General features: G+C 37.6%; 42 protein-coding genes and 3 pseudogenes. 37 read left to right on the forward strand and 8 right to left on the reverse strand.

The window, feature by feature from the left end; all coding sequences use genetic code 11:
• From ACFRAK_RS23595 to ACFRAK_RS23605, 3 genes are all read left to right on the forward strand, one after another.
• Positions 1-418 (forward strand): hypothetical protein (locus ACFRAK_RS23595; RefSeq protein ID WP_394572612.1); only part of this gene is annotated, 418 nt, incomplete at its 5' end.
• Positions 419-938: 520 nt separating this feature from the next.
• Positions 939-2,669 (forward strand): phospho-sugar mutase, encoded by a 1,731-nt coding sequence (locus tag ACFRAK_RS23600; protein WP_394572613.1) that lies wholly within the window; start codon positions 939-941, stop codon positions 2,667-2,669.
• Positions 2,670-3,820: 1,151 nt separating this feature from the next.
• Positions 3,821-4,207 carry a DUF192 domain-containing protein gene (locus ACFRAK_RS23605; protein WP_387598818.1) on the forward strand — a complete coding sequence of 129 codons (387 nt, stop codon included), beginning with the start codon at positions 3,821-3,823 and terminating at the stop codon, positions 4,205-4,207.
• Positions 4,208-4,408: 201 nt separating this feature from the next.
• Here the strand turns inward: ACFRAK_RS23605 and ACFRAK_RS23610 are convergent, their stop codons facing one another.
• Positions 4,409-5,599: an MFS transporter gene (locus tag ACFRAK_RS23610; RefSeq protein WP_394572614.1), complete on the reverse strand. Its 1,191-nt coding sequence runs from the start codon at positions 5,597-5,599 to the stop codon at positions 4,409-4,411.
• Between the two features lie 618 nt (positions 5,600-6,217).
• Between ACFRAK_RS23610 and ACFRAK_RS23615 the strand changes: the two genes are divergently transcribed.
• From ACFRAK_RS23615 to speD, 14 genes are all read left to right on the forward strand, one after another.
• The gene (locus ACFRAK_RS23615; protein WP_387708307.1) at positions 6,218-6,400 is read left to right on the forward strand and encodes a hypothetical protein; all 183 of its coding nucleotides are present in this window, start codon (positions 6,218-6,220) and stop codon (positions 6,398-6,400) included.
• Positions 6,401-6,513: 113 nt separating this feature from the next.
• On the forward strand, positions 6,514-6,645 hold the full coding sequence (locus ACFRAK_RS23620; RefSeq protein WP_387598808.1) for a DUF6254 family protein: 132 nt from the start codon (positions 6,514-6,516) through the stop codon (positions 6,643-6,645).
• Positions 6,646-6,849: 204 nt separating this feature from the next.
• Positions 6,850-7,248, forward strand: a complete 399-nt coding sequence (locus tag ACFRAK_RS23625; RefSeq protein WP_387598805.1) for a hypothetical protein — start codon at positions 6,850-6,852, stop codon at positions 7,246-7,248.
• Between the two features lie 284 nt (positions 7,249-7,532).
• On the forward strand, positions 7,533-8,216 hold the full coding sequence (locus ACFRAK_RS23630; RefSeq protein ID WP_394572615.1) for a C40 family peptidase: 684 nt from the start codon (positions 7,533-7,535) through the stop codon (positions 8,214-8,216).
• 661 nt (positions 8,217-8,877) lie between these two features.
• Positions 8,878-10,323 carry an alkaline phosphatase PhoX gene (locus ACFRAK_RS23635; RefSeq protein WP_394572616.1) on the forward strand — a complete coding sequence of 482 codons (1,446 nt, stop codon included), beginning with the start codon at positions 8,878-8,880 and terminating at the stop codon, positions 10,321-10,323.
• A 55-nt stretch (positions 10,324-10,378) separates the two neighbouring features.
• The gene (gene tatA / locus ACFRAK_RS23640) at positions 10,379-10,606 is read left to right on the forward strand and encodes a twin-arginine translocase TatA/TatE family subunit (protein ID WP_387598796.1); all 228 of its coding nucleotides are present in this window, start codon (positions 10,379-10,381) and stop codon (positions 10,604-10,606) included.
• A 48-nt stretch (positions 10,607-10,654) separates the two neighbouring features.
• Positions 10,655-11,668: a bifunctional metallophosphatase/5'-nucleotidase gene (locus ACFRAK_RS23645; protein ID WP_394572617.1), complete on the forward strand. Its 1,014-nt coding sequence runs from the start codon at positions 10,655-10,657 to the stop codon at positions 11,666-11,668.
• Positions 11,669-12,535: 867 nt separating this feature from the next.
• Positions 12,536-12,763: a hypothetical protein gene (locus ACFRAK_RS23650; RefSeq protein WP_387598790.1), complete on the forward strand. Its 228-nt coding sequence runs from the start codon at positions 12,536-12,538 to the stop codon at positions 12,761-12,763.
• 947 nt (positions 12,764-13,710) lie between these two features.
• A complete protein-coding gene (locus tag ACFRAK_RS23655) occupies positions 13,711-14,886 on the forward strand; it encodes an acyl-CoA dehydrogenase family protein (protein ID WP_394572618.1) in 1,176 nt (391 codons plus the stop codon).
• A 205-nt stretch (positions 14,887-15,091) separates the two neighbouring features.
• Positions 15,092-16,246 (forward strand): betaine/proline/choline family ABC transporter ATP-binding protein, encoded by a 1,155-nt coding sequence (locus ACFRAK_RS23660; protein WP_387598785.1) that lies wholly within the window; start codon positions 15,092-15,094, stop codon positions 16,244-16,246.
• Between the two features lie 12 nt (positions 16,247-16,258).
• Positions 16,259-16,912, forward strand: a complete 654-nt coding sequence (locus ACFRAK_RS23665; RefSeq protein ID WP_394572619.1) for an ABC transporter permease — start codon at positions 16,259-16,261, stop codon at positions 16,910-16,912.
• 11 nt (positions 16,913-16,923) lie between these two features.
• Positions 16,924-17,841, forward strand: a complete 918-nt coding sequence (locus ACFRAK_RS23670) for an osmoprotectant ABC transporter substrate-binding protein (RefSeq protein WP_387707650.1) — start codon at positions 16,924-16,926, stop codon at positions 17,839-17,841.
• 17 nt (positions 17,842-17,858) lie between these two features.
• Complete coding sequence (locus ACFRAK_RS23675; RefSeq protein ID WP_394572620.1) at positions 17,859-18,521, forward strand: ABC transporter permease; 663 nt, start codon at positions 17,859-17,861, stop codon at positions 18,519-18,521.
• Positions 18,522-18,681: 160 nt separating this feature from the next.
• Positions 18,682-19,518, forward strand: a complete 837-nt coding sequence (gene speD / locus ACFRAK_RS23680) for an adenosylmethionine decarboxylase (protein ID WP_394572621.1) — start codon at positions 18,682-18,684, stop codon at positions 19,516-19,518.
• Between the two features lie 24 nt (positions 19,519-19,542).
• On the opposite strand, the gene ACFRAK_RS23685 is transcribed toward speD, so the two are convergent.
• Entirely contained in the window at positions 19,543-20,568 is a 1,026-nt protein-coding gene (locus ACFRAK_RS23685) for a YeiH family protein (RefSeq protein WP_394572629.1), read from the reverse strand.
• 134 nt (positions 20,569-20,702) lie between these two features.
• On the opposite strand from ACFRAK_RS23685, the gene ACFRAK_RS23690 reads away from it, so the two are divergent.
• The 11 genes and pseudogenes from ACFRAK_RS23690 (at position 20,703) to ACFRAK_RS23740 (ending at position 36,810) form a co-directional block, all read left to right on the forward strand.
• Positions 20,703-21,593 carry a selenium metabolism-associated LysR family transcriptional regulator gene (locus ACFRAK_RS23690; protein ID WP_387598773.1) on the forward strand — a complete coding sequence of 297 codons (891 nt, stop codon included), beginning with the start codon at positions 20,703-20,705 and terminating at the stop codon, positions 21,591-21,593.
• A gap of 243 nt (positions 21,594-21,836) precedes the next feature.
• Positions 21,837-22,748 (forward strand): hypothetical protein, encoded by a 912-nt coding sequence (locus ACFRAK_RS23695; RefSeq protein WP_387598770.1) that lies wholly within the window; start codon positions 21,837-21,839, stop codon positions 22,746-22,748.
• 498 nt (positions 22,749-23,246) lie between these two features.
• The gene (locus ACFRAK_RS23700) at positions 23,247-23,873 is read left to right on the forward strand and encodes a metal-dependent hydrolase (protein WP_387598767.1); all 627 of its coding nucleotides are present in this window, start codon (positions 23,247-23,249) and stop codon (positions 23,871-23,873) included.
• Positions 23,874-24,078: 205 nt separating this feature from the next.
• Complete coding sequence (locus ACFRAK_RS23705) at positions 24,079-24,522, forward strand: C40 family peptidase (protein WP_387598764.1); 444 nt, start codon at positions 24,079-24,081, stop codon at positions 24,520-24,522.
• Between the two features lie 629 nt (positions 24,523-25,151).
• Entirely contained in the window at positions 25,152-27,281 is a 2,130-nt protein-coding gene (locus ACFRAK_RS23710; protein WP_387598761.1) for an ATP-dependent Clp protease ATP-binding subunit, read from the forward strand.
• 366 nt (positions 27,282-27,647) lie between these two features.
• Positions 27,648-29,531, forward strand: a pseudogene (pulA, locus tag ACFRAK_RS23715) (type I pullulanase); the annotation flags it as partial.
• A 182-nt stretch (positions 29,532-29,713) separates the two neighbouring features.
• On the forward strand, positions 29,714-32,677 hold the full coding sequence (gene fdhF, locus ACFRAK_RS23720) for a formate dehydrogenase subunit alpha (protein WP_394572622.1): 2,964 nt from the start codon (positions 29,714-29,716) through the stop codon (positions 32,675-32,677).
• A pseudogene (locus ACFRAK_RS23725) lies at positions 32,670-33,191 on the forward strand (helical membrane plugin domain-containing protein); the annotation flags it as partial. The gene fdhF and the pseudogene ACFRAK_RS23725, both read left to right, overlap by 8 nt.
• A 794-nt stretch (positions 33,192-33,985) precedes the next feature.
• Positions 33,986-34,489 carry a PCYCGC motif-containing (lipo)protein gene (locus ACFRAK_RS23730; protein ID WP_387598752.1) on the forward strand — a complete coding sequence of 168 codons (504 nt, stop codon included), beginning with the start codon at positions 33,986-33,988 and terminating at the stop codon, positions 34,487-34,489.
• A 179-nt stretch (positions 34,490-34,668) separates the two neighbouring features.
• Positions 34,669-35,640, forward strand: coding sequence for a UV DNA damage repair endonuclease UvsE (gene uvsE / locus ACFRAK_RS23735; protein WP_387598749.1), 972 nt, complete (start codon positions 34,669-34,671; stop codon positions 35,638-35,640).
• A 597-nt stretch (positions 35,641-36,237) separates the two neighbouring features.
• The gene (locus tag ACFRAK_RS23740) at positions 36,238-36,810 is read left to right on the forward strand and encodes a tyrosine-type recombinase/integrase (RefSeq protein WP_249595880.1); all 573 of its coding nucleotides are present in this window, start codon (positions 36,238-36,240) and stop codon (positions 36,808-36,810) included.
• A 766-nt stretch (positions 36,811-37,576) separates the two neighbouring features.
• On the opposite strand, the gene ACFRAK_RS23745 is transcribed toward ACFRAK_RS23740, so the two are convergent.
• A complete protein-coding gene (locus ACFRAK_RS23745) occupies positions 37,577-37,768 on the reverse strand; it encodes a hypothetical protein (RefSeq protein WP_387598747.1) in 192 nt (63 codons plus the stop codon).
• A 1,277-nt stretch (positions 37,769-39,045) separates the two neighbouring features.
• Between ACFRAK_RS23745 and ytaF the strand changes: the two genes are divergently transcribed.
• The 8 genes from ytaF (at position 39,046) to glaH (ending at position 46,724) form a co-directional block, all read left to right on the forward strand.
• Positions 39,046-39,675: a sporulation membrane protein YtaF gene (gene ytaF / locus ACFRAK_RS23750; RefSeq protein WP_394572623.1), complete on the forward strand. Its 630-nt coding sequence runs from the start codon at positions 39,046-39,048 to the stop codon at positions 39,673-39,675.
• Positions 39,676-39,833: 158 nt separating this feature from the next.
• Positions 39,834-40,484, forward strand: a complete 651-nt coding sequence (locus ACFRAK_RS23755; RefSeq protein WP_394572624.1) for a helix-turn-helix domain-containing protein — start codon at positions 39,834-39,836, stop codon at positions 40,482-40,484.
• 39 nt (positions 40,485-40,523) lie between these two features.
• Positions 40,524-41,480, forward strand: coding sequence for an LCP family protein (locus ACFRAK_RS23760; RefSeq protein ID WP_394572625.1), 957 nt, complete (start codon positions 40,524-40,526; stop codon positions 41,478-41,480).
• A 149-nt stretch (positions 41,481-41,629) separates the two neighbouring features.
• Positions 41,630-42,211, forward strand: coding sequence for an undecaprenyl-diphosphatase (locus tag ACFRAK_RS23765; protein WP_387598731.1), 582 nt, complete (start codon positions 41,630-41,632; stop codon positions 42,209-42,211).
• A gap of 970 nt (positions 42,212-43,181) precedes the next feature.
• Complete coding sequence (locus ACFRAK_RS23770) at positions 43,182-43,856, forward strand: GntR family transcriptional regulator (RefSeq protein ID WP_394572626.1); 675 nt, start codon at positions 43,182-43,184, stop codon at positions 43,854-43,856.
• Between the two features lie 14 nt (positions 43,857-43,870).
• Positions 43,871-45,088 carry an L-2-hydroxyglutarate oxidase gene (lhgO, locus tag ACFRAK_RS23775; RefSeq protein ID WP_387598725.1) on the forward strand — a complete coding sequence of 406 codons (1,218 nt, stop codon included), beginning with the start codon at positions 43,871-43,873 and terminating at the stop codon, positions 45,086-45,088.
• Between the two features lie 29 nt (positions 45,089-45,117).
• On the forward strand, positions 45,118-45,459 hold the full coding sequence (locus ACFRAK_RS23780) for a DUF3870 domain-containing protein (RefSeq protein WP_098373302.1): 342 nt from the start codon (positions 45,118-45,120) through the stop codon (positions 45,457-45,459).
• A 326-nt stretch (positions 45,460-45,785) separates the two neighbouring features.
• Positions 45,786-46,724 carry a glutarate dioxygenase GlaH gene (gene glaH, locus ACFRAK_RS23785; protein WP_394572627.1) on the forward strand — a complete coding sequence of 313 codons (939 nt, stop codon included), beginning with the start codon at positions 45,786-45,788 and terminating at the stop codon, positions 46,722-46,724.
• 23 nt (positions 46,725-46,747) lie between these two features.
• On the opposite strand, the gene ACFRAK_RS23790 is transcribed toward glaH, so the two are convergent.
• The 4 genes and pseudogenes from ACFRAK_RS23790 to ACFRAK_RS23805 form a co-directional block, all read right to left on the reverse strand.
• Positions 46,748-47,014: a hypothetical protein gene (locus ACFRAK_RS23790; protein ID WP_387708856.1), complete on the reverse strand. Its 267-nt coding sequence runs from the start codon at positions 47,012-47,014 to the stop codon at positions 46,748-46,750.
• Positions 47,015-47,126: 112 nt separating this feature from the next.
• Complete coding sequence (locus tag ACFRAK_RS23795; protein ID WP_394572630.1) at positions 47,127-47,210, reverse strand: hypothetical protein; 84 nt, start codon at positions 47,208-47,210, stop codon at positions 47,127-47,129.
• Positions 47,191-47,496, reverse strand: a pseudogene (locus tag ACFRAK_RS23800) (anthrax toxin lethal factor-related metalloendopeptidase); the annotation flags it as partial. The pseudogene ACFRAK_RS23800 and the gene ACFRAK_RS23795, both read right to left, overlap by 20 nt.
• Positions 47,497-47,662: 166 nt before the next feature.
• On the reverse strand, positions 47,663-48,715 hold the full coding sequence (locus ACFRAK_RS23805; protein WP_387708786.1) for a hypothetical protein: 1,053 nt from the start codon (positions 48,713-48,715) through the stop codon (positions 47,663-47,665).
• A gap of 227 nt (positions 48,716-48,942) precedes the next feature.
• Here ACFRAK_RS23805 and ACFRAK_RS23810 point away from each other — a divergent pair, with 227 nt between their 5' ends.
• The gene (locus ACFRAK_RS23810) at positions 48,943-49,512 is read left to right on the forward strand and encodes a recombinase family protein (RefSeq protein ID WP_394572631.1); all 570 of its coding nucleotides are present in this window, start codon (positions 48,943-48,945) and stop codon (positions 49,510-49,512) included.
• A 97-nt stretch (positions 49,513-49,609) separates the two neighbouring features.
• Here ACFRAK_RS23810 and ACFRAK_RS23815 read toward each other — a convergent pair whose 3' ends face one another.
• Positions 49,610-50,149 carry a hypothetical protein gene (locus ACFRAK_RS23815; RefSeq protein WP_394572628.1) on the reverse strand — a complete coding sequence of 180 codons (540 nt, stop codon included), beginning with the start codon at positions 50,147-50,149 and terminating at the stop codon, positions 49,610-49,612.
• Positions 50,150-50,412: the final 263 nt, after the last annotated feature.

Here is a 50,412-nt window from a genome sequence, read left to right on the forward strand (position 1 = left end):
ACAAGAACAAGGAGAAGAAAAAGGAAACGGAAAAGTAAAAGGAAAAGGAAAAGAACAAGAACAAGGAGAAGAAAAAGGAAACGGAAAAGGAAAAGAACACGGAAAAGAACAAGAACAAGGAGAAGAAAAAGGAAACGGAAAAGGAAAAGGACACGGAAAAGAACAAGAACAAGGAGAAGAAAAAGGAAACGGAAAAGGAAAAGGAAACGGAAAAGAACAAGAACAAGGAGAAGAAAGAGGAAAAGAAAGAGGAAAAGAAAGAGGAAAAGAACAAGAACAAGAACAAGAACAAGGAAAAGGAAAAGGAAAAGGAAAAGGAAAAGAAAAAGAACAAGAAAAAGAAAAAATGAATCAAGTAAGTAAAACTAAAAAAAAGTTACGAGAAAACAAGGCTGGATGCCCAATAGTTGTTAGATAAAGGGAGTGCCATGGGTTATATTGAGGATTTACGAAGCTTGTAGGGAAATGCAAGTGATTTTAATATGGGCAATAGCATTAATATTCAATCCACTTGTACAGATTTCATTACAATTTCGAACAGATACAAAAGTATAGAGATTACCACCAAAAGATATGGATTCTGATATTATAAAAGAAATTTGTGATTTTTCCAGATTTCGCAACTGGATTTTTGCGAAACCAGCCGTATTTTCGCTCTTCTTAAAAAAGCAGTAATGAAGCATAAATGACCTCTTTCCAAAGTATTGGTTGGGAATATGAATAAATCGTAACCAACAGCTTTGGAGGGAGGAGATTTGCCGATTCTACAACTCGTTGCAAAAGAGGTACTAAAGGAAGATAAAAAAATGATATCGGAATGGATGCTATAGGAACGATGGCTTTTTAGATTTCATACTCAATTGGTCTCCAACAATATGTATAAGATCAAGGAGTAAAGAAATGTCAAACAACGCAAAGTTGGAAGGAGCTGTATTTTAATGAGCTGGAAGCATTCGTATACTATTTGGACAAGTTACCCCCATTTAAATCATGAAATGCGTTTATTGCTTGAAGAAATGAAGGATGATGAAATAGTACTTGAAGACGCCTTTTATAAAAATTTGGAATTTGGGACGGGTGGTATGCGAGGGGAAATGGGTCCAGGTACTAATAGGATGAACATTTATACAGTGCGAAAAGCGACTAAAGGACTTGCTGAGTATATTCAATCGTTTGGAAACGAGGCAAAATCGAGAGGAGTCGTAATTGCTTACGATTCAAGACATAAGTCTCCCGAATTTGCATTGGAAGCAGCCAGGACTTTGGCAACAATGGGAATTAAAGCTTATTTATTTGATGAATTACGTCCTACCCCCCAGCTCTCTTTTTCCGTACGTAAGCTGGGTGCATTTGCCGGTATCGTCATTACAGCAAGCCATAATCCCCCTGAATATAATGGGTATAAAGTGTACGGATCAGACGGGGCACAGCTACCTCCTGAAGCGGCGGATCAAGTCATTAATTACGTGAACGCGATTGAAAGTGAGCTTTCCATTGTAGTTGAGGAAGAAGAAATCCTAGAGGACAGAGGACTCATTCAAATCATCGGGGAGGAGCTGGATACTGCTTATAATGAGCAATTGCTCACTATTCCGGAAAATCCAACGTTAGCAGATGAGATCGATGTAAAGCTCGTGTTTACACCGCTTCATGGTACAGCCAATCAATCAGTAAAACGTGCTTTGCATGATTTAGGATATCGAAATGTCCATATTGTTAAAGAACAGGAAATGCCCGATGCTAACTTTCCTACCGTTAAAGTCCCTAATCCAGAGGAACATGCTGCTTTTGAATTGGCCATTGAGCTTGGAAACCGCGTCGACGCTGATTTATTGATTGCCACCGACCCGGATTCGGATAGGCTCGGTATTAGCGTGAAAAATAATGCTGGAGAGTATGTCGTATTAACAGGCAACCAAACCGGCGCTCTCTTTTTGGATTATTTAATTTCACAAAAACAAAAGAAAGGGACTCTTGCTGGAAATGGAGTCGTATTAAAGACCATCGTGACTTCAGAAATAGGAAGGGCGATTTCGGAGCAAAATGGTTTAAAAACAGTAGATGTTTTAACTGGATTTAAATTCATTGCTGAAAAAATCAATGAATACCACACAAGTGGAGAACATTCTTTCCTGTTTGGCTATGAAGAAAGCTATGGATATCTAATCAAAGATTTTGCTCGAGATAAGGATGCCATACAGGCTACCATTCTGGCAGTGGATGTCTGTGCCTATTACAAAAAGCAAGGCAAAACGATGTATGAAGGTTTAATGGATGTGTTCGATAAATATGGATATTACTTGGAAGGTTTGCAATCGTTAACTTTAAAAGGGATTGAAGGTGCAAGACAAATTGAAGCGATTCTAAATGAATTCCGTGAAAATCCACCAGATCGAATTTCTGATCTTCAAGTATTGGTTCAAGAGGATTATCTAAGCAGGAAAAAATACATGTTTGCGTCAAATAGGGAAGAGGCAATCAAGCTCCCAAAATCGAACGTATTAAAATACTTTCTTGAAGATGGCACATGGATATGTTTACGACCTTCGGGAACAGAGCCTAAAATTAAATTTTATTTCGGTGTTAAAGGCAGCTCGATGAAGGAAGCGAAAGGGAAATTATCCATCGTTATGAAAGACTTTATGAGAAGTATCAATGAAATGCTTTAAAGATGGACTCTCATTCAGAGGGTCTCCTTAAAAAACTGGGGTTCGCATTCATTAAGTAAAGAAATGCGGACCCCTTTTTGTCTATCATTAGATTAGTACTGCATTCTAAATCTAGCACCACAGCCTTCCGGAGTCATAATTACCCTACTGGAAATCAAGATTCCCGGTAGGTCGTCCTTAGGCCTTCGGCGTTGAATAGGGTCCATATCCCAACATGGGTTGGGTTTGAGGTTGTGCGTGGTAGGGTATAAGGGGCTGATGTTGATATTTATCACTATTCGACACTAATTGGAATATTGAGCATATAATATACTATTCCAATCCAATTCTCCAAATCCCCCTATTTAGTAGCCTTGCTGATACCGTATGACGTTACGTAGTACAGTTGTACAGGCCCAAGGGTGGGCCTTATGAAAGGTGCTGAATGGGAGGGTTTTTAAAAGGTTCCTTATTTGCGCTTTTGGTGAGACCATCCCCGAAGAGATAAGTCAAATAAGAAAATAACCTTTAAAGAAGAAGTCATAAAACATAAAACGAGAACATTTAACATCATACATAAAATCGACATTCAAACAAAAGAAACTCCTCATATTTAACTCTGTCATATTATTGTTATAAAGATATATTTTAAGCGTGCATACCCCGACTGGTTCCTTCCTGGAGACTTGCCGAAATTACTAATGTTTCTTACCGAGTGGTGATGCACATTGCCCTTTTTACTCTCTACGGAGCCTAATTTGATATTTGATCAAGCACCTTTTTAATATAAATAGTAATCCACTCAGCATCCAAGACTTCTATTTTTAGATCAGGGACTCCTTTCATGTGCCGAGCGTAAACAACTAAAAATTCCTTTTCGCAAGCTTTAATTAAGTTCATGAAAGGCTTCTAAAACTACGGCTGTGCTTTATATTATTGCTGTGATGATTGAAAACAGCGCATTAAACGTAAAATCATGAAATAAGTATTAGAAGTGAAACGGTTCTTTGTTAATTATTTTTTTCATCTTCTATTCGTTTTATCTCCAACTTTCTTCCTTTTTATTATTAGGGAATAGACGTTTTTTCAAAAAAAAAATTTCAATCTAATGAACTTTTTTTAAGACCTTAAATTTCTTTCCTGCTTATAAAAATATTCGAAGGTGAGTGAACATGAAAAATATATTAAAAAGAAAAATGATAAAAATAATTAGTGGAAACAAGGAAAGTAGATTAACCGTTCAAGTTGCTGATACTCAAAGAAAAAGAGAAATGGGCTTAATGTTTGTTGGGAAATTACCCGAAAATGAAGGGATGTTATTTGTGTTTTCAGAAGAAGTATATGGTGGATTTTGGATGAAAAACACATTAATTCCTTTATCAATTGCTTTTCTTGACCCAGCTGGGGAAATTCTAAAAATACTTGATATGGAGCCTTGTAAAGAGTATATATGCCCTACCTATGATCCAGAAATAGTATATCATTATGCAATTGAAGTGAATCTTGGATGGTTTGAAAAGAACCATATTAAAGTAGGGGATTATGTTAAGCTTGGTTGAATCATATTTTTTAAAATAATATCATTCAATCGAATACGGTTAAGAGCATGTTTTGGATCAATCTTTTTTCAAAACATGCTCTATCAAGATATTTTGTATTAATTTGATGCCACTTTGCGTCAAAACCACAATAACACTTCTCGTTTATTATGCCCTTGCACGTACCAGAGGATGCATACCAAGGCGCAGATAACTTCTCTCTTATGCTAGTTTTTTTTGTTTTTGGTCTAAGCGATGACTTAGGAAAGTTAGAAGACTTGCAAAGATAGCAACCAACCCACCTACCAATGTAACATTCATCAAATTTCCCTGATGGTAAACAACTCCGCCTAATGCAGAACCAACGGCTATACCGACATTGCTTGCTACTGGCATCAGTGAAGCAGCTAGTCCTGTAGCTTTTGGTTGATAAATGCCAGCTAGATCTATCAAATAAAGCTGGGTAGATGTTGTTAAAAGGATCGCCATTAATGACATTAAGCTAATATTAACCAATCCAAAGATTAAGTTATTTGTGGTCCAATATAAACTGACTAGAACAATCGCTTGAACGAGAAAAACAAACCGGAGACGTCCGATAGCATTGTGGCTGGCAATTTTACCAGCAAGAATGTTGCTGAAAATGGAAATAAACCCGTAGCCAAACAAGATTAGACTGATTGAACTACTTGGTGCTTCCATTCCTTTCAGGATCGGAACAAGATACGTATAAACGGCATACGTTGCACCAAATCCAAGAGACGGAATGAAAAAAGCCATTAAGATTCTTGGGTGTGTTAACAAAGAAAATTGCTCACGCATTGAACTGCGAAATGTACTGTGCATAGTAGGCAAAATCAAGAAAGATGCCAAAAACGCAATTCCACCGAGAAAAGTCGTTAAAAGAAAGGTCGCATTCCAGTCGTACCAATCAGCGATCACAGTGCCTATTGGTACTCCAATTACATTTGCAAGAGTAAAACCACCGAAAACAAATGATATAGCTAGTCCACGTTTCGCGATTGGCATGGTTTCACTTGCTACAATCATGGCAAGTGAAATTAAAACTCCTGTTACGATCGCTGTCATCATCCGAAGAGCAAGCAGCATGATGAAGTTCGCCGATATTACGCACAAAGCATTCAGGATAATGAACGAACCTATCAAAAACAACATCCATTTACGTTTTGGAAAATGGCTTGTTGCCGACATCACGAGTGGTGTCGCAATGGCAAAGGTAATGGCAAACGCAGAAACGAGTGTACCTGCTTTTGCATTTGTAATATTTAGACTCGAGGAAATATCGGTTAAGATCCCGATGATAACAAATTCGCTTGTCCCGAGAACAAATGTTAATAAAGTAAGTGTTAAGATGAGTAACCAATGTCGCTTGGATAATTCTGTGTCGTGCATAAATACCTCTTTTCTTAGATGAATGTAAATGTGTCACAGGGGAGATAAACAATTTAACTATCATATCATAAAAAATATCTTTGAGGAAAACCCTTGCTTGGTTATCGTTTATTATTTCTTGCTAAAAGGCTTGTACCTGAATCATTCACTTATTTTACCGTAACCTGTTTTGTAATAGGACAAAATATTATAATTCAAATCATAAGATCTTGATGGTAATGAAAAAAAGTAAAAAACTCAAACGGGAACGATGGAAAAGAAAGTTAAGGATAATTAGAAGAGGAAAGCTGTCAAAAATACCTTGGTAGGAGGCCATGTAAGATTTGATGCTAAAGTCCATAATACTTACTTTAAACATCAAGGATGGAAGGATGATAAATGTGAAGTGTATTGTCATTAATGGTTAATCCAATTCGAGAAATTCTGGTGCTAAGCTAATTTCAAACACCTTTTAAAAACGGAATTAGGTATGTAACCTATAAAATAACCGAACCGGAACTTATTATTCACTTTGTTTTTTACCCGAATTACATGAAAGTTTCATGTTACTATCGGTATTAATTCGGGGTATATTTCTTCTTTCTGATCTCATACTAAAGATAAGAAGGAGGGGTATCCATGGCAAAACGGACAAAGAAAAATGATGCAGACCAAAAGAACAAACAAGGATACAATTCAAGCAAAACAGATTCTGAATTCTCTAAAGAATTTGGCAGTGCAAACGCTAATCAAGCACATAAAAATAAAGCAAAAAAAGAAAAAGCATCTAAAAATCAAGGTGAGTGGAAAGGCATGCATTAATTAATACTTGCCAGACCCCGACTCAAGATAAGTGAAGACTGCACAGGGTCAATGGCTGGAGGCTTTTCATGCTTCTAACGGTTTACTGAACTTTATGTAAAGGGGCAATTTAGATGACTCAATCTAAGCGACAAGAAGAACGCCAATGGAAAGATCGTAAACAATCGCAGAATCCACATGGTAAGGTTAAATCATTTGAACAATTAGCTGAAGGCATGGGCAAAAATGAAACTGAAACTAAGTAAAACGGCTTAACAATCAGAGGCTAGCCCAAAGGCGCAGAGCCCAACATAATAGTGGGGTCACTTCCTTGGGGGGGACCCCCTTCTTGTCGTTTTTAAAAATGTAATCTTTATGAAAAAGCATAATGTCTTCGTAGTGGACAACATTAAACATTTTATGGTAATTGATATATTTTTTGGTTAAAATGGTTTAGAGGTGATTTTGTTTTGGAATACACAAGTTTGTTCATCATGCTGGCAATTATCTTTTTAATAGTAATGACCAATAGTTTTTTATTTTGGTGGATAAAAACTACAATAGTAGCTTATTATTCTGTAATTTCTTATATCTTTATAAAAACTAAAAACAAAATTGATAGACAATATGAGAATATCCTCCCTGTACCAGATACATATTGGGATAAAAATTCAGGCTGGGTTGACACGATGGCTGGATATTATTTCTGGCCTTTGGCAGTAATTCTCCTTTTTATTTATTACAAATGGTATAGAAGTGTACAAAGCAAAACAGCTAAAGGATTGATTGTTGTTAGCTTCATTCCATCAACTGCCATTTTTTTATTTATTACTTTTTTATTCGGGTTTGGCTACGGGTACAGACCATAAGGATAGTGCTTGTTTATTACATAGTTTGTGTCAACTTTCAATAGGTCTTAAGCAAGTAACGAGTGTGTTTGCGACATAATAAGGCTGTCATTTGGCGGCCTAAGGTATGATTAATAAATCAAATTCAAAATAAGAAAGAAAAAGAATGCTAGGGGTATTTTGGGTATTTTGTATTTTTTACACACTTTATGTATAAAATTGTAATCATAATGTAAAATTAGGTAAATATGTTTGTCACTTAAAGCTGATAAAATTAAAAAAAAAGGATTTTATCGGGGGAGAAAATGAAAAAAATTATAGCATCTTTTTTAGTGTCAGGATTGTTACTATCAAATCCGTTGGTTAGTAATGCTGCATTGGGCGATCGGACGTTAAAAAGTGGAATGACCCATACCGAAGTAAAACAATTACAAGAGGTATTAAAGAAAAAAGAATATTTTAAGAGTAAGAATACAACTACATATTTTGGCACGGTTACTAAAAGTGCAGTTGTAAGGTTCCAAAAAAATAAAGGTTTAAAAGCTGATGGTATTGTAGGTCCGAATACATATAAAGCATTGGGTGTAAAAAAGCAGACATCCACCGTAGCTAATGTGAATAAAGCAAGCAATAAATCTTCTGCGATAATGAAAGAAGCAAAAAAACATTTGAATGTACGGTATGTATGGGGGGGAACTACGCCTAAAGGTTTTGATTGCAGCGGATTTCTAAAATACGTTTTCGAAAAAAGCGCAGATGTCACTTTACCAAGAACGGTATCTGAAATTTATAAAAAGGGGACAAAGGTTTCCAAACTACAAGCTGGAGATTTGGTCTTTTACGAGACTTATAAAACTGGCGCCTCACATGCTGGTATTTATATAGGGGGTAATCAATTCATCCACAGCTCATCATCAAATGGCGTTAGCATTACCTCCATGGATAATAGCTATTGGAAAAAAAGATATTTAGGAGCAAAAAGAATGTAATAGAGAAAGTTGCCAGTCCTTTTTTTGAGGCTGGCTTTTATTTTTTTAAATTGCTCTACAAGTAGATTATGCTACCGAGAAGTCCTATGTGAACTTTTTCAATCAAATAAGGATGCTAGCATTAAACCCCACAATCCATACTATGCATCAAGTAATGTGGACCAAGTCCTCCAAATGTTCAATAAGATTTTTCATTGTTATCATGGGGGGATCTATCATCTTAAATTGAAAAATAAAAAGACGAGTTGTCTCGCTACCCATTCCTTATGAAACTGTTGATTTATGTTCTAATGTTGATCATGACTTTAACCGATTCCTCTTTTCAATTATTTACTAGAAAAAACGGGTTAACAAGTTTTCATCTTGGATTATTTACAAACTTTTAAAAAGCTTTAATAATCTGCATCAATCTTTTTATGACAAAATCCTCATTATTTTCTCGACTTTGAATCCATGCCATCAATTTCCTCTTATGCATGTTGTAAATGTGGTAATAACCTCCACTTTTTGTGTATTAACCGTGACTTTTAGCTTGTTTTTCAGGCAAAGATATAAAATCACAAACAATTAACAGAACATTTAAAAAGGTTTGTTAATTTCGAGGGGGGAGTTTGCTTTAAGGAATATAGCATCCCTCAAAAAATTTTTGGAGGTAATGTTAATGATATCTAGCAATAGCGGTTTAAACAGACGTAATTTCTTAAAAGTTGGTGGAATGAGCACTTTAGCATTAACACTTGGTTCAACTGGGGTATTTTCACTTGCGGGAACTACAAAAGGGTTTGCAGTGGAATCTAGCAATCCAACAAGCGGTTTTGGTGGATATGGCCCGCTAGTAAAGGATCCAAATGGAATTCTTGATCTTCCAAGGGGATTTCATTACACAATGCTTTCTCGAACTGGTGATGTCATGCCTAATGGTGACCTTGTCCCTTCTGCTCACGATGGAATGGCTGCATATAAAGGAGAGAAGGGGACAACCATACTTGTAAGAAACCATGAAAATGGGACAAATTCTGATTACCCTGTAAATGGAAAAAAACCGTGGAGTTCTGGTGCTGCGGGTGGCACAACCACATTAATCGTTGGACAAAATAATAAAGTCATTGATCAGTATGTATCGAGTTCAGGTACAATCCGTAACTGTGCAGGTGGAGCTACGACTTGGGGTACCTGGTTAACAATGGAGGAAACCCGTGATATGGGACATGGCTTTGTATTTGAAGTAAATCCGCTTGATCCTGAAAACGAAATATCAAGTACACCAATCCGTGATATGGGTTATTTCTCTCACGAAGCTGGGCATGTTGACCCTTCAACAGGGATTTGGTATTTAACGGAAGACGCAAGTCCAAGCTTCTTGTATCGTTTTACACCACATGACCGTAGTCAAAAACTAGGTTCTCTTCAAAAGGGCGGTACACTTGAAGCAGCAGCGATTGATGAATTACCAGCTGCAGCTGCAAGTCAATTTAGTACTAGACAAAAATTCGGGATTGTTTGGAAAAAATTAAACCCTGAAATCGCACAGCAAGACGCTAAGGAAAAAGGCTGTATTCAGTTTAGCCGCTTAGAAGGGGCTTATTTTTCTGAAGGCACTTTATGGTTTGATGATACAAGTGCAGGTTCAGCGCGTCTTGGCCGTGTTTATCGCTACACGCCAGCGACAAACACTTTAGAACTATTCTATGAGTCTACGGATAAAAATGATTTAGAAGCACCAGATAACATTACAATCACTCCTTGGGGAGATCTATGGATCGCCGAAGATGGTGGCGGTAATGATCGTATTGTCGGATTGACTCCTGAAGGACATATTTATACTTTCGCTGAAAATATGATGAACGGTTCTGAATTTGCTGGCCCTACATTTTCTCCGGATGGAAATACTTTCTTTGTAAATATGCAAACACCAGGTATCACCTTTGCGATTTGGGGACCATTTGCACGCAGAAATTCTACCCGTAGAAGAGCTATGAACCAGGCCCTGCCGCCAGCAAGTCTTGCTCCTGTTGTTTCGGATAAACTTACTGCAGTTGCAGATGAACAAGGCATGTCTATATTGGAAGCAGCGGCTTTAGAGCGCCATGGTATGCCAATTTTATAATTTATCATCGCATTTTGATTACGAACAAACCATCATGGTTTAGGAGGTGAGAAGATTGTTATCTAGTATCGGCGTTCCCGGCCTAATTCTCATTCTAGTCATTGCGTTAATCATTTTTGGTCCTTCTAAATTACCGGAAATCGGAAGTGCTTTCGGGAAAACTTTAAATGAATTTAAAAAAGCAACAAATGATTTGATCAGCAATGACAAAGAAGCAAAAACTAACTCTGAAGAAAAAACGAAACTAGTTGCACTTGATAAAACCGAAAAGACTGGAAACTAAATAACTTGTGTCTACAATTTAATAGAGTAATTGCTTGGAGGAAATAGGATGAATAAAATGGGAATGAAGTTATTGACGGGCTGCTTTTCGCTGGCGATGGTTGCTGCTTTTGTCGGAAAGCCCTTAACAGCAGTTGCGGAGGAAAAGCTCAAGGAGGGAGAGAAGTTTGAACTCACCATTCTCCAGACGAATGACTTTCATGGTCATTTGGATGACATCGTCACGCTGGTTGATGGAACCATTCATCACAATTCAATTGCGAAGTATGCCACCATCATTGAAAATGTGCGCAATGAAGAGAAGAATCTGCTTCTGGTCGATGGCGGGGATATCTTCCTGCGCGGCGAGTTTCAGGCGGGTCAAGGAGAGTTGGAAACGTCGCTTTTGAAAGCTTTGGACTATGATGCAATGGTTCTCGGAAACAACGATTTCCGCGTTTACCCTGCCGGAGAGGGCACACAGGAAAGCCGTTATGAACAGTTAAAGAATTATCACCGCAACATGAATTTCCCCATCCTTACTGGTAATGTCATTGACCGGGAAACAGGAAAGTACATTCAGAATGTCAAGCCTTGGAAGAGTTTTTCTTTCAATGGCGTTAAAGTCGGCATGATCGGCCTTACTTCGATGAAGCCGGAAATTCGAGGTTGGAATGATGTTGCAGACTTCGATTTCATCGAACCGGTAGAAGCGTTGAATGAGTTGCTTCCTGAAGTGAGTGAAAAGTCCGACATTAATATAGTCCTTTCGCATGCTGGAAACACTGAAGACCACAAGTTGGCTCAGGTTCCAGGAGTTTCAGCGGTAATCGGCGCAGATACACACAAGGTCACCGAAACGCCCGAATACGAATTCAATGGAGAGGTGATGGTGCCAATTACTCAAGCCGGCGGAGAACAAGAACATTATTTGGGACGCTTGGATTTGACTTTTGAAGTTGTTGACGGGAAAATGACGTTGGTTGAATCCGATGGATTCCTCTACGACGTCACAAATGTCCGAGCCGATCCGGAGATACAAGAGATTATAGATGAATATCGTTCAGAGTTGAATGCACGATAATCCAAATGAAGTCTTCATAATGCTTTGTCGTTTCTTTAGTAATTATGCAGTATGAATGCAAGAGGTTGTGCAGAAAGTCGGTGAAAACTAACGACTGCCGGCCTTTTTTTGCGCATTACCGCCCTTTTCACGGAGAACGTCGAACTTAGTGTAGATTTTATCTGAGTCGTTTAGCTTAATTCCGCTCCTTTTTTATAAAAAGGAGGGATAGATAACTAAGCATTTGTTATGCCATTGAGATTGCGAAGGATTTGTACTTAACTACGATGAATAATTTATTGATATCCATAAACAACCAATAATATTTTGCCCGCTGATGGTCATAATAAATAAAGAATAAGGGGCTAGTGATTTACGTGTGATTCATATCATATAGTAAATGAGGTGTCAGTTAAAGACGTTTAACTTAACTACTGGAAGCTTCATTAAAAATCGTTTCGAGCAAGGAGATGGTTCGCTTGCACGTAAAAGCAGAAAACTCATTCAATAATTGTCAATTATGCTTTGAAAGTTGATAAAACTTTTAAGATATAGGGGATGGTTGCTTTGGATGGTAAACTCTAGTCAGATACCGGTATTTACTCTATTGTAGATGAGGTGTTTATCGCAGAGAATTTATGCTGATTCGAAATGAAGCAAACCCCTTTTTCAGACAGGGTGCAACATTCAGTTGCATCCTGTTTTTATGTGTGTTCTTTCCTTGTTATCACTAGCGTGAGCATTTTATTTAAATCCTATTTACTTACCGTTACGGTATAAAGTAAAAAAAGAACCCAAAAAGGAAAAGCATAAAGGTAACAAGATGATAAAAATTTAATACACTATTATCGGAGAAGACCTAAATCAAACAAAAAGGATGGGATCCTGATGGTTGATGAAAATAAGCAAAAAAACAAACGGGAACAATGGAAAAAGAAAGTCATGGATAACCTGAAGAGGGAAACGGTCAAAAATATCATAGCAATAACGGGAGACCTAGCAAGATTAGATGCTAAAGTCAATAATACTTACACTGTATACATCAAAGATGGAAGGATGATAAAGCAACCTAAAAACGGGAAGTGTGTTGTCATTAATGGAAAAGTCCAAGATTAAAATTTGTGAAGGAATAGAGAATATATATTATAGAGGCGGAGGTATATAGCGGTCGGATTACAGTAAATGGTGCATGGCCATAACAAAGTTCATAGTGCAAAGGTGCAAGGAAAGATTTCAGGAGCCTTTTATGAGCTCTAATTTGATAAGATTTGGTACATTTGAGATGTACGGCCGAGCAAATCGTACTTGAAACCCACATACAGGGGAAGAAATACAAATTACTGATCCAAAAGTTTACTGCTTCTAAACATCTGATAAGGTAAAGATGCGGTTTAATGAAAAAGTAGTATAGCGTAAAAAAATACTCTGGATGAGATATACTCCAGAGTACTTTTTTATGTAAAGTTTAGGTTATATACTTTCGCACCTGTTTTTACATAGTTTAGTGCTATGGGTAAATGTAAAACACTTATATCAGTAGCCAGGGCAAAACGTACGGGTGCGTGGGACATGATTTCATGAAGAAAACTTTCCGCCCCCTACTTGTAGAAACATGTTGTAGGTTTGTTGAAATTAGATATCGTATAACAAGCGAAGCTATGAAACTACAGGGAGGGACAGGGGTACTGGTTAATAAGCGGAGGAGAAACAAAGGTTTTGACATCCTATAGCTGGTTTATTACTTTAACAGCCTGTTAAAGCCCCCATTTTAATAGGAAATAAAAAAGAATTTTTGCTAAATTAATAAAAATATATTCCGAAAATGACCTCGACAGAATAAATGATAAAACCATATTCAAAGCAGTTAAGTAATAAATAAACAAGATTTAAAATGGAAAAAAATAGATTTTTAAAAGGGAATTCAATACTTTTGTTGAACAAGAATATTGTGGGTCATTTTAACCGTTTGATATTTGCGATTGTAACCGTTTACAACGAGATATATAACTTGATCATGTTAGTGGATTATACGTACAAAATCGTTTGAGAATGGAGGTTAACCCATGGTTAGCACGATGGAGATAAATAAGCATGATTCTCGTTCCTTCCTAACGGAAGAACACTTATTATTTAAACAATCACTTCGTGAATTTCTCGCCAAGGAGGCTGTCCCTTTTTATGATCAATGGGAAAAGGAGGGGGAAATACCTTCCTCATTTTGGAAAAAGTTTGGAGATAATGGATTTTTATGTCCGTGGCTTGATGTGGACTTCGGTGGAATAGGAGCAGATTTTGGATATTCAGTTGTGCTGGCAGAGGAATTGGAAATGGTTGGATCAGCGTTAGGAGGAATTTCCATTCATTCTGATGTTGTAGCCCCTTATATTGCCTCATTCGGAACAATAGATCAGAAACAAAGATATTTACCGAAATTCATTACAGGTGAATTGATTTCAGCTTTTGCATGGCTAGAGCCGGGAATGGGTTCGGAATTAAGTGATATCCAAACAACAGCGATTAGGAAAGATGGGTATTATATTGTCAATGGAGCCAAAGAGTTTGTCACAAATGGCTTTAAGGCCGACTTCATGATTGTGGCATGCAAAACTGATCGTAATGCTGTTCATTCCCAGGGCGGGATCAGCTTGCTGATCATTGATAAAGATACACCAGGTTTTTCACGGGGAAGGAAGCTTGGTAAAACAGGACAGGGATGCTTAGACACAGCCGAACTATTTTTCGATGATGCTTCAGTTCCTGTTGGCAACCTCCTTGGGGAGGAAGGGGAGGGTCTCTCATATATCATGCAAAAACTGCAGCAGGAAAGACTAATGTGTGCGATTGGGTCTTTAATGGCGGCGGAAGAAATGCTTCACTTAACGATGGATTTTATAAGAGGACGAAAAGCATTTGATAAGAAAATAAGTAAATATAAAAATGCACAGTTTACCATTGCTGAAATAGCGACAGATATTCATCTGGGAAGAACATTTGTTGATGGTTTGATCTGTAAACATATGACTGGGGCGAATATCATAGCTGAAGTATCGATGGCTAAATATTGGATAACGGAGATGTCTAAGCGAATATCTGAAAAGTGCATGCAATTACATGATGGCTACGGAAATATAGGAGACGATAAAATTGCCCAGCGTCACCGGGATATTCCTTTGACAACTTTCTTTACAGGGACAGATGAAACCGTAAAAACCCTTATTGCTAAAAATATTGGATTTTAATTCATCTTTAATTTTATATATCTTTTAACTACCTCATTTTAATTGAGGTAGTTTTTTTCATTTATTCAAGATAATTCCAATGAACTAGTTTTTTTAAAATAATAGGTTTAACCAGTTTGCTAAATGGGTAGAAGAGACTGTGCAAATGAAAAATTAATATATTTGTAAAATTTGTAATTGTATGCGACTGATGGAGGTGCTTGTTATGTTAAAAATCGAAAATGTATCGAAAATCTATAAGGGAGGAAAGAAAGCCGTAAAAAATATATCATTGGATATTAATAAAGGGGAGTTCATTTGTTTTATTGGTCCGAGTGGATGCGGTAAGACAACGACAATGAAAATGATTAACCGTCTTATCGAACCGTCGGAAGGCAAGATACTTATTAATGATGAAAATATACTGGATAAAGATCCAGTCGAGCTAAGAAGACAGATCGGTTACGTTATCCAGCAAATCGGACTTTTCCCTCACATGACGATTCTTGAAAATATCACCCTCGTTCCAAAGCTTCTCAAGTGGAATGAACAGAAGAAAAAGGAACGCGCACTGGAATTGCTTCAGCTTGTTGATATGGGTCCTGAATACTTGGAAAGGTATCCCTACGAATTGAGCGGCGGGCAGCAACAAAGGATAGGCGTTCTCAGAGCACTAGCTTCAAATCCTCCACTCATTTTAATGGATGAACCTTTTGGCGCCCTAGATCCAATCACCCGCGATGCCCTTCAGGAGGAATTTAAAAATCTACAGCGCACACTTGATAAAACAATTGTTTTTGTTACCCATGATATGGATGAGGCCATTAAACTAGCCGACAGGATCGTCATCTTAAAAGCTGGTGAAATCGTCCAAGTGGGAACACCGGATGAAATCCTCAGAAACCCTGCCAATGAGTTTGTGGAAGAATTCATCGGCAAAGATCGCCTGCTTCAAACAAGACCGAATGTTGAGTTGGTTGAACAGATCATGAGTCGAAACCCAATATCCATTACAGAGGAAAAATCGCTTACAGATGCAATTACGATCATGCGCGAGAAACGGGTAGATTCTTTACTTGTGGTCGATGAGCAAAATGTGTTGAAAGGGTTCGTGGATGTTGAAACGATCAGTGAATATCGTAAAAAGGCTAAATATATCAGTGAAGTAATCAATACTGAAGTCTATTCAGTGAAACAGGATACTTTAATCCGTGATTCCGTTCAGAAGATTTTAAAACGAGGATTCAAATACGTGCCGGTAGTTGACCACAATAAACATTTGGTCGGGATCGTCACCAGGGCTACATTGGTGGACATCGTATATGACAGTATCTGGGGAGAAGAAGAAAATCTAATGGAAGAAATGGCAGAAATGATTTAGGAGGTGAATGAGATGGTAACTTTGCTCGATTTTTTACAAACGAACTGGCAAGAATTGGTTTACAAGGCATGGGAGCACTTATATATATCCTTGATCGCTGTTTTCCTTGGAATAATAATTGCCGTACCACTAGGGATCATGTTGACGCGAATGAAAAGGACCTCTTCAATAATAATTGGAATGGCAAACATTATGCAGACATTGCCGAGCTTAGCGGTTCTAGCCTTTTTCATTCCTTTCCTCGGGGTTGGGAAAACACCCGCAATCATTGCGTTATTTTTCTATTCCGTTTTACCCATTCTCAGAAATACATACACAGGCATTAAAGGCGTAAATGAAAATCTTCTGGAATCCGGACGCGGAATCGGGATGACAAGCTGGGAGAGAATTCGTCTGGTTGAATTCCCGCTTGCACTTTCCGTCATTATGGCTGGCATCCGGACGGCTTCCGTCTATTTAATTGGATGGGCCACCTTAGCTTCCTTTATTGGAGGCGGGGGACTTGGAGATTACATTTTTATCGGTTTGAATTTATACCAAACAGAATATATCATCGCAGGTGCAGTTCCGGTAATCATCATGGCTATCCTGGTGGATTATGTATTCTCGATCATTGAACGAAAAGTCGTACCAAAAGGTTTGAAAGGTATGAAGGAAGCTGCTTGAGGAGGATTACCATGTATAAAAAAATGAGACGTACAATTTTCATGACCCTTTTAGTTTGTTCATTAGTGATCACCGGCTGCTCCTTGCCTGGTTTAGGGTCATCTTCTGAAACTACTGTAAAGATCGGTGCCCAAAGCATGACCGAATCCGAGATCTTGGCGAACATGATCGCTCAACTCCTTGAAAGGAATACGGAAGTTGATACGAAAATCATTAAAAATCTAGGTTCCAATTTCGTTCAGCAAAAGGCGATGGAAACCGGTGACATAGACATAGCCGCAACTCGATATACAGGGACTGATTTAACGAGTGTGCTGGGACAGGACATTGAAAAGGATCCAGTAAAGGCGATGGAAATCGTTCAAAGGGAATTCAAAAAACAATATGGGTTCAAATTTTTTGATTCTTACGGATTCGATAACACTTATGCCTTTACGATTTCAAATGAATTGGCAGAGGAAAAGGGGTATCAGAAAATATCGGATCTGGAAAAGGATGCAGATAATTTAAGGTTAGGTGTAGACAGTGCTTGGCTGAAAAGAAAAGGCGATGGTTATAAAGGGTTCGTCGATACATATGGATTGGAATTTGGGGAAACGTATCCGATGCAGATTGGCTTGGTATACGATGCAGTCAAAAATGGTCAGATGGATATTGTCCTTGCATACTCCTCAGATGGAAGGATTAAGGTTAATGATTTGAAGCTTTTGGAAGATGATAAACAATATTTCCCTCCATATGACTGTTCACCGGTCGTTACCGAAGAATTATTGGAACGATATCCTGAAATTGAAGAAGAGCTAAACAAGTTAATTGGTGAAATCACTACTGAAACCATGCAGGAACTGAACTATGAAGTGGATGGGAACTTGAAGGAACCATCGGTCGTAGCATCGGAATTCCTTAAAGCACATAAATACTTTGAATAAATGGGAGGTGCACACTAATGGAAACCTTGCAACAGCTGGGAACTTATTATTCCCAAAATTGGATGTATGTACTTACTGAATTTTATCGCCACTTTTTAATGTCCGCCTATGGAGTTTTATTTGCAGCAATCGTAGCCATCCCGATAGGCATTTTCATCGCGAAACATAAGAAATTGAGCAATTGGGTATTTTCAATATCGAATGTGATACAAACCACACCAGCATTGGCTATGCTCGCTCTCCTGATGCTAGTAATGGGGTTAGGAACAAATACGGTTATCTTATCATTGTTTTTATATTCCTTACTGCCAATCTTGAGGAACACTTATGTCGGAATTACAAGTATCGATCATGCTTATTTAGAATCTGGCAAGGCAATGGGAATGACTAAGCTCCAGTTACTAAGAATGGTCGAACTGCCATTATCTCTGTCTGTCATCATGGCTGGCTTACGTACAGCGCTTGTCGTTGCAATTGGAGTAACCGCGGTCGGTACATTCGTAGGCGCAGGCGGACTGGGGGATATCATTGTCAGGGGTACGAACGCTTCAAATGGAACGGCAATCATACTTGCAGGAGCAATTCCGACGGCATTGATGGCCATTCTCTCAGATCTGATACTAGGCTGGCTTGAACGAATACTTTCACCGATAAAAAAGAAAAAAACGCATACTGCCTAAATCAAAAGAGCCATTGCATGTTAATGCAATGGCTCTTTCTTGGCCAGAAATGACAATTACCGATTGGAAGTCAGAAGCTCAGACTGGCAGACTTAGTTTTTTATTTCAGAAAAAGGGTAACTATAAGGGTAGTCGTAAAAAAATATAAGGGGAATCAATCATGAAACTTACACCAGAGCAACGTATTGAACTTCATGGCTTTAATAATCTTACGAAATCTTTAAGCTTTAATATGTATGATATATGTTATACAAAAACGAGGGAAGAGAGAGAGGCCTACCTGGATTATATCGATGAACAATATAATGCAGAGCGGCTTTCGAAGATCTTGCACAATGTTTCTGATTTAATAGGGGCACATGTTTTAAATACGGCCAAACAGGATTATGTCCCTCAAGGAGCAAGTGTAACAATACTTGTTTCAGAAGGTCCTGTCGTAGAAGTACCTACAGGAACTTATGAAGAATCACCAGGGCCTTTACCTGATAATGTGGTCATGCAACTGGATAAAAGCCATATTACCGTACATACATATCCTGAATTCCATCCGAATGAAGGCATTAGCACATTCAGGGCCGATATCGATGTCTCTACTTGTGGGGAAATATCACCTCTTAAAGCCCTTAATTATCTCATTCATTCCTTCGATACCGACATTATCACGATCGATTACCGAGTAAGAGGCTTTACGAGAGATAAAGATGGGCGGAAATTGTTCATTGATCACGATATTAATTCCATTCAAAACTATATTCCTGATGAAGTGAAGGGTTTATATGACATGATTGATGTGAATGTATACCAGGAAAATATATTCCATACAAAATGTAAGCTGAAAAGATTCGATATTAATAATTACCTATTCGGCTATACAGAGGAAAAACTGAATACAAAAGATAGGCAAGAAATTATAGAAAGGCTTCGAACGGAGATGGATGAAATTTTTTACGGTGCCAATATTCCGCATCCAATAGAAAAAAACAAGCATGCCGATTAAGGGATGCTTGTTTTAATCGAAAACTTAATTTAAATGGAAAACCTGAACTAATACATACCCCAGACAAGTCAATAATATAGAGCCGATCAGTCCAGCTATAAAAGGTTTACCGCCATATTTCCTAAAGGTTACGAGGTCAATATTCAATCCTAGTCCTGCCATGGCCATAGCCATGAGGATATAGGAAAGCATAACAAGTTTATCGGCTATGGTTTCAGGAACTGCACCTGTAGAATAAAGGGCACTCATTAACAAAAATCCAAAAATAAACCAAGGTATTTGAATGGACTTCCAGGAAAATCTCTTTCCGTTTTCTCTTGCTCGATCTTTCCAATTCATGATGAATCCGATTAAAATGGCAACGGGAATGAGCAGGGCCACCCTTGTCAATTTGACCACGACTGCCAAGTCGACTGCCTCATTTCCCCCTGGCGCCGCTGCAGCGATGACATGAGCGATTTCATGGAGTGTCGCACCCGAGAATATACCATATCCTTGATCGGATAACTCCAATAATGGATATAGGATTGTATAACCGAAAGTGAAGGTTGTACCTAAAACAGCAACCGTCGCCACGGCTATTGCTGTATCTTTTTCTTTTGCTTTTATTTGGGAGGAAATTGCCAAGATGGCAGCAGCGCCACAAATTCCCGTTCCGCAAGCTGTCAATATGCCTAGCTTTTTCTCCACTTTAAAAAGACGGGTCAATCCATAAACTACCAATATAGCAAATCCAAGACAAATGGCACCCACTGCAAATGTTTTCGGACCGGCATTAAATATATCCTTTAGGTTCAGGCGCATTCCCAATAAGATAATGCCCATTCTCAAAAGGACTTTACTTGAATAATTTGTCCCTGCAACGGTGTAAGCTGGGACTCCAATGATCGCTTTCCATACAACACCAATCAGTATCGCAATGACTAACTGTCCCATTATATGAAGGAATGGAAGCTCCGCTAAGTATTTTGCAGCAATGGCGATTATCAAAGTCAATGCTATTCCTTTTGTAAATCCAAGTTTTTTGGTTTCGACGTTTGTTTGTTCCAGTGTGATCACTCCATCTTTGTTGATGCCTTAACTTTAAATCTAAATTAAAAATAAGTGAAATATATTTTTGCTATTTCAAAGATTACCTTTACTTATGATAAAATGAAACACATAAATAAATGAGGGAGGCAGCCATGGATCCGTTAAAAGTATTCGTCACCGTAATCGAACAGAAAAACTTTTCAAGAGCAGGGGACATTCTGAACTTGTCGCAGCCGGGAGTCAGTCTTCACATAAGAAATCTGGAAAATGAGTTAGGGACGAAATTAATTTATCGTTCTCCCAAACAAGTACAAATAACAGAGCCGGGAAAAATTTTGTATAGACATGCTAAGCAAATGCTTGATCATTATGAGACAGCAATAAGAGAAATAAATGAATTTAATAACGTGGTTAGCGGAACGATGAAAATAGGTGCAAGCTTTACGATAGGGGAATACTACCTGCCAAAAGTTTTAGCGGAATTTTCGGCTCAATATCCGATGGTGGACATACAAATCATCATCTCGAATTCAAATGAAGTCATACAAGGAATACGTTCGAATAAGCTTGATATAGGCTTGATTGAAGGTGAAACGAATTATAAGGATATTGATGTCAGACCATTCATGAATGACGAGATGATTGTCGTCGTCCCCCCGGTTCATCCACTTTCACAAATGGATCTCATCGAGGGCGCATTGCTCCAAAACCAAACATGGGTGCTCAGGGAGCAAGGATCGGGAACCCGTACATATTCCGATAAACTTCTGAGTAGCCTGGAGTTAAATATAAAGAAAACGTTTATTTTCACCAGTATCCAAGGAGTGAAGGAAGCGGTGATGGCTGGGCTTGGCATTGCCCTGTTATCTCGATTGACTGTACAAAAAGAACTGAAGTCCAATGAATTGAAAACCTTTCATTTGAAAAATGAGCCCATTATAAGACCTTTTTCAATCGTGAAAAAGTTAGACCTCGAAGCCTCGAAAGCCATGGAACTGTTTTTAAGGAAAGTCGAAGAATTTGCGATAAAGGGGCCGTCCTAAATAAATCACCTTAACTTTTGCTCATCCTTTCATTTTCAATGAAGAGGTTGGGCATTTTTAACGACGAAATATTTTTAATTTTAATGAAAACGTCGAAAGTATTTTGGAATATGTCAATCATTATACGAATTTTACGTATTTTCACACAATTACAATCATATAAATTAAATAGATAGTCTCCAGGAATTTCTAAGGCCCTGTAGACTTTTCCTGATATTAATAATCTTAAAAGGAGAAACCACATTGGCTATAGAGGAGCAGAAAGATAAGCGGATTTCTGTTTTCGACAGGATTATAGGATTCATGCCAAAATTTTATGTGATTGGGACAATTTTAATTTTTGTTTATACGCTCGTTGCAATGGCTGAATTAGGTATCCAAACTTTGAAAAAGCCAGAGGAAGCCGTTGGCCCTGCCACAAATCCCCCAATATCTCAGGGCTTTGAACATACATTGATATCGTTAATCATCGAACCGATCGTTACTTCTGAATTTTATCAAATCATCTTTAACACGTTATTTCTTTACCTTGTTTGGATATTGCTTTTCCTATTAGCACCGATTGCTTTTTACCGTTTAAAACACTTTAAATTTTTTAATATCGAAATTGAAATTGAAAAACAAGATGCAGCCGTTTATGAAGTATTCAGCATAAGCAGTTCAAAAATGAAATTTGCTGCGTATTTAACATCCGAGGAATATCAATTGGAGATATCAGAGGAAATTGCAAACAGCAAGGACTTTAAAACTCCCTTAATCTATACATTGGACTGTGCCGTAGATTTTTATTCCAATCAATTAGGACTTTCATTTACCTACGATATCTATACACTGAACCAGTTCAAAAAAGCAAAGCTGCCTAAATCCATCAAAGCGATGCTTGATAAATCCATTCAAACCGGCGATCCATGCATTTCGAATAAAAGCAATAGTGATAGTGAATATTACAAGAACTTTCTTATCCATTATTTCGAAAACATGGAAGGGAAATTTGTCACTGTTTTAAATAGTTACCAAACTGAATTCGATACATTCGATAAATCACTGCTTAAGATCCTGCAAAACGTTATATACGACTACTATTCACAGTATCACTATATTTACGATGCGAGTGAGAAGCTGGAAAAGAATGAAACGATCTCCCATAATAATTAAAAAAACCACCCTACAAGTGGTTATTTTTTTTGGAAAGGTGATTGTTAATTATATTTTGGACAATTTCATTATTCCCGATGAGCTCAGACGATTTCTTTACGTGTTGTTCCCGAAAATCCATGTTCTTTATTTTCTTGGACTTTTTCCCATTTTTAAAATTATTGAAGGCATTTAAAAAAGCTATCTGAATCACTCCCCTTATAGATTAGTATATTCATATGATGGATAAAATTTCATGAAAAACTACAATTTATAGAAAAATATTTTGCGGTTTTAAGTGATGAAAATTACTTAAAAAAGCTATTAAAGACTTTCTGGAAGAAGTGATTTTAATTTAGAATGAGGGATTTTTAAGCTCAAATTATTGGTTACTAAGGCTATTTTATAAAAAATAAAGAAATTCCCCCAAAAATATTGTATAGTTAGAATACAGAGATTCGAACAAACATTCGTTTCTTGGGAACAGAGATTACTTCTTAGTGGGACAGGAGAGAGACAGTGAACGGTACAGCACACATGGCATTAGGGGCAACAGTTGGATTCTTGACGGCAAACACGCTTCAAACAGATCCAACCACCACTTTATTCTTGGTTGGCATTGGGGGAGTTTCAGGCCTTATGCCCGATATGGATATTGATGGGAAGTTAAGTAATAGGATTACTTTTTCACATAAGTTTATTCGAACGATAGCACAAACGATTGGGATACTAATGATCATTTATAGTCTTTTGGAAGGCTCTGAAACGGAAAAATGGATCGGTGTAGGGGCAGGAATCGGAATCATCATCATTTCCTCTTTCATCAGACAAAGGCATATGTTGACCTTGACTGGATTAGCGGTTTTAGGGGGCGGTTTATCCTTGCAGGAAAGCTGGCTGTGGCTGTTAGGAGTTTATATTATCGTAGCTTCGTTTACACCACATAGAAGTTATACACATTCGATTGCAGGTATCGCTTTCTTTGGCATCATTGCCCATCAATTCGAAGCCTTTATGGGGATTGACGGAATTTTCACTACTTGTTTATTAGGATACATAAGTCATTTAATTGCAGATTTGAAATGTTTACCTTTTAACAAACGTGGGGTAAAGTTATTTCTTCCATTTTTCTCAAAAGAATTTTGACAGTGGTTTCCTTACCACTGTTTTTTCTATGAGGTAGAGTAACTTTAAATTGAAGGGACACTTGATTCGACTTTTTTTTATGTTTTATATGGTCATTCTTCCTGAATCTACTAAATGTAACAAATTTGTAAAGATTCTGTGATGCGAGTGATATACCTTTTCTAGTATATTAAGTTTAGCAAATCACATCAGGGGGTAAAATAATTTGTTTAAGAAAATTGTCGTCGGATTGTCATTGGCTATCATGCTTGTAACCGCATCTTTTGCTGGGAACCCAGTGGAAGCTGCTTCATATCATACAAAAGCGATTAAAGTGGCTAAAAGTGAATTAGGCACAAAATATAAAATGGGAGGCATTTCTTCTTCAGGATTTGATTGCTCCGGTTTAGTGAAGTATTCATATCAAAAGGCTGGTAAGAATTTACCAAGAACCGCTGCTGACATCTATAAAAAAGGAAAGAAAGTTAAAAGTCTGCAAAAAGGTGACTTACTGTTTTTTGCACCAAATAAAGCGAAAAAACCTACACATGTGGCTATATACATAGGAAACAATGAATTCATACACTCATCATCATCTAAAGGAGTTTCATACGCTAAAACCAATAATAGTTATTGGAAGCCAAAGTATATTGGTGCGAAACGAATATAATAGAAGGAACTCAACTTTAATATAAAGAACAAAGAGACTCAATGATGTCTCTGACTGCAGGCAAACTCGAAATAATTTAGTATGCCTGCAGTTTTTTTCTTTAAAAACGTTCAAAGTCCTTCAAGAAATCCCTCCCTTTCCGCCGACTGTCTGCCAAGCCTCATCAAAGCAAACGTCGTGGGATCTTGGCTAGCCAGGTATTCGGAAAAAGTGTCACAGATTTCTTCAATCTAATAGATCAGGATGAGAATAACCCTGGCCCTTGTTGTTTACAAAAAGAGACTTTAATGCAGTCTCTTTTTTTGTTTCAACAATAAGAGTGGATGAGGCATATGGGCCAGGAAATAGGGAATTGATATTTTTGTTAATAGATTAGGTTATGGTTATCCTGAAGTGGGTAATCAATACTATCTGAATGTACTAAGAGGCATACATAGAAACTTTTTATTTGACTGGAGATGGATAGTTTAATATGCTTAGCAAACCAAATCGAAGGGATTTTTTTATCGTAAAAAAATTCCCAGACAAAATTATTGAAAGTCAAAGAAGGTCAAGGTATAATAAAGTCAGAAAGTCAAAGAAGGTCAAAGTTTTATTGTGAATTCATTTTTTAAAAGGAGGAGTACTACATGCTTTGTGAAAAATGTCATGTAAACCAAGCAAATATTCAAGTTCACCTAAATATGAATGGTCAGGAGCATGATGTGAAACTGTGCTCCACTTGTTATAAAGAAGAACGAAACAAACTTGGAGCAGCAATGGGCGGAATGGATACAGGAAAATTCCAATATAATGGATTTCCAAATTCATTCAATCCATTTAATTATAATGATGTACCAAAACCGGATTTAGCTGAACATGGCGAGGACGGAGGATTGCTTGAGGAGTATGGCCGCAATTTGACCGATGCTGCGAAAGCTGGACTTATCGATCCGGTTATCGGAAGAAATGAAGAAATCAAACGCGTCATTGAAGTTCTTAATAGACGCAATAAAAATAATCCCGTTTTAATCGGTGAACCTGGTGTCGGTAAAACAGCCATTGCCGAAGGTCTTGCTTTAGCGATTGTAGAAGGTTCAGTGCCTGTTAAATTACGTAATAAGCTTGTATATATGCTTGATGTAGCGTCCCTTGTTTCGAATACTGGAATTAGAGGGCAATTCGAAGAACGAATGAAGCAATTGATCAGTGAATTGCAGGAAAGAAAAAATGTCATTTTATTCATCGATGAAATTCATCAACTTGTAGGAGCGGGTTCAGCCGAAGGATCAATGGATGCAGGGAATATCTTGAAACCTGCACTTGCACGCGGTGAACTTCAGCTTGTCGGAGCAACAACTTTATCCGAATATAGGAAAATTGAAAAAGATGGTGCCCTTGAAAGACGTTTCCAGCCTGTTCACGTTAATGAGCCGACAACGGCTGAGGCATTGGTCATCTTACATGGTTTAAAAGATAGTTATGAATCTTATCATGGTGTATCATATAGTGAGGAAGCCCTAAAAGCGGCTGTTGAACTCTCGAATCGCTATATTCAAGACCGATTCCTGCCTGATAAGGCAATAGACTTAATGGATGAAGCTGGTTCCAAATTGAACTTGAACATCGAAGACGGCCAGGTAGAAAACATGAAAGAGCGTCTGGCGCAAATTTATAAAGAAAAAGAAATGGCCTTAAAAGAAGAAGCATATGAAAAAGCTGCACTTCTTCGTGATGAAGAAGAAAAACTGGAAAAGTCCTTGCAGGCTGGGGAAGATGCAATTAAGCCAACCGTTACCGTTGAAGACATTCAAAATATCATTGAACAAAAGACTGGTATACCTGTAGGTAAGCTTCAAGAAGATGAGCAAGAAAAAATGGTTCATCTCCAAGAGGAGCTTATGAAAAAAGTAATCGGGCAGCAAGAGGCTGTCAAAAAGGTTTCCAAGGCCGTTCGAAGAAGTCGTGCAGGGTTAAAATCCAAAAATCGTCCTACCGGATCTTTCCTTTTCGTTGGTCCGACAGGAGTAGGTAAAACCGAATTGGCGAAAACTCTCGCAGAGGAATTGTTCGGGGACAAGGAAGCGATGATTCGTCTTGACATGAGTGAATTCATGGAGAAACACAGTGTTTCTAAATTAATCGGTTCTCCTCCTGGATATGTAGGGCATGAGGAAGCTGGGCAATTGACGGAAAAAGTTCGCCGCAAACCTTACAGTATCATCCTATTGGATGAAATCGAAAAGGCACATCCGGATGTATTGCATATGTTCCTGCAAATCATGGAAGATGGCCGCTTAACCGACAGTCAAGGGCGGACCGTTACTTTTAAAGATACCGTGATCATCATGACGAGTAATGCTGGGGTCGGTGAGAAACAAAAAGTAATGGGATTCGGTACAAGTTCAGCTGTGGAAGAGGCTTCAATCCTACAATCTTTAGGCAGTTTCTTCAAACCGGAATTCTTGAACCGCTTCGATAGCATCATTGAATTCTCGGCATTGAAGAAGGAAGATCTTCTGCAAATCGTTGATATCATGATTCACGAGCTAGACGAAACCCTTGCTGCAAATGGTTTATCTTTAGATGTAACGAATGAAGCGAAACAAAGGCTAATTGAACTCGGATATCACCCAGCTTTCGGAGCGAGACCGCTCCGCCGTGTACTTCAAGAACAACTCGAAGACGGCATCACTGACTTTATCTTTGAGCAGCCTGAAGTTAAGAACTTCACTGCAATTGTTGAGGATACCTCTGTGAAAATTATTAAAACACCATAAAGAGTACTAGAAATGCCTCCAAGACCGTAAAACTGTTATGGAGGCATTTTTTTATTTTTATAAAATGATAGGTAGGGCTAATTGACCTATAGCTATCAATTTAAATGTAGATTTCTGAATTTTCGACATAATTTGCCGATCGAATGTTTTGATGGGAAACGCCTGTGGAATCATAACATGAGGGAAGATTCGCTTATGATTATAAATATTAATAATTCCTGTTCTATATTGGGGATTTCAATGGAGGAATGACCTATTAAAGATTCACTTTCTTATTTTGAAGAGGAAAATAAAGATAATCGAAAACCAATGGATAATGAAGGGGAAAATCAGTTGGAATCTCTGCCGATTGCAAATATTAATCCAGTGAAACCGTCGGAATTGGATGAACTATATTTCTATGAAGGCAAAGATTTAGGAAATTCCTATCTTAAAGATAAAACGGCATTCCGATTATGGGCACCACTTGCATCTGAAGCTAAGCTAGTCACTTATAACCATTGGGATGATACAGATGGAATGGAGATTCAGATGGTTCGTTCGCAGAAGGGGACATGGACCGTTGAGCTGAACGGAGATCAGGATGGCTTGATTTATACATATAAAGTGAGAGTGGGAGAAACCTGGAGTGAAGCCGTCGACCCCTATGTTCGTGCAGTTACTGTTAATGGTAATAAAGGAGTCGTGATAGATTTAAATGATACGAATCCTGAAAGGTGGACACGGAATAAACCACCACTCGAAAAAGCCGAGGACATAGTCATTTATGAATTGCATACACGGGATCTGTCGATTCATCCTGAAAGCGGAATCCATCATAAAGGTAAATTCTTAGGAGTGATCGAAGCCGGCACCAAAGGCCCTGAAGGAGCGAAAACGGGTCTTGATCATATTAAAGATCTAGGTGTTACCCATGTTCAGTTTATCCCGATATTCGATTTTGCTACAGTCAATGAAATGAAATTGAATGAACCACAATATAACTGGGGATATGATCCACAGAATTATAATGCTCCCGAGGGTTCTTATTCGACTGATCCGTATCAACCAAAAGTCAGGATCAGGGAGTTAAAGGAAATGATTCAAGGTTTACACGATCATGGTTTACGCGTAATCATGGATGTTGTGTATAATCACGTTTATACAGTGGAGGGCTCAAACTTCCATAAACTCGTTCCCACTTACTTTTTTCGCTTTAACGCCGACGGCACCTTATCTAATGGAACCGGTGTAGGAAATGACACAGCGTCTGAACGTAAAATGATGCGAAAATTCATCGTTGAATCTGTAACCTATTGGGCGAAGGAATTTAACCTTGATGGTTTTCGTTTCGATTTAATGGGGATTCATGATGTGGAAACGATGAATGAGGTGAAAAAGGCACTGGCAGAAATTGATCCATCTATCATTGTTTTGGGAGAAGGCTGGGATATGGATACACCCCTGGCCCAAGAGCTGAAAGCAAATCAAAAGAATGCTTGTAAAATGCCTGGAATCGCTCACTTTAACGATGCGATCCGTGATGGTTTAAAAGGGTTTGTAATGAATGAACATGATAAAGGTTTCGTGAATGGCAAACCAGGAATGGAAGATATAATAAAAAAGGGCATCGCTGGTGGTTTGAAATATGACGAAGATATAGCAACCTATCAAAGACCAGATCAAGTGATCAATTATGTTGAAGCACATGACAATTATACTTTATGGGATAAGCTTCTCATCACTAATCCAGATGCGACAGAACAGGTACGGAAACAGATGCATAAATTAGCTTCGGCCGTCGTATTACTGTCACAGGGAATTCCAATGATACATGCTGGACAAGAGTTCATGCGTACGAAGGATGGGGATGAAAATAGCTATCAATCTTCCGATTGGATTAACCGGTTGGATTGGAAAAGGAGAGCCGTGTTAGATCGGGAAGTGGAGTATATGAAAGGACTAATTTCGCTCAGGAAAAATCATGCTGTTTTTAGGTTAAGCACACCTGAGGAAATTGAGGAGCATTTACAATTCATTGATGCTCCGCCAAATGCGGTTGCATTTACTTTAAAACATAATGATTACAAAATTGCAGTGATTCATAATGCAAATTGGGACACGATAACCATTTCCCTTCCCCACGAAGGTGATTGGTCTGTTTTAGTGGATGGTCAGCGGGCGGGCCTGGAAGAAATAGAAAGGGTTAAAAGTCAGATTACCGTTGCCCCTTTAAGTTCGTTTGTACTGAAAACAAATTCTAACGAATGATAATAAAGTCGAAGTGAGTGAATCCTATGTCTCACTTTGACTTTATTTCATTTTATGATATGAAAATTATTGGTCATATGAAATCTTCCACTATTTTCTATCGCAAGTTTGAGAAAAAATGTGCGGGGGTAGAAAATACTTAATGATGAATTTTATCGTTTTTTAAGAGGGGAGCGATTATTTTGCCAGAGAAAGTACAGATAACAATCAATGGTGTCGAGGCCAGCCTGGAAGGTAATCAAACAATTTTACAAATGCTGACGGATAGCTCGATTGAAATCCCGAATGTTTGTTACCATCCTAGCCTGGGGCCTATCGAAACATGTGATACATGTTTAGTGAGCGTTAATGGAGAACTTGTAAGGTCTTGTTCCACCAAGATCAAGGCTGGGGATGTAATCGATACAGTTGCACCAGATGTAAAAGAAGCACAGGTCATGGCGATGGACAAGATATTGTATAACCATGAGCTTTATTGTACTGTTTGCGATTATAATAATGGCACTTGTGAAATCCACAATACGGTTAAGGAAATGAGGGTAAATCATCAAAGTGTTCCTTTTGATCAAAAACCATATGAAGTAGATCGGTCAAATCCATTTTATCGATATGATCCGGATCAATGCATCCTTTGCGGCCGTTGTGTTGAAGCATGTCAAGATGTACAGGTCACTGAAACATTGACCATTGATTGGGAAGCTAAACGCCCGCGAGTCATTTGGGACAATAATGTTCCAATCAACGAATCATCATGTGTGTCATGTGGACACTGTTCCACAGTTTGTCCGTGTAATGCAATGATGGAAAAAGGAATGGAAGGGGAAGCTGGATTTTTAACCGGCATCGCTAAACAAACTCTTCGACCCATGATAGAAATCACGAAAAATGTTGAAACGGGATATGGTTCGATTTTAGCGATTTCAGATATGGAATCAGCCATGAGGGATGCAAGGATCAAGAAGACAAAAACGGTTTGTACATACTGTGGGGTAGGATGCAGCTTTGACGTTTGGACCAAAGATCGTAAAATCCTAAAAATCGAACCGCAAGTGGAGGCACCTGCAAATGGAATTTCAACTTGTGTAAAAGGGAAATTCGGATGGGATTTCGTGAATAGTGAAGAAAGACTCACAAAACCTTTAATTAGAGAAGGAGATGCGTTCAAGGAAGTTGAATGGGATGAAGCCCTTGAATTGATTTCCCGAAAATTCACCGAAATTAAAGAGTATCACGGACCGGATTCAATGGCTTTCATAACGTCTTCCAAATGCACCAATGAAGAGTCCTATTTAATGCAAAAGCTGGCAAGGGGAATCATTGGCACCAATAACGTGGATAACTGTTCCCGGTATTGTCAAACGCCGGCTACTTTAGGATTATTCAGAACGGTTGGATATGGCGGGGATACAGGAGGGATAAAAGATATCGAAAAGTCCGAACTTGTATTGATCATAGGCTCCAATACATCCGAATCCCACCCCGTTTTGGCTACCAGAATCAAACGTTCCCATAAACTAGGTAAACAGAAGCTGATTGTGGCGGACATCAGAAAGCATGAAATGGCTGAACGTTCCGATCTCTTCATCCAGCCTGCTCCGGGGTCGGATATCATTTGGCTGTCCGCCGTGACTAAATATATCGTCGACAAAGGTTGGACAGATAAAAACTTCATCAAAAATCGTGTAAATGGGATGGAGGAATACATCAGGACTTTAGAACCTTACACAATGGAATATGCGGAAAAAGTAACAGGGATAGCTAAAGAAGATTTAATTTCGCTTGCAGAAGCCATTCATGAAGCGGGGAGCGTCGCAACGCTCTGGGCCATGGGAGTTACCCAGCATGGCGGAGGAAGCGATACGAGTACTGCAATTTCCAATTTATTGCTCATAACAGGCAACTACGGTAAACCTGGAACAGGTACTTATCCTTTACGCGGACATAATAATGTCCAAGGAGCCAGCGACTTTGGCAGTATGCCGGATCGCTTGCCAGGTTACGAAAAAGTAACGGACAAAAATGTACGTGCGAAATATGAAAACATCTGGGGTGCAAAAATACCAGAAAACCCTGGCCTTAATAATCATGAAATGGTCGAAGGGATTCATGCAGGTACCATCAAGGCAATGTACTTAAAAGGAGAAGATATGGGTTTGGTCGATTCCAATATCAATCATGTTCATGAAGCATTTGAAAAACTGGACTTCTTTGTGGTACAAGATATCTTTTTATCAAGAACGGCAGAATTCGCGGATGTCGTCCTCCCAGCAAGCCCAAGCTTTGAAAAAGAAGGTACCTTCACGAATACCGAACGCCGTATTCAACGTCTATATCAAGTCTTTGAACCGTTGGGTGACTCAAAACCTGATTGGCAAATCATTATGAATGTAGCTAATTCGTTAGGAGCAGGTTGGAATTATGAGCACCCAAGTGAAATCATGGACGAAGCAGCAAAACTATCACCATTATATGCTGGAGTAAGTTATGAACGCTTGGAAGGATATAAAAGTCTCCAATGGCCAGTGGCACCAGATGGTAAAGATACGCCGCTTTTATTCACGGAAGCTTTTCCTTTCCCCGATGGAAAAGCAAGGTTTTTTCCAGTCGAATGGACCAGACCGATTGACTTTGGGGATGAGTTTGATATCCATGTGAATAATGGCCGATTGTTGGAACATTTCCACGAAGGTAACATGACTTATAAATCAAAAGGCCTCATTTCCAAAACGCCAAAAGTATTCCTTGAGGTATCACGGGAATTGGCAAAAGATAGAGGGCTTGAGGATGGCACTCTTGTTCGGCTAACTTCACCATATGGAAATGCAAAAGTGCAATGCCTGATTACAGATCGTGTAAAAGGTAAAGAGGTTTATCTGCCGATGAACGATTCAGGTGACGGGGCAATCAACCAATTGACAAGCAGCCATTCAGATAAAGATACCGATACCCCTGCCTATAAGGAAGTTCAGGCAAAAATGGAAGTGCTTAGGGTCAAGGGAGATAATCCATTGCCGAGCATCAACCATCGAAATGGTAATCCACAACCACAGATAGGTGTACAAGTACAAAAAAAATGGGCCCGCGAAGATTATATATTCCCAGGTGACCTCTTGAAAATCAAAAAGGAGGAGAGGAACCGTGGCTAAAGCGACAAAAGTGATCAATCGAATCACCTTAAACGATGAAGAAAGAAGAAGAATTGAACTCGAGGAGATAGAGCGTACCCTTTTGGAAAATAAAGAAGTGATTAAAGAAACGTTTGAAGTTATGAAAGGCATGCAGGATCGTGGGATATTATCAATGGTTAACAGTTTGTTGAAGGAAGGGGACAAAGTGCTGAACATTCTGGTCAAAACAGCAGACACCCCAGAAACATCAAATACGCTAAAAAATCTCCTTCTCATACTTGGCACTTTAGGATCACTTAATGTTCAGCAGCTTGAACCGCTTATCCTTAAAGTCAATTCAGGGATTGCCCGTGTGGCCGAAGCGGATAAAACTCCTGATAAGCCAAGCTATCTAGCATTGATGCGTTCCTTGAATGACCAAGAAGTCAAACAAGCCATGACTTTTCTGATGACCTTCCTTAAAGGAATGGGAGAAGATACAAGCGATTTAGAAAGAACTACCCAACTACCAGAGAATCAGCAATTGCATAAAGCGAATGAAACAGCAGACATAGAACGGCCGACCACAAGTAAATCATACGGATCAAGTATACCCAGTGAAGGCGGAAGAGGAAAAAAACGATATACCAGCTGGTTTTGGATCGCTGCAGGAGTTTCACTCGTAACCATTCCGCTAACTTTATTGAGAAGTAAGAATTAAGGATCTTTGCTCGTTCGTCTCAGGAATATTGGAATGTTAGTAAAGGTGACGAATTCTCAATAAAATACTTAAGCCGGTGATTCCTTTATATGGAATCATCGGCTTTTTTTGAAAGGTAAGTAATAAATTTCTCACTAGGCTTTTATTAAAATATTTTTATTAGATTCAAATAATAAAGTCAATCATCAGAGAAACGAACATACACACACTTAATCAAAAGGGTTGAAAAGTGAGAATAGGACACTACATTCTTTTTTTAGGCATACTTTGTTGCTATTTACCAAGGAAAGCGGTGTAGTTGATATCCCCTCTAGATGTTCGGGCGGTGAGCCTCCTCGGTGTTAACGCCCTTGTGGGGTCTCAACACCTGTCCCGCTGCTCCCGCAGGAGTCTCGCACTTGCGCTCCATCAACCTTAAATCGTTTAGTTTTTAAAAACAACAATCTTTACGAAAAGAGTCTTTTTTAAAGTTTGGTTAATATTTTAATAATACGCACGAAGTCGTACCAGTAAGGCATTTTAGTATACTTGTTATTTCAAATCCTTATCATTATGGAACCTAATGCTTGTAGAAATCCCTTGGGTACCATAAAATGGGGATATCAAATTGATCAAGGAGTGTATAAATGAAGCTAAAATTAATGACCATCACTTTAGGGATCTGTTCTTCATTAATACTTTCAGGTTGTTCAAGTGAAGAGGAAAGTGTTATTCAAAAAGAAAACAGTCATGAAGGACATTCAGAACATTCGGTATCCGGTGATATTCAGGAGGAGACCATCAGCAAGGAGATAGCACCGGATTTCTTAGCTGATAAACCTGAGGATATGAAGACAATCTATTTAGCTGTTGCGCAAAACAAAAATTTACTTGAAAAAATACCTTGTTACTGCGGTTGTGGTGAGTCAGCTAACCATAAAAATAATTACGATTGTTTTATTCATGATAATAAAAAGAATGGTGAAGTCGTTTGGGATGACCACGGGACGAAATGCGGAGTTTGCTTAGAAATAGCTGCACAATCCATATTGGACTTGAATGACGGTATGAGCATCAAAGAGATCCGGAATAAAATCGATGAAAAATATAAAAGTGGATATGCTAAACCAACCCCGACCCCTGCAGTGTAAAAGGAAAGAGAATGAAATTCTAGCGTGAATATGATAGTTGGAAAAATGGCTTTTGCCCGATATTCATTCGGAAAAAGGCCATTTTTTTATTTTGGGGAGGGATGGTTGCTTACATATATAATATTGATTGCAAAGGGGAATACTTCCAATAAACATAAAACCGTAAAGGAGTTATCCCATTGACATTAATCCGCCTTGGTTATGTAGCCATGAGTAATCATGTTCCAAACTGTTCACCATCCCAAACGATGACTTTTGCTCAGTTTTCGAAAATTAAGGACAGAGATGCCGCGATAAGGAAGCTCGAACGTATTTCGATTTCCAATCTTCATAATTGCTGGCGTTTGCTGATTCATAACGAAGCTAATAATATCCAGTTCTTTAGGCTTTCTTCAAAACTAATCCCTTTAGCCAATCATCCAGAAATACCAGAATGGGATTACATCGATCCGATTTCAGAAGAACTGGCTAAATTAAAAACATTCATTACAGACCACCCAAAAATAAGGATAGATTTTCACCCAGATCATTTCGTCATCTTGAATAGTACAAATATCGATATTCTGAAGACATCTTTAAAAACATTAATAATGCATCATACGTTATTGAAAAAAATGGGAGTCGATCCCGAGCACCGCTGCGTTCTCCATGTTGGGGGCGGTTATGGGGAGCATGTTCAGGCATTAGAGCAGTTCATCCATAATTGGGGTTTGATTCCTGAATCGATTCAGAGAATGGTCATTCTTGAGAATGATGATACTACCTATACTTTATCGGAAACTCTTTATTTATGTGAGAAATTAGGGATTCCGATGGTTTTTGATTACCACCATTACCTCGCACATCAGTTACCAAGTGAAGATTGGAAAGATCATTGGAACCGTATATTAAATACCTGGAGTATTTCGAAGCTACCTCCTAAAATGCATATATCAAGTCCAAGGTCCGATAAGGAATTTCGAGCACACGCTGACTTTGTGGATATAGGAATGTTCATGGAATTTTTGCAACAAATAAAGGGAAGCTTACCACAGCTTGATTGCATGATTGAAGCAAAACAAAAGGATGGTGCACTTTTCCGATTGATGGATGAGCTAAAAAGTTACAAAGAAATAGAAATCATAGATGATGCCAGTTTTTATATTCATTAATTGGTTGGAGGTACATTTGAAAAAGGGAAGTAACTAAGATTCTCTTTATCAAAAATAATTGTTTACATAACATAATTATTGTTAACATAAATGAATCTAACAACAAATGAGGAAAAGAAATCCCGGGACCAATTTTATTTGTTCTCACAGGAATAAATTGTAATTAATGCTGGACATTTCTTAGCAGGGGAAATCGGTGGCGTTTCCCTTATATTAATATAGAAAAGAGACAATATTAAAAAAAGAAAAACAGTTTTGTTTAATATCGTATATTTTAATAAAAAATTATAATAAAAGTCAAAAAGCGAGCTTCATATTTCACTTTTAAAGCTGTTGTTTTAATTTCTTAGAGTCAATAATCGAGTTCGGATTAAAAAAGCCATATGAGGCTATAGAGGCGGTTAATGGAGGTTGGTAGATTTAAAACGATTTTTCGGTTTTTTTATAAGAATATTCCGAATGTAACAAAGGACCTCTATTGATACATTCGAAAACGCGTTATATCAAGGTTTATAAGGGTATCAAAATTTATAAAACTTGCCTTTTTTTCACCTGTTCACGTACAATGAAAGAAGGGGAAAGGGGAATGAGCCATTCATGCAAGCAACCTCTCAAAAAATAAAGAATGTCCAGCCGATACGCCGGTTGGATCACATAGAAAAGATGAAAAAGTCATTATTAAAATATTGCAGCTATAGGGATTATATGATGTTTTCAATCGGGATAAACATTGGGTTACGTATAGGGGATCTTTTACAATTGCGGGTTAAAGATATTCTTGAGGGTACGCATATAGTCATTGTTGAGCAAAAAACTGATAAAATTAAGAGATTCCTGGTTAATCCTCAACTACGGAAGGAAGTAAGGAAATATGTCCGGAAGTCGAACCTGAAGAATGAACAGTATTTATTTCCGAGTCGAAAAGGAAATGGTCCAATCACTAGGGTACAGGCTTATCGGGTGCTGAATAAAGCAGCTGAAATGGCAGACATTCCGGATGTCGGTACACATACCCTTCGGAAAACTTTCGGCTATTTGCATTATCAAAAATTCAAGGATATTGCTTTACTGCAGCAAATCCTTAATCATTCCAATCCAAAAGATACAATGATTTACATAGGACTCACACAGGATTTAATGGACGAAACATTGATGGATTTCTATTACTAACTGACCGGGGCGATTTATAGCCGACCAGTATTACTCAATTTTTTATTTATTACCACATTCCTATAATAGGGAGGTATTCAGCGTAAAATTATTTCAATATAACTGGATGGTATCGTTGAGGAGAGGTGTAAGAGGAAGAGCTTCTCCGTTCCAGAACTAGCGGAGTGGGGAGCATAATGCAAACACTTTTTTATTTAGTTGATGTAGATTGGAGTTGGGTACGCTTTACAAGAAAAAAAAGACTTCAGTGAGAGTTTCGAAAATTACCAAAGCTCGGACCGAGTAATGAAATTGGGACGCTGTTTTTCATACGGAAGTGAAGTACTTGCATGCATTTGGAAAGTCCTTGGAAAATAAATGATTTTATCATACCATGCCGAATGGGAAAATTGTAACAAATACTTGCGCTGAGAGAAAGTGTCATAGTTTGCAACATTTTAATCGGAGATAAAACCAGCTAATACCCCACCAAGATATTATCTGGTTATTTGTTATGAACACTTAGCTGTGAATAGAGCGCATTTTTCACTCCAGAAAAGAGCCCGATTGTGAAGATCCTTGTTTAAACTTTATTCAAGATAAGCCCTATTAAACGTTAGAACAGTTACAAAACTCCCTTATAATTTACTTCTTCATTTATTCTATTGGAAACTGCTGTGGATAGGTAGATATCATCAAAATAATTCCTCGGAGCACAGATGAAAAATATAACGATTGTTTCCTCGGCTCCTTTTCTCCCATTAATTCAAATCTTTTGCATGGCAACTCAAACTGTTAGTGTTTCCTCAATAAGGAGATGGCTGTATTTAATCAACTCTTCATCAGCCCCTGGCTGAGTTTGCAAGTGCAGATAGAACCGATGGACTTCCACGTTTTTGTATATATTATTAATGGCACCATTGACTATATATTCAAGCTGCTTATTTGGTATCTCCAAGATGATTGCTTCTGCCTTCACTTCAACCACTTCCCTGATGCTGGCCTACGAAAACAATCGGCAACTCGAAAATTATCTGCCAAGTCCTTTTTGCCGATAATAAATAAAGCTTTGTAATTCAATTCACCTAATCGTTCCATTGCTGAGGTCATTTCATCCAGAAATCAGCGGGCCACTTACGCATGCGCCCGCAATGATGCCTGAGCATTCGAACAATGTGGTTTTTGTACGGACTATCGATAACGATTTGATATGTTGGTGAATGAAGGGCAAGCACTGGCAACTTATCTATATGGAGGACAATCTGTCCCGGGTGGAATGGCCTGCAATCGTTGCCTGATTAAGTTATAGGTAATCCATTAGTGCCAATACATCTTCAACATAGTTTGCATGTTTTATAAAGTATGGTGATTTACCTGCACCAAGGCCATCATAAGTAATCACTTTGTTTTTTATTATTTCTCCATATTTACTTTGCGATATAGAGCATGAACCATGTCATTAGTCCTTTTTGAACAACTAATAAATCATATGATCTCAAAAATGAATAAAAATGACTCATATAGTAGTTACCATAATTATATTATGGTAACTATTCTTTCTATTCCTTTTGGAGCACGATTTGTAGTTGCATGAACAAATGCTTCAGCAAACCCTGTCTATCCAGCCACTTCTATCAGTAAATCTAAAGGTTGAATGCGAGGTAACCGATTATAACGCGATAAGGTATATGAGCTTGCATCTTCAGGGGTATCTTTTTCTAAACGATCATCATGTGATTTAGATTTATTAATATTAATGCCCTCATGTGAACCCAAATTATTTTAAACCCATGTAAGACGCTTTGCTAAAGATAAACTCATCGATAAACGAAAACGGTTGTCCCATTCACTTTCGCTGTTTCCCATTCTTCACTCGAAGCTTAATACTCATCAAAATTATGATGTAATCGCCCCCCTATAACCTATACATCCCCTGAACGGATATGATTTCTAAGCTCATTTAGAGCAGCAATTTCTCCTAATAAGAGCTATTAATATTGCCTTCATCATCATAAACGTGTGTTTTTTCCAGCGTTTCGGTAAAAAATCCAGTAGCGCATGTTTAGGTAATTTTCTTTTCCCAGTATCATTCATTTCCCGAAAAGCATATAAGGCATTCATTAATGAATTTACTCCTGCTTAGTTTACTAGTTAAACTAGCAGAGTTTGTTGACTTTTTATCAACACTTTAGAAATAAATAAGCACATTTAGTCAATTTGATCAATATAATGTAAAAAAATTAGGAGTGAACTAATGTGTCTTGGCTAATCATCTTGGCTTTTGCTGTTTCATCCAGTGTCGATAATTTAGGAGTAAGTATTTCTTATGGAATTCGCAAAATACGGATAGGCTTAGGTGCCAACTTTTTGATTGGGTTTATATGTTTTCTTATGAGTATAACGGGAATTTCCTTTGGAGTTTGGCTTTCCAAGATTTTGCCAGGTATGTTCCCAATGATTATTGGAGCGCTCTTTCTAATTATTATAGGTATAAGAATTATTTTATTAGCTACACCACGTAATAAGAAAGTAGTCGTAAGCCATGACCATAGCAACCCATCTCCAAGCATGAAAGGGGTTTTTAAAAATCCTGAAGCTGCTGATGTCGATAACTCAGGTGAAATTGGCTGGGGGGAAGCTGTGATTCTTGGGGTAGCCTTATCAGCGAATGCCCTTACCAATGGCTTAGGTGCCGGTTTACTTGGGCTTTCACCACTTGCTATTTCACTAACAGCGGCTTTTGGTAGTATTATCAGTGTTTGGGCAGGAGTTAGGTTAGGGCATAAATTAGCTTCCGTTCGTATTGGCTCTTTTACACTAGGTGAATTCGGAACATACATTAGCGGGATCATTATTTTAATAATTGCTATTAGAACATTCTTTTAATATTTACCAAATAACCATTTTCCATTGACAAAATGTCAACACTTAGGTATATTCCACAAGAACACTTTCTTTATTACTCTATAAAAATGCTTGAGTAGAATCGTATCCTCATTTGTAAAACTAGATAAATTTCGAAGTCCGATATGGGAGGGAAGAGTATGTCAGATGATAAACCAAAAACTAGTAAACTTGGTTTGCTGTTAAAAGAATTACTGAAGGAACGCTCATTATCAATGAGAAAACTTAGTGAGTTAACTAACATTGATACAGCAACCATCTCACGGATTATTAATGGTAAGCGAAGAGCAAATCCAGAGCATTTGCAAAAATTTGCCGACTGTCTTGATATTCCTATCGCTGATTTATTTGTAGCAGCTGGTTACTCCATTGACCAAAGACAGGAACAGCAGTATTCAGATATTCATTCGTCTATAGACAGCATTCAAAGTTTCCTCGAATCCTCTGAATTATATAATAAAACGTTCACTATTGAGAGCGTTGAACAGCAATTGACAAAATATCAACTATATTCATACACCGAGGAGGGAAAAGAGACTATTCTAAATGGCTTTGAGAAAAAGCTTATGAAAGTTGGCAGCATAGGTCCGTTCATTAGCCAGTTTAAGGAAATGTTTGATCGGTTTCGCTTAAGAAATGGTACTTCTGCTGAGCTCGCCATCATTGGCAGTGCGCTCATTTATTTTATTATTTCGGTAGATGTTATCCCTGATTACATTTTTCCAATTGGGTATTTAGATGATGCAATCGCAGTAAAACTTGTTTTAAATTCATTATCAACAAAAGCATGAGACTAAACATAAAAACGATTCTGACAGGTGATATTCCAAATGAAAAAAAATGTAAGAATAAATAAGAAACGAAAGCTAAGAAAACTCCTTTTCACAGTTCTTTTATTATTTGTAACAGTAGCCATTTATGTTATTTATCAATATAAAAATGGATTGTCTGAAGCGAGTAATGGTAAGTATAAGAGCGATCAAAAAACGTTTGAAGACTTCCAAGGCACTGAACCTCAATTTGGAGAGATTAATATTTTATTATTTGGAAATGATTCACGGGGTGAGGAGCATGCACGTTCTGATACCTTAATGATCGCTCATTATAACCAAAACACTCATATTATGAAAATCGCTTCGATTATGAGGGATACATATGTGGATATTCCTGGTCATGGTATGCAAAAAATAAATGCCGCTTTTGCATTCGGCGGGCCTGAATTAGTAAGGAAAACGATTAAGGAAAATTTTGATGTGGATATTAATTACTATGCCGTTGTCGATTTTGAAGGGTTTTCAAAAATAGTCGATATCGTTGCCCCTAAAGGAGTCGAGGTCGATATTCCATATGAAATGTCCTATGGAATTGGGATGACACTGCATCCAGGTAAACAAATATTACATGGTGATAAATTGTTAGGCTATGTTCGATTTCGCCACGATCGTCTAAGTGATTTTGGCCGGGTGGAAAGACAGCAGGAAGTAGTCTTAAAGATCAAAGAACAAGCCGTCAGTGTTCATAGTTTGGTAAATCTACCAAAGATCCTTGGAGTGGCTGACCCTTATATTGATACAAATGTAGATACTCCAACTATTCTATCAATTGGCAAAGGGTTAATTGCTGGGAAATCAAAAAGTATGGAAAGTATTCGGATACCAGTTCAAGATTCATATGAGAATGAAACGGTTAACGTGGGAGCTGTGCTTAAAATTGATATCAATAAAAACAAGCAAGCTTTAAAAGCCTTTTTAGAATCAACTGAAGATGAAAGTAATATCAGTCAATGAGGTAGGACCACTGACCACGATATAAAAGTCATTTGTACGTGGCCTTTTTTGCATGTTTACTAATTTGAACATAATTTTCTACGAGTATTTGAGAATAATGTTAAATTATTGAACAAATAGATAACTTTTTAGAGAGATGAGGTTTTTTCATGAATTACGAATTATTTCAATCAATTAATCAACTTGCGGGTCATCATCCTTTATTGGACGAGTTTATGGTCTTTGCTACACAAAAAGCATTGCTGATTTATGCGGTATCGTTAATTGCGATGTGGGTTTTTGGGAAAGAAAAACATAAACATACAGTCGTCTTTGCTGCTATGACGGGGGTATTGAGTTTATTCATTAACATTGTTATTGGTCTTATTTACTTTGAACCCCGTCCATTTGTAACACATAATGTTCATTTATTACTTTCACATGCCGCTGATGCCTCTTTTCCAAGTGACCATACTACAGGTGCATTTGCATTGTCTTTAGCGGTCTTATTACGCCACCGTAAAATCGGATTTGGAATGGTCTTGCTTGCGTTATTAACCGGTATCTCTCGTGTATATGTGGGTCACCATTATCCATTTGATGTACTTGGCAGCATTGCTGTAGCGACTATTGTAAGTATATTTATTTATAAGATTAGCCCCTTTTTGCAGCCGATTCCTAGGATGGTCATCCATATATATAATAAAATTCCGTTAGTTCCCAAAAATGGTCAAAGTGAAAAAAGTTATTAATCCTTTGAAACGGAAAGCAAAATAATAGAAACACACACGGTGAAGAAAAAGAAAACAGAGACAAATATTAATAGACGATTAGATGGTCCAATCATGCAGCAGTCAATAAACAGGATGGTATGGATTACAATTCGATTATTACACCCAAATACTTACTAGACCTCATTGTAGGGATTCTAATTATCGATTGTATGGAGATGAGTCCATTCAGAATTTGGATTTGGTTGGCCAAATACTTTATATGCATATAAGGTATTTGGCCATTATTTAAATAATCTTGGTTTCAACAAAGTATATATATAACAAAGAAAATATACTTTTCAAAAATATTTAAAGTAAGATAATTGGTATGTACAAGGAGCATAAAAGTAGACCTTCGTTTCTGAAGGTCTATTTGTTATACATATGTCGAGTTCTGACTCATTAATAGCCATACCTAACACAATATTAACCTCATAAATCAAGATTTCACCATCCATTAATGGGTCGTTTTCAACCAAAGACTGTATTAGGGGATTTTTTGGGGATTAATGTAGATTATTTAAAAGGGAGTATATGGGTGAGTGGAATCAACGTGTATATTACAAATATTTCTGCAGAAAAATGTCCCAACGGAACATATCCCATTAAAATATATTCTGGGCACCCCTTGCTTAATAGCGATATGGTGCCACCCTATAATCAAAAAAGATGACCAGCTTCTTTTGCTGCAAGGGTAATTTTGAAGCTGGTTTTTGCGTTGGTTCCTTATTTGAAATTTGTGAATTTTAATGGTTTTGGAACAAATACCAGGTTGTTTAAATAAACGAGTGCCATAAATGATAATAAGGTCTGAAGAAGATCGTTTTCTAAAGTTTTGTATCCATTATTTTTATAATTGGATACAATATATTTAATTTTCAGTATTGTAATCGCTTTATATAGTTGTTATAGTTAAAATTGTATCCAATATCGAAAGGTGGACGCTGGATTGGATAATGCAAATTCTGGAAGAGATAAATCAACAATTGTTAAAAACGTAACAAAAAGTCTTAGGAAAGCGATTTTGAATGGGACTTTGAAAAAGGGAGAGCGACTCATCCAAGAGGAGTGGGCCGATCGCCTGGAAGTTAGCAGGATGCCCATCCGTGAGGCCCTAACACAGCTTCAACTGGAAGGGTTGGTGGAAATGGTTCCCCATAAAGGAGCGATCGTCACACCGATTACCCGGGATGATATTGAAGAAATTTATCATACTAGGTCTCTGCTTGAAGGCCTTGCAGTAGAAAAATCACTTCCTTACTTAACAAAGGAGGACAAAGAAAAACTAAAGGGAATTTTGATTGAAATGGAAGGAATTCAGTTATCTGATGAAACCAATGAGCATTATATCTTTTTGAATGCGGCTTTTCACGAAACCCTCCGAAAAGGGTGCCCATGGCCAAGGGTTCAAAAAATGGTAGAAACGCTGGGGATCTCCCCCATAGCGCCGAATTTGCTGATTGATTATTACCCAGAAACGCAACGGGAACACCGGATGATATATGAAGCGGCACTAAGAGGGGATCCTGCAGAACTAAGGGCAGCAGTAGAATTTCACATCTTACGGACTAAGAACAATTTAATTACGTATATGGAGTTGCTGAATACTAAAAATCATCAATAAAAGGAGTGTTAATTGTGTATGATTTCGCAATTGTTGGCGGAGGAATTGTAGGATTATCGACAGGAATGGCACTTTACCAGCGTTTTCCTAATGCTAAAGTGGTAGTCATTGAAAAAGAGGCTGTTGTTGCAGATCATCAAACGGGACATAACAGCGGCGTCATTCATTCAGGAATTTATTATAAACCGGGCAGTTTCAAGGCACGGTTTGCCCGTCAAGGAAGCAAATCAATGACGGAATTCTGCCGGTCGCATGGAATTGAACATGATATTTGCGGAAAGGTCATTGTTGCAACAAAGCCAGAAGAGTTACCCCTCTTAGATGATTTATATTCCCGCGGTTTGCAAAATGAACTGGCAATACAAAGAATTGGTGTGGATGAGTTAAAGGAAATCGAACCACATGTCAATGGGCTTGGTGCGATTCGCGTCCCGCAAGCCGGCATCGTCAATTATCGTCAGGTAAGTGAAAAGATGGCGGATATCATCCGGGGCAACGGCGGTGAAATTAAGCTGAAAACAAAGGTCGAGAAAATCAACGAGGATTTTGATGATGTCATCATCGATACGAACAACGGTACCATTAAAGCAAAAATGGTCATTAATTGCGCAGGGTTGCACAGTGACCGTATCGCAGCAGCAGCTGGGTATAAAACTGATATGAAAATTGTCCCGTTTCGCGGTGAGTATTTTAAACTGAAGCCTGAAAAACGCTTCCTTGTCAATCATTTGATTTATCCGGTACCTAACCCGAAGTTTCCATTTTTAGGGGTTCATTTTACTCGGATGATTAGCGGTGAAGTAGATGCCGGTCCAAACGCTGTACTAAGTTTCAAACGGGAAGGTTATAAGAAAACGGACTTCAATGCGAAAGATTTAACTGAAGTTTTAAGCTATAAAGGTTTTTGGAAGCTGGCCAGTAAATTCATGAAGGAAGGGATGGAGGAATATGTCCGCTCTTTTAGTAAAAAGCAATTTACGAAAAGCCTGCAGGAGTTGATTCCTGAAATTCAAGAAGATGATTTAATACCTGCACCTGCTGGAGTACGGGCCCAGGCGTTACAGGATGATGGTAATATGGTGGATGATTTTCATATTATAATGGGGAAACGGACCATCCATGTATGTAATGCACCGTCACCTGCAGCAACAGCCTCGATTGAAATCGGAAAAGAGGTTGTTAACCGCATTCCGGAACAAACACACTTATTGGAAGCTGTATTGACAAAATAAAATTCGTTAAAGAGAGAGGAAGACGCCTCATGTTCAATGGTAAAACAATTTTCATTGCAGGTCATGCACGTTTACCTCAAGGGATGGCAGCGAAAAGTGTCTTTGAAACACTGACCATCACTGCAGAAGTCGATGCTAAATATGGGGTTGTCCTGGAAGCTTCCTGTACACTGGCAACAGAGCATGGCAGGGAATTTATTGGGCGTTTATTAAAAGGGATCAGTTTAAATGATGGTGTTGATGACGCGATTGAATCCATCCAATCTTATTATCGGGGAAAAGCGGCTAACGCACTGATTGCTGCCTTGAAAGACCTCGATCTCCATTTTCAGCAAATTAAAGCAGGAGATAAATCGAAACTACCAAGTTAACAATATAATTTTTCAGAATAATATGTTAAAAAGGTTGACAATTTTACGAAAAAACGTTTTAATGGAATTAAGCCAATATTATGACATTAACACCTTTGGAAAATACCTTTTCAGAATCGTGTAAAGATCATAATGATTGGAAACAGGAAAAATAAATCATACATAAACTGCATATTCGCTGTGACTCTATTTGCATAGAGCAGTGAAGTGAATATAAGCCAGTTGTACAGTTCGATTCCTATTTATTTGGGGATCATGTGCGACTGGCTTTTTATATTTCCCGTTAACTTTGTCACCTATATTACAAATAACAGGAGGAATTATTCATGAGCATTGCAGAAAAAAAGAGAGCAAAGTTCGAAAGGAAAACAGAAAAATACGAGGTGAAAGTTCACCCTCAATCCAGCCGTTTATATCATATTGAAATTTCAAAAGAGGCAATTGCCGCTTTTTTAGAAACCGTATCGAAGGATAAACAGTCTGTTCAACATCTGGAATATACACCATATGCACGAATCATCGTTGCTTCATATTTATTGGATCAAGTGGGTGAAGATTTTGGTGAAGTGCTTCGGAACATCGTTCATGATCGAGAATCCGGAGGCTTCACACTAGGCTTGGAGGGTGTTACGGAAAATACGGATGAATACGTCATTTTTGCAACGGCCATTTCATACTTGCTGGGAACTCCAAACCATGATGCCATGTCAGGAAAATATTATGCCCGCTTTAGTGTTCAAGACACGGATAGTAGTGATTCGTATTTGCGTCAGGCTTATCGTTTATTTACCCTTCATACGGACGGCACCTTTGTAGATGAACCGACGGATTGGTTACTAATGATGAAGATGATCGAACAAAATGCACGCGGTGGAGAATCACGTTTATTGCACTTAGACGATTGGAAAGAGCTTGATATGTATGTGAATCAACCATTATCCAGCCACAAATTCACGTATAAAGCTCCAAAAAGCAAAAATATTGATCAGGAGATTGAAAGATTGACTTTCTTCAATCATAATAACAAACCTGGTATATGTTTTATCGATCAATTCGTTTATCCTGAATCAATCGAACAAGCCAAATATTTACGCGATTTATCCAATTCATTAGAAAGCGATGAAAGTGTGCTTGAACTGGAACTGCCTGTTGGAGATTTAGTTGTCGTAAATAATATATTCTGGCTTCACGGACGCGCTGCATTTGAAAAGGATCCGAACCTGAACCGTGAATTACTTCGCCAGCGCGGAAGATTCAATCAATAGTTTCATTTTGTAAACCCAAATTTTTATTCATCCCCAAACACCATTTTAAGATAAATTCTTTTCAACCGAAGAGTTGGAAAGCAATTTATCTTTTTTTTAGGTTCAGTTAAAGAGTAATCTTGTAAATGGAAGGAATTTACAAGATTAGGGTTCTTTTCTTTTTTATTGCGTAAAAGTCTAAAAAGTATGATGTCTAAAGCACCATTTGAATCTGATGTTAGAAGCTCATTTAAGTCCGACAATATTCCAACTAATTCAGCAATAAAGCTTATGATCTCAAAAAAAGTCACTGATTATCCCACCTCCCTTCATCGCAAGGTAGGACAAATCTCAAAAACATATTCTGGATGTTCTATACTAATTTTATCTCTAATCCTATTTTAACTTATTATTGCCCAATGTTTAATCTAATTGTTTAATAAAATTATAAGTCTCTGGTGCTTTTTGGCTAAGCAATTGATTTTGTTCATTGTTCACATAAAACATGGCAAACGTTTCTGCACAGTATTCCTCTGGGTAGTTGGAAAAATACGTTATCCCCAGGAAACAGCCCATCCACTTCCTTACCCCAAATCTTCAAATAATCCATGTCTTCACGGATTCCATCAAACACTATATTATCAATGGAGTACCCTAGCTCATGCAGTTCCAAATTAACCGATCCATGCCCGTTGCCCTTATCACTTGCTCCGATTTTAACCAATACCGTATGTGATCCGCCCATACCAGGCACATCATCCCAAGTTGTTACTTTATTCAAATAACCCCGCGGAGTTTTCCCCTTAAATTTGGCTGCGGATTGATTTTTTGTTAAATCACCATTAAATAGTTTGGACCCTTACACCACTTTCACCAGTTGTGGCTTTGAAATAAAGATGAACTGTTTATAAAAAAGTCGCACCGTTCGCAAAAAAGATGAACCGAAATTTCCTATATCTTTAAAGAATATCTGTATCACCATTCTCAAGTTTCTCTCTTACATCTGAATAAAATTTAGTGTAATCCGTTTCCCTTACTGCTCGAATAGAAAGTTGTGTATCCTTGCTTAGAGGTTTCTCTTCATCTAGAAAACTGATCATTTCCTTATTATCTTTTACTTCATCGTACATTGATACAAACCAATAATTTAAGAGAACAATTCTCACAAATTCTTTAAGTTCCTCATAATAGAGGTATGTTATTCTATCTGTGCTTTGTCCATGAATATACTTCGAACGTTCATCATACAATTTTTTTATTCTTGAATAGGTTTTATCTTTCTTATCTTTATCAAAAATTAACTTACTTGTATAAGTTGAAACTTTTTCAGCAATTTTCTCTTTGTCATAATTAAATAACGATTCAAGTGATGCGAATAGACATAAAAGTTTTACTGAAATGTTATTAACAGAAAAAGATTGATCAAAATAATCTAGGGCACGACTATATTCTTTATTTTCGCTCATCCTTTTTGTCATTAAATCCCAACGCATATGGAAATTTAGTCTACTAGATTGTAATTTCCAGTTTTTTTCTGAAAACCTAGAAGCATGGTCTAATGGTGAGAAAACTTGCGTAAAAAAGCGTTTTTCTACAAATTCCATTTCTTCATCGTAAACTTCAAAATTTATTACTGGGATAAAAATATCAAGGTTTGTTACTAATCTAAGTACTTTTTCAAGGTATAGGACTTTGTTACATAATTCATCAAAGTTTTTTTCAACGTATTTTTTTATTTTACCTTTTGAAGCTCCATTATTATTTGAAATCTCAATTTCAATTGGGTCATCATTTTCAAAGCAACAATAATAATGTTTTTCATCACCATCAAATGGTATACACCAATAGAAGAGAGTAGGATTTGCTAAATATGGATTAGCATTAAATGCCTCTTCGTATTTCTTTAAGTCTATTTGTTTTAGTTTGAAAGCGAACTCGTCCACACTATAATTGTTTTCCATGGGCTGTAATCCGTATACTATTGCTTCATACTTCAATTTTAACTTTTTCATATTTTCCCCTTTTTGATTTTTATTTTACAGCAAGGGATATTAGAAGTGACCATTTAGTCTAACTTTTCTTAACGTAAGTATCGATCTTTTTATGTCTAAAAGTTAAAACTTTAAGACATTCTAAAATGCAGTAGAATTATTTGTTTATTTTTTCTTGTTTTATGTCTAAAAGTTGGTCTACAATTAACTGTGTAAAAGATTTAAGACTTATAGACAGAGGATGATACATATTGTTAATTGGTTATGCGAGAGTTTCAACTACTGGCCAAGATTTAGAAACACAAAAGGAAATTTTGGAAAATGAAGGGTGCAAAAAGCTCTTTGTTGAAAAAGTAACCGGAACAAGTACAAAACAAAGAACCCAACTTTATGAAGCTATTGAATTTGCCCGAGAAGGGGATACATTAGTAGTAACAAAAATAGATCGTTTAGCTCGTTCTATCATGGACTTAAATAAGATAGTTCATGAATTAGCTGAAAAAGGGGTTAAGGTTAGATTTGTTAAAGAGGATATGAAGTTTGATGGTTCAAACGAAGGAAATAGCTTACAAACACTCCTTTTTAATATTTTAGGGTCTTTCGCACAATTTGAACGTGACCTTATTGTAGAAAGAACTACAGAAGGTAGGGAGAGAGCAAAAAGGCAAGGGAAACATATGGGAAGACCAGGACAAGACGAAAAGACTTTAAAACGAGCTATTAAGCTTTATAATGAACGTGAAACAAACGGAATGAGTGTAAATGATATAGTAAAAGCTACAGGAGTTCCACGTTCCACGTTATATGCTAAAAGGTAATGGGGCTGCTGTGGTAGCTCTTTTCTTATGGAACTAACGGGTCAGGTTAGTTTAATAATGAAACGGTTTTATTGGTATATCGTATATAATATACCCCTTATTTTTCTTTAAAATTCATGTATTCTTCATCAATTAAATCTGATGGAATTTCTTTTTCTTTAACTTTTTTCCATTTTAGTTTTGAAATCATACGATTTATTATTTTCCTATTTTCTATTTCCTTTTTTTGTTTACTGTAACAAGCTCTGCAAATCAAACTATAATCTCTTGGATAATTTTCTATATTGGCATACATCGAGTTGATATTTAGATGTTTAGCAATGCACGTTCTATGCTGACCATCTGAAAATACAAAATGCCCACAATCTCTGGGATGCATTTTAATTGAAAAAACCGACTCTTGGAAACTAGGGTTTTCAAAATAATTATCATTTAGCAAAGATTTTGCTAATTCACGACACGACATAACATTGCTATCATGAAATTCATTACCTTCTTCTATGCTTATACGTTCTGCTTCATCTTCACTTAAATATAAAGAGCACACACCTTTTCTTAATTCATAACAATCAAATTTGCCTAATCGGAAAGAATACTTACATTTGGTTGGATCTAATTCTTTTAATTCATAACTCAAAAGTAAACACTCCCATTCCTTAGAAATTAATAACCTGATTATTTACCTCTCTGGAGCTCCGATTTATAATGTTGGTTCATTTAAGCTTCTTTGCTAGAGTGTTATGTAATTATATTATGACGAAAATAATTAAATATTAATACCATATATTTGCCAAAATTAACTTATTAACCAACTACTTTGAGGTGTAAATTTTATATGAGCAACAAAGAAGATATTCTCGTTAGTTTGAAACAAGAATTACTACGGATTGGTTCTTCCAT

The sequence above is a fragment of the Peribacillus sp. NPDC056705 genome (assembly GCF_043656335.1).

Excerpts from the sequence above, each read along its gene's own strand:
- ACFRAK_RS23670 (WP_387707650.1), top strand. The coding sequence starts at position 16,924 with ATGTATAAAAAAATGAGACGTACAATTTTCATGACCCTTTTAGTTTGT.
- ACFRAK_RS23630 (WP_394572615.1), top strand. The coding sequence starts at position 7,533 with ATGAAAAAAATTATAGCATCTTTTTTAGTGTCAGGATTGTTACTATCA.
- ACFRAK_RS23675 (WP_394572620.1), top strand. The coding sequence starts at position 17,859 with ATGGAAACCTTGCAACAGCTGGGAACTTATTATTCCCAAAATTGGATG.
- ACFRAK_RS23645 (WP_394572617.1), top strand. The coding sequence starts at position 10,655 with ATGAATAAAATGGGAATGAAGTTATTGACGGGCTGCTTTTCGCTGGCG.
- ACFRAK_RS23760 (WP_394572625.1), top strand. The coding sequence starts at position 40,524 with ATGAAAAAAAATGTAAGAATAAATAAGAAACGAAAGCTAAGAAAACTC.
- speD (WP_394572621.1), top strand. The coding sequence starts at position 18,682 with ATGAAACTTACACCAGAGCAACGTATTGAACTTCATGGCTTTAATAAT.
- ACFRAK_RS23650 (WP_387598790.1), top strand. The coding sequence starts at position 12,536 with ATGGTTGATGAAAATAAGCAAAAAAACAAACGGGAACAATGGAAAAAG.
- ACFRAK_RS23660 (WP_387598785.1), top strand. The coding sequence starts at position 15,092 with ATGTTAAAAATCGAAAATGTATCGAAAATCTATAAGGGAGGAAAGAAA.
- ACFRAK_RS23605 (WP_387598818.1), top strand. The coding sequence starts at position 3,821 with ATGAAAAATATATTAAAAAGAAAAATGATAAAAATAATTAGTGGAAAC.
- ACFRAK_RS23610 (WP_394572614.1), bottom strand. The coding sequence starts at position 5,599 with ATGCACGACACAGAATTATCCAAGCGACATTGGTTACTCATCTTAACA.
- ACFRAK_RS23665 (WP_394572619.1), top strand. The coding sequence starts at position 16,259 with ATGGTAACTTTGCTCGATTTTTTACAAACGAACTGGCAAGAATTGGTT.
- ACFRAK_RS23615 (WP_387708307.1), top strand. The coding sequence starts at position 6,218 with ATGGCAAAACGGACAAAGAAAAATGATGCAGACCAAAAGAACAAACAA.
- ACFRAK_RS23655 (WP_394572618.1), top strand. The coding sequence starts at position 13,711 with ATGGTTAGCACGATGGAGATAAATAAGCATGATTCTCGTTCCTTCCTA.
- ACFRAK_RS23635 (WP_394572616.1), top strand. The coding sequence starts at position 8,878 with ATGATATCTAGCAATAGCGGTTTAAACAGACGTAATTTCTTAAAAGTT.
- ACFRAK_RS23805 (WP_387708786.1), bottom strand. The coding sequence starts at position 48,715 with ATGAAAAAGTTAAAATTGAAGTATGAAGCAATAGTATACGGATTACAG.
- ACFRAK_RS23795 (WP_394572630.1), bottom strand. The coding sequence starts at position 47,210 with ATGTTTTATGTGAACAATGAACAAAATCAATTGCTTAGCCAAAAAGCA.
- ACFRAK_RS23710 (WP_387598761.1), top strand. The coding sequence starts at position 25,152 with ATGCTTTGTGAAAAATGTCATGTAAACCAAGCAAATATTCAAGTTCAC.
- ACFRAK_RS23600 (WP_394572613.1), top strand. The coding sequence starts at position 939 with ATGAGCTGGAAGCATTCGTATACTATTTGGACAAGTTACCCCCATTTA.
- ACFRAK_RS23690 (WP_387598773.1), top strand. The coding sequence starts at position 20,703 with ATGGATCCGTTAAAAGTATTCGTCACCGTAATCGAACAGAAAAACTTT.
- ACFRAK_RS23755 (WP_394572624.1), top strand. The coding sequence starts at position 39,834 with ATGTCAGATGATAAACCAAAAACTAGTAAACTTGGTTTGCTGTTAAAA.
- glaH (WP_394572627.1), top strand. The coding sequence starts at position 45,786 with ATGAGCATTGCAGAAAAAAAGAGAGCAAAGTTCGAAAGGAAAACAGAA.
- ACFRAK_RS23740 (WP_249595880.1), top strand. The coding sequence starts at position 36,238 with ATGCAAGCAACCTCTCAAAAAATAAAGAATGTCCAGCCGATACGCCGG.
- ACFRAK_RS23780 (WP_098373302.1), top strand. The coding sequence starts at position 45,118 with ATGTTCAATGGTAAAACAATTTTCATTGCAGGTCATGCACGTTTACCT.
- ACFRAK_RS23620 (WP_387598808.1), top strand. The coding sequence starts at position 6,514 with ATGACTCAATCTAAGCGACAAGAAGAACGCCAATGGAAAGATCGTAAA.
- ACFRAK_RS23730 (WP_387598752.1), top strand. The coding sequence starts at position 33,986 with ATGAAGCTAAAATTAATGACCATCACTTTAGGGATCTGTTCTTCATTA.
- ACFRAK_RS23765 (WP_387598731.1), top strand. The coding sequence starts at position 41,630 with ATGAATTACGAATTATTTCAATCAATTAATCAACTTGCGGGTCATCAT.